We start from the raw sequence: 55,649 nt of genomic DNA on the forward strand, positions 1-55,649 counted from the left end.
TTAGAAATTGCTGCTGGGCAGCTTACCGTTATTATCATATGATCCCGGCGCCGGCGGAATGCCGGAAGCCTGAGGCCATGATAAGAAAAAACGGCGCCGGCCGCTGATAATAGCATAAGCATAAACGAATCATCTTGCAAAACAGCCGCTTACGCTTCATTTAAACGGGATGGAGACGACGATTAAAAAAGACCCCAGCGCTTACGGCGGGCCACAGGCAGCGGAGGTTCCTTATAAACGGCTTTGTTTTCAGTGAGAAGCGCCGCATTTTCCGTAAGCATGTAAATCAGCTCCGCCCCTGCTTCTTTTTTCAGAACGCCGAGCGCCTCCTGATAATAAAAATTCCTCGGTCCGAGGTTATGGGCGTCAGATGCGAGAAAGTGGATCAAATTCGCTTCCATCAGCTGCAGCGAAAAGGATTTCGCTTTCCGCCCGAATGCTCCGGCAATGCAGCCGGCCGTCACTTGGGCGGCCGCCCCTTTCTTCACAAGACTGTAAAGGACGGAAGGGTTTTCGCGAATTTCCCTGTTCCGCTCCGGATGGGCGATGACGGGGACATATCCGTTCAGCTGCAGTTCATAAAACAGCCTTTCAGCGTAGGCCGGGACATGATCCGCCGGAAATTCCGCGAGCACATACTTTGTATTATGGAGCGGGGCAAGCGAGCCGCTTTGAAGACCTGCCAGCAGATCTCCGTCTATTCTGATTTCCTGGCCGGGCAGAACAGTCAGCGGAATGCCTTCCTTATTCAAACGTTTGTTTAACAGGCTGACCGCTTCGTTGACCGTATGCCGATCCGTGTCATAGCGGTATTTCACATGATGCGGCGTCGCGATGATCGTATCAATCCCCTGTCTGACCGCTTCTCTCGCCATCTTCAGGCTTTCTGTATCATCCGCCGCGCCGTCGTCTATGGAAGGAAGGATGTGACAATGGATATCTATCATATTTCAATCCCTCCTTAAAAAGAATGGACCGCGCCCATTGTGACATTATTGTCCGTAATAGGCGTAGTCCGAATGTTTCGTTTGTTTCTTCCCGTTCATAACGGCCCCAAGGAGCTTGCACGGGCAGTAATCGAGCGCTTCTTTCGCCTTGGCCGCTTTTTCTTTGTCCGTTTTCCCGCTTGAGATCACCATAATGGCCCCGTCAGTGTAGCTGCCTAATATTTTCGTATCGGCTACGGCCAAAACGGGAGGCGTATCCAAAATCACCTTATCATAAACTGCGGCTGCTTCTGACAGAAGATCTTTCATGGCACCCGTCGATAAAAGCTCCGCCGGATTGGGCGGGATCGGCCCGCTCGTTAAAATATCCAGGTTTGCTTCATCAGCCGGCAGGACGGCTTTCTGAAACGGCAGCTGTTTTAACAGCAGCGACGTTAATCCGGTTCCGTTATCCAATTTGAAGGTGAAATGAACCGTCGGTTTGCGCAGATCCGCATCAATTAAAAGCACTTTTTTCCCCTGCTGTGCAAATACGACGGCAAGGTTGGCCGCGGTTGTCGATTTTCCTTCTTCCGGACCGGCGGATGTGATCAAAAGGGACTTCACCTCCGTATCAACGGAAGAAAATTCAATGTTTGTGCGGATCGTGCGATATTGTTCTGAGTTGATGGATTTCGGCTCAGACATCGCAATCACGCTTCGTTTTCCGGGTTTGTCTTTTTTACGCGTCAACATGTCCGCCTCCCGCTTGTTTGGTTTCCGCCATCCTCACGTTTTTGGCAACGCTGTCTTTTGTACTGATTGAAGTAACCGTTCCCAGGATCGGGATGCCGAGCAGCGCTTCCAGCTGTTCTTCCGATTTGATCGTATTATCCAGATGTTCCAGCAAAAAGGCGAGACCGATTCCTCCCAAAAGTCCGGCGGCAAACGCAAGCGCGATGTTCAGCTTACGGTTAGGCCCTGCCGGTGACTGGCTGTCCGACGCTTCGGCCTTTGAAAGGATGCTGACATTATCAACGTTCATGATGGCGGTGATCTTGTCCTGAAAAACGGATGCAACCGCATTTGCCATAACGGCCGCCCGCTTAGCATCCGTATCCCGAACGGCAATCGTCACGACTTGTGAATCCTGCTCGCTGGATACCGTGATTTTCGATTCCAGCTCTTTCGAAGTCATGGACAGATGCAGCTGTTTAATCACCTCATCGAGGATGACCGGGCTTTTGATGATGACATTATACGTGTTGATTAATTGGAGGTTGGTTTGAACGTCATTGAATTGGACTTCTTTTTGATTGTTTTTGGATTGGCTGACCAAAATTTGAGTTGAGTTTTCATAGACCGGCGTAAGAGCGAAGAAACTGATGAGACCGCCTGCAGAAGATGCCGCCGCGGTAATAATAAGTATAAACAGCAGACGCTTTCTCAGTATTGCGAATATTTCCTTTATGCTTGCAGATTCTCCCATATAACCTCCATATCACTTTCCGTGTATTCCCATTCCCTCCAATGATCTTTTCCAATTACGATTATACAGCTTTGAACTGTCATTTCTAACCTTTTCAAATGACAAAATTCGACAAAAATAGACAATCACTTCAATCTGATTTATATTTGTAAGCGCTTTAAATGCTGGTGTCACAGGAAGATTAAAAAATCCCGCGGCCAAGAGCCTGCGGGATTTTATGTTGCATATCCATTTTTAATATAAGAAATCAAATTCTCAAGCATTTCTTTTGTGGTCATCTCAGAGGACTGCTCACCGATGTCGTGCGCATGCATTAAAATCTTCAGAAACTCCTCTTGATCTAACTTCGTTTTCTTCATCATTCGTTTCCTTTCGGCTTCCATTAAATTGAAAACAAGATTATTATATGCTGTCGGGTGCTGTTTTGCAATCTCTAATACATCATTCGACACATTCGGGTTTTTATGTCCTTTTTTAGGAAAAACTTTTTCCGGGCCATGTGTTGCGATATAATAGAGGAATTGGAATCTTTTTATTTTGTGACTCGTTAGGAGCGATAATCATGCTTCAGGATATGATTGCTAAAGAAGATGTGCTCGCAGCGGCTGAACAGCTTAAAGAACTTCTTCCTTACAATGAAGACAATGTTCAGCTGATGAAGAAAGCACTCATTTTATATCGGCAGGATTCCGTCTATCGTATACAGGTTCAAACCCCGACAGAGATTTCCGCATATGTGCAGGATGTTGTGCCTGTAAGGGTCACGCTGAACTTATTTTTCATGGTGAAAAGCGGCTGTGCATGCCCGTCTGAGGCGATCTGCCGCCACGTGCTCGCCGTTTTTCTTTACGTATATGCCCAATTCGAGCGGGTCGGTACCTTTACCGAACATTGGCTGGAAAGAGAAAAGCTTGAGGAAAGCAGGGAGCTTGTCCGCCGGCAGTTTCAGGAAAAAGTGCTGCCGAATGAAGAGTCGCTGTCAAGCTGGCTCGCTTTTTTTGATTCGGAATTCTCGCTGTGGGAGGCGCGGACGCCGGCCGGAAGCCAGACGATGCAGGGACTTTATTACGGCTATCTGTCAGCGCTCAAAAAACACGCCCCGAAAAAACCCGAGCTTAAAAGCTTATATCAGATTCATTCGGCGCTTGCCGTCTGGCTTCACATGTTCACTTTGATTGAGTCAGGCAGATTGGATGCCGAAAAAGATTATTACAGCATCAATCCATACGTGGAACAGCTGATGGATACGATTTATTCCTCCATTGACAGACTGAAAACGTACGCCTTGTCTTTTTCACTCGATCCTTTTTTAGACCGGACGCCTCCGGTGCTCCGCAGACTGCTTGTGAAAGAAGAGCTTTTTCAATACGAACGACTCCGGGTATTCGGTGAAATGTGGAGCGCGCTTTTGAACCGGCCGAAATGGGTCGCGCGTGAACAGGAGATTCTCGAACAGGAAAGCGGGCGCCGTTTTTCGCCGGAAGTGCGGTTCGGACGGCTTCATCTGGCCTTTTTGCAAAAAGATGATGAAGCGGTCTTTGAAGATATATCCCGCTTCCCTCCTGAAGCGCTGCCGTACACCTTTCAATGGCTCGGTGAACTCACCGCGAAAAAAGACTGGAAACGGCTGAAAGCATGGTATGGCCGGATCGAACCGCTTGCCGTGAACTATACGAAGCTTGATAAGCCGTTTAAAGAAATGCGCGACATCATCGGAGAGCTGTTTGCGCTGTTGGCGGATTATGCGCGGCACTCACGGGATGATCAGCTGTTTGAACGGTTTGCTTCCGGCTGCCTTCCCTATACCTTTACCGAATACAGCCAGTACCTGTACGAAAAACGGCGGTACGCGGAATGGGTGGAGATTCACAGCCTCGTCGGTTTTTCCGTCTGGGAAATCGAAAAGGACATCCTGAAGGAAATTGCCGCCAGTGATCCGGAAGCGCTCATCCCCTCCTATCACCGGGCGGCGGCCTTTTTTATCGACCAAAAAAACCGCAGCGCCTATAAAGAGGCTGCGCGCCATCTGAAAAAACTGCGGACGCTTTATAAAAAGGCAAAAAAACAGCAGGTTTGGGAGCGGTATATCAGCCGGCTGAGCGCAAGCTACAAGAGGCTGCGCGCCCTTCAAGAAGAATTGCAGAAAGGAAAGTTGATTGATGGCGAGTCTTAAGGAAATTTTCATTCATGTAGAACAAATGGAAGATTGGACATTTACGCTGTCAAGCCATGATGAGAAGGAGCAGCCGCTTACTCTCAGTCAGATGAAGACTCATCTGTTCCAATGGCATGAGTCCACCTTTTACGGAACGTTTCTTGAAGACGTCAGCTTCATCGGCACTCCGGCCGTTCTGCTCAGCCCGTGGATGACCGTCGAGCTGCTTGGAAAAAACTCGTTCAATTCATTCAGCACCGTGCAGCTGACAAAGGAAACGGAACCGTTAATCGAAGCGGCTTCGACGATATACGAATTTATTGCCGACGGCGATTTTCTTCCGGATTATGACGCATGGCAAAATGGCGTCCTGCGCTTCAAAGACCGCGAGCTTTTGCTGGAAGGCTTTACGGCAGACTGGTTCTCAGCCGCGGTACAGGACTACATTCAGTACAATGATGACCTGCTGGAAAAATGGCGGCGGATCGAAACCCGTTCGCCGGCCGTTCATACGTTTAAAGGCTCCTTTTTGGATGAAGATGATTTTCTCGAGGGAATCGGCTGGCATGACGATCTGACGCCGTTTACCGTCGGGCTCCGATTAAACGAGCCTGATTTCGACGGTGACGACTGGAAAATCGAGATGTTTTTACGTGAGAAAAAAACCGGCTCCATCACCTTTTTCGACGGATTGAAGGGTCTGAAAAAAGCGTGGCAGGCATACAGCGGAAAAATCGCGCGCGAACAGGACCGCTTCCGCAGAACGGTTCCCTGGCTTTCGTTTGATTCAGGAACGACGCTGATCTCTGAAGAAGAGGCTTGGATCTTCTTATCGGAAGCGAGTGAGACGCTTGTCGATATGGGTGTGGAGATTCTTCTCCCATCATGGTGGCAGATTGTCCGGGACAGCAATATGATGCTCAAGGCGAGAGTGTCATCCTCCCCGCGGGGCGAGTCCTTCGTCGGCATGAACGCTCTGCTTGATTTCAACTGGAGATTCGCCACAAACGGAATTGAGCTGACAGAGGATGAATTCAATGAGCTTGTCGCAAACAACAGACGTCTCGTCAACATCCGCGGCCAATGGGTGAAAATTGATCCGCAATTTATTAAACAGATGAAAATACTGATGGAAAAAGCGGAATCTGAGGGCCTCCACATGTCCGATGTGCTGGCGCGCGAACTGATGGATCACGGGGAAAACGGAGCCGAGGACACGGACATCATTGACTCATCGGCATTTGCCGGGATCAAGATCGAATTATCAAAGCATCTCAGAAGCCTGATCCGCAAACTGACGGATGCCGGGGATCTGCCGGAGCATGAAGTCAGCGCCGCGTTTCAGGGCCAGCTCCGCCCTTATCAGATGTACGGCATGAACTGGCTTCTGTTTTTACGGGAAAACGGCTTCGGCGCCTGTCTCGCAGATGACATGGGACTTGGAAAGACGATTCAGATGATCGCTTATTTTCTCCATGTGAAGGAAAGCGGCCGGCAAAAAGCGCCTGCCTTAATCATTGCGCCGACATCGGTGCTCGGCAACTGGCAGCGTGAGCTCCAGACCTTCGCGCCGCAGCTGAAGGCCGTGCTTCATTACGGCCCCCGCAGGCCGAAGGGCGAAGCATTTGTCCCGGCCTATCAGGACGCGGATGTCGTTCTTACTTCTTACGGCCTCTCGCACGCTGATCAGGAAGAGCTTTCTTCCGTGACATGGAGCACCATCTGCCTTGATGAAGCGCAAAATATTAAAAACGCGCATACGAAGCAGTCCCGCGCAATCAGAAAGCTGAAAGGCGTCCATCATATTGCGCTGAGCGGAACACCGATGGAAAACCGCCTGACAGAGCTTTGGTCGATCTTTGATTTTATGAACAAAGGCTATCTCGGCAGTCTGACCGGCTTTCATAAAAGCTATGTGCTGCCGATTGAAAAAGACCGTGACGAAAAAAGAATCAACCAGCTTCAGCAGTTAATCCGGCCGTTTTTACTGCGCCGGACAAAACGGGATGAAGAAGTGGCGCTTAATCTTCCTGACAAGCTGGAACAAAAAGAGTTTATCCCGCTCTCAGCCGAACAGGCATCCCTTTATGAACAGCTTGTCAAAGATACATTTGAACATATGGCTTCTCTGACCGGGATGCAGCGGAAAGCGCTGATTCTGAGCATGCTCGGCCGCTTGAAGCAAATATGCGACCATCCTGCGCTCTATTTGAAGGAAGAACAGACAGAGCTGTTAAACGGGAGATCCGTCAAACTGGAAAAGCTGCTTGACTTAATGGCGGCGATCCGCGGACAAGGGGAAAGCTGCCTCATTTTCACCCAATACATTCAGATGGGCAACATGATGAAGCGCCTCCTGGAAAAAACATTCGGAGAACCGGTTCAGTTTTTAAACGGAAGCCTGTCCAAGCAGGAACGCGATTCTCTCGTCGAACGGTTCCAGAAGAAAGAATACCCGACGCTGATTTTGTCACTGAAAGCGGGCGGAACCGGCCTGAATCTGACGGCTGCCAATCATGTCATTCACTATGACAGGTGGTGGAATCCGGCGGTGGAAAACCAGGCGACCGACCGCGCCTACCGAATCGGCCAGGAACGGTTCGTCCACGTTCACAAACTCATTACGACGGGAACGATTGAAGAAAAAATTGATGCCATGCTCGAAACGAAACAAACTTTGAACGATCAGATTATCCAAAGTGAAAATTGGATTACCGAGCTGTCATCCGATGAGCTTGAAGAATTATTCACCCTCAGCGCATCGGCGCAATCACATTAAACGCAAAAAGACCGGCTCTCTCGGGAAGAGCCGGTCTTTTATGTCGTCCTTACTGTTACGCCGCATTTGCCATGAATGCGTCACGCCAGTCATGAACAGTATCGCCATACCTTTCACAGTAAATTCCTGATCATATACGCAACGCCGTTTTGATCATTTGTCAATGTAACGGCATCAGCGATCTCTTTAATATCTTCTCTCGCATTCCCCATCGCTATGCCTTTTCCGGCCGCCTGAAGCATTGAATAGTCATTTAAGCTGTCACCGACCGCGGCGGTTTCAGCCATCGGAATGCCGAGCTTTTGCGCCAGCCGTTTGAGCGCCTGCCCTTTAGAGGCGTTTCGAGACGCCAGTTCGAAGTTGTGATCGGCAGAGCTGACAAGGGTGAGATCTTTCTGACCGCTGAATCGGTCCCAGCCCGCTTTCAGCTTCCGCTCATCAAACGAAAATCCGAGAATATTATAAAAATCCAGATGCTCTTCTTTCTCAAAGAGCTCACGGTATGAATGAATGTAAGCAAAGCCGGACTGGCTGTATTGCACTGAAGCCGCCTGTTCCAAAACAGAAAGATCGGTTTCCGGATTGGCGCTTTTCACCCGGTCCATTTCGATATCGAGCAGCTGCCTGCCGGTTTCAGGCGTATAGATGGCTTTGTTTGTAAACACCTCATAATAATATTGATTCTCTTCAAGCCATGACAAAATGCCGCGGGCTCTTGATTCTTCAATCGCTTCACAGTGGTACAGGCTGCCGTCAGGAGCATGAATGACGGCTCCGTTTGCGCTGATAATCCATGTTTTTATGCCGAGCGGTTCGAATATGGAGTGCACATCAAAATGCGCGCGTCCCGTGGAAACCACGATTTCAATTCCCGCTTGCCGGGCTTCCCTTAAAGCCCGCTTGTTTTCATCGCTTACTTGATGACTGCTGTTCAGCAGTGTGCCGTCCAGATCTATGGCAATCAGTTTCACATGTCCTCATCCTCTTCTTCAGATTCAGTTACAAGCAATTCTACGCCGTGCCGGTCGAGCAGATCGCAAAAATCCTGATCAGGCAGCCGATCGGTAATCAGCAGGTCAACCTCGTGCAGGTCTGCATACTGATAAAAACTCGTACGGCCAAGCTTCGAGTGATCACTCAGCGCAATCACCTGTTCAGCCTGTCGGATCATTTTACGCTTTACCATGCCGTCTTCTTCATGCGGAATCGTCAGGCCGTTTTCCGAGATGCCGACAACGCCGATCAGCACCTTATCAGCGTGATAATCCCCCAGTTTTTCTACAACGGAAGCCCCGTATAAAAACCGGTGTTCCTTCTGGAGCTTTCCGCCGAGCAGGTGAATATCAATTCCCTCTTTTGCGGAAAGGATATCGGCCTGATTGATCGAATTTGTAATAACAGTGCAGCCGGTGACATTTAAATGCTCCGCGCAGGCCTGCACGGTTGTCGAGGTGTCCAGGATGATCCGGTCCCCTTTATGGATCAGGGATGCGGCCAGCTTGCCGATTTTGTTTTTCTCTTCAGAAACGGTTTTCAGCCGGCCCGAATAGCCTGGAACTTCCTGATTCACTGACGGCAGAATCGCGCCGCCCCGTGTTCTGATAATGGCCCCTCGCTCTTTCAGCTTTACAAGGTCCCTTCTTGCGGTATCTCTTGAAATATGAAGCAGCGAACATATCTGTTCTGCGGTGATCCGCCGGTGCTGTTTCAAATATTCCATTATCGCAATCAGTCTTTCTTCTTGATACACGTCCTCATTCCCTTTTTTCGTCACTTATCTGTAAGTAATTATAAGTTTTTATCCCAATATATTCAATGTTTTTAAGTATTTATAAGCAAAATCACTTCTTTTTAACCATTTTTCAGCTTCCGCACAAAAAAACCAGTCTTTCGACTGGCGAGTGGGAAGGAGGTATTGCGGGGCCCGCTGAAAGGCGGGAAATCGAGGAAAAAAGCATGCTATTCAGCCAGCGGCTCTTTCCGTTTCTGATCCATAAACCGAACGGTATCAGCCATGACCTCGGTCACATAAACTTTTACGCCGTCTGTCTTTTCATAGCTTCTCGTCTGGATTCTGCCGCTTACACCGACCATTGACCCTTTTTGGCAGTACAATGCCGTGTTTTCAGCGTTTTTTCTCCAGATGGTGCAGTTGACGAAGTCGGTTCCGGTTTCACCCGACGCGCTTTTAAAATTGCGGTTTACCGCCAACGTAATATGCGCGACGGGAATGCCCGCTGATGTAAAACGGAGCTCCGGGTCTTTCGTCAGCCGGCCGACAAGCATAACGTGGTTAAACAAGCCGTCTCCTCCTCTCTTTTTCGAGGCTGGCTTCATTGTAGTACAAAGGCTCATGAAAGCAAAAAGCGGAAAAAGCCGTTATCTGTTTAGGCTGCTTTTATGTTTTTGTTTTTCTTTCTGATAAAAAAAACTTTTGTTTTTGACCGCTTATGTAATATGTATTTTTGAGCAGCCGCGAGAAAAGTTTCGTTTTGAGCCAGTCTTTCTCAAACATGCGGACAAACTTTCCGCCGTCCCATGCGAACCAGTAAAAACTCAGCTTTTTATCAGTCAGTGAAAGCTGAATTTTATACTGTTCCATGCGGTCTTTTGTTTCATATAAAAAGACGACATTTCCCCTTCTGTTAAGATGCACCTCACAATCTTCCTTTTTGCATACCAAGTAGGAATGATCGTCTTTTCGCCTTGAACCGTCTTCTATATAGATTTCCTTCAGGCGCAATTGATTCATAAGCATCTCTCCATGACCATATTCTTTTACATTATAATGAAAAAATAGAAATGATTAAATGTTGACCGCCTACAAAAATGATGAAGCATGTCTTACAGCATTTTCCCGGGAAAAATGATATGTGTTATAATAAATGAACGAAAAACATGGACAACAGGGGTGAAAATAAGAGATGAAAACCTTTAAACTGGTTGATCTGAATGTGGAACGTTTAGATAAAGACGATCAGCCGATTGAACAGTTTCCCCTTTTAGACGGATTGATTATCAACAAAGAGGACGGAGAAAATCACTGGTTAATTGAAGCACTGGTCCCGGCCGAACACTTTTCTTTTTTTGACATGCTGATGAAAAGCCAGAAAGAAGCGAAGGTGTTTGTAACGATTACGAAAAAAAGCAACCGCCCCGCCCAGCTGACGGGAAGCATCAAAAATATCGTGGAGCTGGAAAAGAGTATACAAGTTTTAATTTACGGTCAAATGGTGTCAAGAAACCACCCCGGATCAGAAAGCATTCTGGAGTCGCTCGTAAAAGAAGGCTACTCGGGCAGCCGGCTGATTGAAGCGTTTAAACAAAAATTATAATCATAAAAAAGGCCGGACGTTAATCATCCAGCCTTTTTTTGTGCCCTAGTCATTGTGAGGAGCCCGCTGTTTCAGCAGATCTCTGATTTCAGTCAGCAGTTCTGTCTGCTGATCTGTGTCTTCTGCTTCTTCAGCCTCTTCTTCTGCTTCTTTTTTACGTCTCAGCTTGCCTATTGTGCGGATCACGATAAAGATAGAAAATGAAATAATGAAGAAGTTCACAATCGTTTGAATGAAGCTTCCGTACTTGATATGGGCATCGCCGAATGTCACCGCCAGCCCTGAAAAATCAAGACCGCCAAGAAGCAGGCCGACAAGCGGCATGATGATGTCTTCAACGAGCGACGTCACAATTTTGCCGAAAGCGCCGCCGATGACGACACCGATTGCCAGATCCATGATATTGCCCCGCATCGCAAAGCTTTTAAATTCTGACCACATTACATTCACCCCTTTCTATACAAAATGGGCTTTTTTATAAGCCCATCTGTTTGTTTTTATTCTCCGAGCGCAAAGGTTAATTCAGCTTCACACACGAGCTCGCCGTCAACTTTGGCAACGCCTTTTCCGCGTCCGATCGTACCGCGTGCACGTGTAATGTCCACTTCAAGCTCCAGCTTGTCACCCGGTTTTACCTGCTTTTTGAAACGGCAGTTATCAATCCCCGCAAAAAACGCGAGTCTGCCCCGGTTTTCTTCTTTAATCAGCATCGCCACAGCTCCGACCTGCGCCAAAGCCTCTACGATTAATACGCCCGGCATAACAGGGTATTCAGGAAAATGGCCGTTAAAAAAATCTTCATTCGCCGTCACATTTTTATATCCCGCCGCCCGTTTTCCTTCTTCGACTTCCGTAATTCTGTCTACCAGAAGAAACGGATAGCGATGGGGAATAATTTCTTTAATTTGCTGAGTATCAAGCATTCTCTTGACATCTCCTTCATCGACAATAGTATGTATAGAAGGTATAAGTGGTAACCAATCTGTACATTTGGAAGTATATTATGAATCAATTTCTTTTTCAACCGCGCTGTAAACTGTAACCAGCTGGCAATGAGCCTCGTCCATTAATGTGTTATGATAAATAAAGATTTTTACCCTATGCAAAGAGGTTGGAAGATGATTGCTAAGTTTACTGAAAAACGCACGCTGGTGATGCTGAATGAGTGGTATGACGCCATGGGAAAACGCCAATTCGATCTAGCCCGTTCCCTTCACGAACAAATCAATCAGCATCTCCCCAAATTACAAAAGAATGCAAAGCTCAATCTCAGATATCAGCTGTTTTTCGCACGGTTTCAGCTGCTGTTTGAGAAAAAAGACGGTCTGACTAAATTGTTCTGCGAGCTGAAGCGGCGCAAAGATGAGATGGATCATGAATTAACTTATTATTTCTATTTTTTCAAAGGGTTATTCCATATGGTGAATGGCGCTCCGAACCGTGCTGTCTGCCGCTTTAAAGAAGCTGAACAGTACCTGCCGGCCATTCAGGACCGTTTCGAAGCCGCTGAATTTTATTATAAAACAGCGGGTGCATATTACATGATGAAGTCGCCTGCGCTCTCCATTCAATATGTCAACAAAGCGCTGGAAATCTATCAAGGTGAAGCCGGCTACATCAAAAAAACGCTCAGCTGCCGGCTGCTTCTCGCCGTGAATTACATAGACGAGGCACGCTATGAAGACGCAGAACAGCTCTTTAATGAATCCATAAAGATAACGGACCGGATCAATGACAATAACCTGCTGTGCCACGCCTATTATAATTTTGGTTTTTTAAAGACCGCCCAGAAAAAAGATAAAGAGGCCCTCCCTTTTTACAAAAAGGTATTGGGCAATCAGCGTTTCGAGAAAGAGTCTCCCGTTTCCTACCTGCATTGTGTATACGAAGCGGTCAGAGCACTTTTTAAAACCGGATATGCCGCCGAAGGACAAACCGTGCTGCAGAAAGGTTTATACATATCTGAAAAAGTGCAGAACAAGATTATGAAATTGAAGCTGACCGCGCTCAACATACTGTACACCGCTCAGGAGGACCCGTACGACCGATTGCAGAAGCTCGTGCTGGAGCTGCAGAAAATTGAAGCGTGGGTGGATTTGGAAGTGCTGCTTCAGGATATTACTGATTACTACAAAAAAAAGGGCGATTTTGAGAAAGCCGCATTTTTTATCATGCGCGGCTGATCAAAACGCCCCTTCTTTTATCTGACTGAGTTGATTAAGCCCAGCATTTGGTCTCCCAATGTAATCGTGCGGCTGTTCAGCTGATAGGAACGCTGAGACACGATTAAGTCGGTCATTTCTTTTGACATATCGACATTTGAACTTTCAAGCGCGCCCTGCTCCATGCCGATTGCCTGCCGGTTTGCGCCGGTAAGCTCTTCAATCGCTGAAGCCCCCGCTCCGTTTACGGAAAACAGATTATCCCCTTCCGCATGAAGGGCCTGAGGATTATTGACATTGACGATGCCGAGATTAAACGTCTGCGAACGGGTTCCTGCCGGGTCTGAAGCAGTCAGCGTTCCGGTTTTGCTGATTTTCAGCTGATTCAGCGAACTGTCAATTTGTATGGGCTGGCCGTTCTCATCGAGAATGGGATTGCCTCCCGCTGTCATCAGCTGAAGCAGCCGGTCATTTCCGCCGGCCGGCTTGAGGGAAAGTGAGCCGTCCCTTGTATACACCCGCCGTCCGTCCGCTTCTGCCTGAAGATATTGATAAGGTGAGGTGAACGCGATATCAAGGTCACGGTCGGTTTTTTTGATGCTTCCCTGCCCTGAGTCCAGCTGCGGAGTCATGACCGTCCCGGCGCCGAGACGCAGGCCGGGCGGCGTTTTCCGCATGTTCGGCGAATTTTCCTTTTTGTCATCTATATGGTCATACTGCTGTCTGATCAGCTCGGAAAAGCGGGAGTCCCTCGCTTTATAGCCTGTCGTATCACTGTTTGAAAGGTTGCTGCTGACTGTATCCATCTGCTGCTGAAGCTGATTTAAGGCTGTTGAAGCCGTCAGCATTGATCTGAGCATCATAATTGAACGTCCCCCATTTTGTTACACTTTGCCGATTTCATTTGCGGCTTTATCCATGCTTTTATCGTAAGCCTGAATGACTTTCTGATTGGCTTCAAATGATCTGTATGCTTCCGTCATTTCTGTATACGTGCTCGTCACGTCCACGTTCGAAAGCTCCGAGACGCCTTGCTTTAATGAATACGAGACCTGGGGATTCGCCGCCGCGCTCGGCAGTTCAGAGCCGTCGGCCGTGCTGTATAGGTCATTGCCGTCCCGTTTCAGATTGCGCACGTCTTCTTCCATCCTGATGTCAATCTGCCCCGCCGGCCGGCCGTTTGTCGTGACCGTTCCGTTTTCTGATACGGTGAATTTTTCATTGTCGACTGTAATCGGCTGTCCGTTTGTTGATAAAACAAGGTTTCCGTTTATCGTAAGCTGATTGTTTTCATTTAATGAGAAAGTGCTGCTTTTTGAATAGCGGACGCCGCCCGCGGTCTGCACGGGATAAAACAGCTCGGCGTTTTCATTCGTTTCGGCATTCTTGGGAACCTGATTCTCCATAAGCGCGATATCGGTCGGCTGATCGGTCGTTTTCAGGCTTCCCTGCGTAAACAACGGTTTCAGCTCCTGCATGTATACGCCTGTGTTGACGGAACCGATTTTCGTTTTTTTGTCGCCTTCTATTCGGCTCAGAAGCATCTCGGGAAAGGCGCGGATTGAACCTTGATCCTCTTTGTACCCTGACGTATTCGCGTTTGCGATGTTATTTGACAGCATTTCCGTTCTTCTCTGCTGTGTAATCATTGCGGACGTTGCGGTATATAATCCTTTTAACAAGTCTTCCACCTCTGAAATAGCATTATTTCCAGTTGCCTAACCGGAACATTTGTTCTATAATGAAAATCAGCATTTTTTCTTATTATCGGATTTACATTCCCGTTCGTGAAGGGTTTGACAGAAAAAAACCCCATTCTTTTTCAGAATGAGGTTTTGTAATCAGCTCAGTTTGCGTTTTGGAAGCTTGTCCATGTTATCCAGCATGACGCCGGTTCCGACCGCAACACAATCCATCGGGTTCTCAGCGACAAGAACCGGCACCCTCAGCTCTTCGGCAAGAAGCTGATCAAGCCCGTTTAACAGCGCTCCCCCGCCGGTAATGATAACGCCGCGATCGATGATGTCAGCGGACAATTCAGGCGGTGTTCTTTCAAGAACCTGCTTGGCGGCCTGCACAATGACGGCAACTGATTCACGAAGGGCTTCTTCCACTTCTTTGCTGTTTACTGTAATCGTTCTCGGCAGACCTGAAACCATGTCACGGCCGCGGATGGTGATTTCTTCATGACGTGCGTCTGGGAAAACCGTTGCGACCTTCACCTTAATATCTTCAGCGGTACGTTCACCGATCAGCAGCTTATACTCGCGTTTGATATAATTTAAGATTTCCATGTCAAACTTGTCCCCAGCCATCTTAATAGAAGAGGAGGTGACAATATCGCCCATAGAAATAACTGCGATATCTGTCGTACCGCCTCCGATGTCAACAACCATGTTACCGCTCGGCTGGAAGATTTCCATACCCGCGCCGATAGCGGCAACTTTCGGTTCTTCTTCAAGGTACACATGCTTTCCGCCACTTTTTTCAGCTGCTTCTTTAATCGCTTTCTGCTCAACGGATGTAATATTCGTCGGGCAGCAGATCAGCATGCGCGGTTTTGAGAAAAGTCCTTTTACATTCAGCTTATTAATGAAATGTTTCAGCATGGCTTCAGTTACTTCGAAGTCTGCGATTACGCCGTCTTTCAGCGGACGGATCGCAACAATATTCCCAGGTGTACGTCCAACCATTCGTCTGGCTTCTTCACCGACAGCCAGCACTTTGCCGCTGTTTTTATCAAGTGCCACAACGGAAGGCTCATTCAGAACAATTCCTTTTCCTTTTACATGGATCAGTACATTTGCGGTACCGAGGTCAATTCCAATATCCCTTGCAAACATCTATTTATATCCTCCTTGATATCTGTTTCACAGTAAAATATCCACATTGTGCCCTAATTATATATATTATCATAATTTATCAAAAAAAAGCTGCTGAACGATATAAGTTCTTGACAAAATTTTGCGGATATTCGCGAAACCGCCCGGAGGAGAAAAAAGGGCTCGGCAGACGTCAGGCGCTACGGCTGCTGAACGGGCTCCCCTTCAAGAATTTCATCCTTCTTGTACTTTAATTTCGTCGCCTCGCCCCCCCTTAAATGTCTGATGGATTTATGATAATCGAGTATTTCTTTTACTTCATTCGCCAAGTCAGGATTGATTTCAGGCAGGCGTTCTGTCAGATCTTTGTGTACGGTACTTTTGGAAACACCAAACTCTTTCGCAATGACACGAACGGTTTTTTTCGTCTCCACGATATACTTACCAATCTTGATTGTTCGCTCTTTGATGTAATCGTGCACACCACTCGACCTCCCCAGTTGGATGTGAGAAGTGTGAAATGAGATCCGTATTCTGTAACAGATTCACTGATGATGCAGCTTCTTCGTTGTCCGATTATATAAGAAGGTTTTAGAAATATGCCCACGATCCCTCACCTCAAACACTCTCTTTGATAGGTTTGTAACAGTGTATTAGCAATGAATTGGGAATATGCTAAAAACTCAATAAGGACAAGGGGCGGGTCATAATTTTCTGCTTTTTGAACGGGGGGTTTACATCCGCCCGATCCTGGTGTAGAATGAAACAGCACAATTAGTTACTTAGGTAAGTTTTTTGAAAAGGAGAACGGAAATGATCCACGTCAACAGACGCCTCATTCATCAAATCAATCAATGCGCCCGCCTGATTACGAAGAAAGCCAATGAACGGCTGGAACCATTCGGCCTGTACTCCTCTCAATGGTCAATCCTATATTGCTTAAAAACGATCGGGCCGATGACCCAAAAAGAAATCTGGTCCTATCTGAACGTAGAGGCGCCGACCGTTACCAGAACGATCAAACGCCTTGAAGAAAACGGCTGGATTCAGCGGGAACAGGGAGAAGACAAGCGGGAAAAGCTCGTCGTCCTGACGAAGGAAGCTGAATTGAAATACGACAGCATCAATCAAGAGATGCTGAAGTTCGAGGAAGACATGCTTGCGGATTTCCAAGATGGAGATAAGGAAGCTTTTTCTGAGTTTCTGAATGTGTTTTTAATGAAATAATAAAGAAAGGGAAGTGCTGTACTTTTGAGTAAATCTGACTCGATCTGGACCAAAGATTTTATTATGGTCGTACTCGTAAATTTATTTGTCTTTGTGTTCTTTTATACATTTTTGGCCGTGCTGCCTATCTATATGATTCAGGAGCTTGGCGGCAGTGAATCGCAAGGAGGGCTTTTGATCAGCCTGTTCCTGTTATCTGCTATTATCACCCGTCCTTTTTCAGGGGCGATTATTGAACGGTTCGGCAAGAAAAGAATGACGATTGTATCTCTGGCGCTGTTCGCCCTGTCTTCTTATCTGTATTTGCCGATACACAATTTCTATCTGCTGCTCGGACTGCGTTTTTTCCAAGGCATCTGGTTCAGCATTTTAACGACGGTCACGGGCGCAATTGCCGCTGACCTTATTCCCGCCAAGCGGCGCGGTGAGGGACTCGGTTATTTCGCGATGTCTATGAACCTTGCCATGGCGATCGGTCCGTTTCTCGGACTGAGCCTTGTGAAAGTCATATCGTTCCCGGTGTTCTTTACGCTTTTTGCCGTATTTGTTTCTTTAGGCTTGCTGATTGCTTTTATGATTCGTGTGCCGGATCAAAACAACAGCGGAACGACTGTCTTCCGTTTTTCTTTCTCCGACATGTTTGAAAAAGGCGCGCTTAAAATCGCGATTGTCGGGTTGTCCATTTCTTTCTGTTATTCAAGTGTGACTTCATATTTATCCGTTTATGCAAAGACGATCCACCTGTTGGATGTCAGCGGCTATTTCTTCGTCTGTTTCGCCGTGACGATGATGGCCGCCCGTCCTTTCACAGGAAAGCTGTTTGACAGAGTGGGGCCGGGAATCGTCATCTATCCGTCGATTATCGTGTTCTCCGCGGGGCTTTGCATGCTGGCGATGACAAACAGCGCCCTCATGCTTCTCTTGTCCGGTGCCGTAATCGGTCTCGGATACGGCTCTATCGTACCGTGTATGCAGACGCTGGCGATTCAGAATTCGCCCGGACACCGTTCAGGCTTTGCGACGGCTACCTTCTTCACTTTCTTTGACAGCGGGATTGCCGGCGGGTCATATGTATTCGGCCTCTTCGTCGCTTCGGCCGGATTCCATTCGATTTATCTGGCAGCGGGGCTGTTCGTCCTGATTGCTTTGCTCCTGTATGGCTGGAGCCAGAAAAAAAGAACGCCGCTTGAAGCGGACGGAAACGTTTCAATCGCAGACTGATATGACAAAAAGCCGGGGACAGCCCCCGGCTTTTTTTATTCGGCCGCTCTTTCCCGCACGATTCGTCCCTCCGCTTTTGCATAAGGAGGATGAATGTACATAAGCGCCGTATAACCGAGACATGACAAAATGACACCCGCAAACCAGGAGATATCATAGATGCCGGCGAACGCCGGGACGTACATCCCGATTAAAGAAATAAACGCGCCGAGAAAGGTCGCGGCAAAGGCCCGGTAATTATAGCCTTTGTAATAAGTGTACTGTCCGGTTTCCGAATAAAGGTCTTCAACTGAGAGCTGCCTTTTTCTGATGATAAAATAATCAGCCATCATCACCCCGGCCACCGGTCCGAGCATCCCGCCGATGAGTCCGAGAAACGCATATACATTCGTGGCGCTCTCCATCAGCTTCCACGGTATTGTGAACAGAGCCAAAACGGCGGTCAAATACCCTCCCCTTCTGAATGTAATATACTTCGGCAGGACATTCGCCAAGTCATAGGCCGGTGACACGATGTTTGCCGCCACGTTAACCGAGACGGCGGCGATGCAAAGTGTGATGACCGAAAGAGCGATGACGAAAGGATTATCAAACCGGGCTAAAATCTCCACCACATCCCAAATCGGTTCTCCGAATGCTACCTGTGATCCGGATGTCACCGTGATGCTTGCAAACGCAAACAGCGCAAACGTTCCCGGCAGCCCGTAAAACTGGCCGCGAATCTGTTCTTTTTGCGACGCGGCGAACCGGGTGAAGTCAGGGATATTCAGGATCAGCGTCGCCCATATTCCGATAATTCCCGTCACTCCGGCGGCGAACGGCCAAAACGTTTCAGAAAAGGTATGGAACTTTCCCGGCTGTGAGTAAATCGGACCGAGCCCGCCGGCAATATCTATCGCCCACCAGACCATGCCGCCGAAGACGAGATATACAAGCGGGCCCGCCCACACTTCAAATTTTTTGATCGATTCCATGCCGTGCCGCAGCACAAGCAGATGAATGCCCCAAAAGAAAATGAACGACAGAAAGCCCGGCAGATGAAGCCCGAATATATTCCAATCTCCGCCGAGACTCCCCCAGCCAGGCCATATGTTCAAAAGCAGAATGTGTAAAGCCGTACTCCCGGCAAATGTTTGAATTCCGAGCCACATGATGGCTGTAAACGCCCTGAGAAGCGCCGGAATGTTAGCGCCGTATATTCCGTAAGAAGCCCTGATAATGACCGGAAAAGGCAGGCCGTATTTCGTTCCGGCATGGCCGTTCAAGGCCAAAGCGGCGAACAAAATCAGTGACGCCGTCACGATAATGGCGAGCACCTGCCACGGAGAAAGGCCGATCGCAATGAGCCCGCCCACAGTCGCGTAGGTCGGGATATTATGAATACACCCCATCCAGATGGATGCAAAATTCACCACTTTCCATGTCCGTTCGCCGTCTTCTAAAGGCAGTAAATCTTTGTTGCTTAGCCGATCACTCATTGTTTTTTTCATTTTCTCCCTCCCGCATGTACGTTTTCCTTACATCACATGTGAAAAAATATAACTGAAAATTCCGTAAATAACATTGGTTGCTGTCGACAATAATCGTTTTGTTTTTTGAGCACATTACACAAAAAAAGAGACGGGGAGAGCCCGTCTCTTTTTTTTGCGCCTGTTAAGAGGCTTTTTTGAGGAGAACCGAAAACCGGAACGCCATCAAAAGGCTTACGGCGCCGACAACGATAAGAATCGTCCCAAGGTTATGAAAATGGCCGGCGGTAATTTCTTTCCCGAAAAGAATGCCCAAAATGACAGAAGACAAAATCGAACCGAGATACCGGCAGGTCTGAAACAGGCCGGACGTTGTTCCGACCATGTCGGCGGGGCTCGTTTTCAGCATGGCCGCCTGAAACGTGACATTTCCGAAGCCGTAGCCGACACCCAGCACGGACAGGATCAGCCCTTTTCCTATCATGGGCGCCTGAAGGAAGAAAAACGTTAACAGCACCGCTCCGATCGCGGTCAGGCAGGTTCCGGCAACAATCGGCTGAAGAAGCCCTTTTTTATCTATCCATTTTCCGGTCAAAGGCGACACCAGAATACTCATGCCCGACATAAACAGCATAATCAATCCGCTTGTCTGAACGGACAAATGCATTTCATCCTGAAAATAGCTCGGAAGCCCGAAAAAGATGCAGTAAAAGAATATATTCAGCAAAATAAATTGAATATACACCGACGATAGTTTCCGATGCGTTTTAAACAGCCTGACATCAATAAACGGCTTCTCCGTTTTCAGCTCGCGCCAGATAAACAGCCCGACAAACAAAAGCCCGAATACGCCTTCTGTATAGTGAGGCTTCGTACTGAAGGACAATAAAAACGACAGAAGAAGGATAATCGCTCCGGCAAACAGAAGTATCCCGATCGTATCAAGCTGGCGGAGCACGCCTTTCAAGCCGCCGATCTCGCGTTTTTCATCTTTCGGAAACATATACATTCCGAGAAAAAAGCTGAGAATGATAAACGGCAGATTGACGAAAAAGATCGCCGGCCACCCTCCCCAAACGATCAGAAAACCGCCGAGAGTCGGACCGAGCGCCGTCATGGCTGATGCAAAGATTGACAGGACGGCCAGCGCCGAAGCCTGCTTCTCCTGTATATTTGAACGGATCAATCCGACGCCGGACGGATATATCGCGCTGCTTCCGATCGATTGAAAAAGCCGCATGATCAGCAATGTCATAAAAGTCGGCGCAAACGGCGCGCCGACCGCCGAGACGGCAACAAGCAGAAGCCCGATCAAAAACAGCTTCTTCCTGCCGAGCATATCACCGAGCTTCCCGGTAACAGGCTGCGCCACCGCGCTGGCAAGATAAAAGGACGATATCAGCCAGGACACCGTTGTAAACGACAGGTGAAATTCATGCTGAATACTGTGAAGCGCAAGAGAAATCATCGACGAGTTCAATGGGTTCAGCATCGTCCCCGAAGCCACGGCCGTCAAAAACAGGACGCGGCTTTTTTTGGAGATTGTCATTTTGTCTGTGCGATAAATTCTTCCGTCGTCCGGCTTCTGCCGATTTTCGGGAAGATAAACTTGAGTGTCGCTTCATGCTGTTCATCACTGAATGTCGCCATCGCGTCAGTTACGAAAACTTGCTGATACCCGAGCTGAAAAGCTTCCCGCGCCGTGCTTTCCACACCGATGTTTGTCGCAATCCCGCATAACACAATCGTGTCGATTCCCCGTCTTCTGAGCTGAAGATCCAGGTCCGTGCCGAAAAACGCGCCCCACTGCCGTTTTGTTACCGTATAATCGTTTTCTTTCACTCCGATTTCAGGCACAAATTCAGCCCAATCCGCCGGCGGAGCCGAATGGCCCGCCGCCTCTTCATCCGTCAGCGGCTTCAGCGCATCCGCTCCGTCATGAAAATCCACGTTCACAAAGCTGATAAATCCGCCTTTTTCCCGGAACACATCAATTAATTTTTTCGCGTTCGGCACAACGGTACCGCTTTTATCCATCGGCACGATTCCTTTTTGTAAATCAATAAGGACCAAAGCCGTTTTTTCAAATTGCAGATTCAATGATGTTGTCATAATGATTCCTCCTGATGCAGTTAGTGTTTCTCACCCCGTATATTTTACTCTTTCCCGGACAGGATTTCTTCCGCCATGCTCCGGCGCTCTTTTTATGGATATAAAGTCGCATGACACCCCTTTGAAAAAGCGACATTATGAACGCAAAAAACCATGTTAGATAACCTTACACGAAAATGTTTTATCGTTCTTTTTTCTCTATAATAATGAATTAATCACGATTACATTTTGAATGAGACGGAGGAATACAACATGCAGATGGGCGATACAGTATTTATGTTCTTTTGCGCTTTACTCGTGTGGCTGATGACCCCCGGGCTGGCTTTGTTTTACGGCGGAATGGTAAAAAGCAAAAACGTGCTCAGCACGGCGATGCACAGTTTTTCTTCCCTCGCCATCGTATCCGTCGTTTGGGTTTTGTACGGATATTCACTTGCTTTTGCCCCCGGGAATACATGGCTTGGCGGGATTGAATGGGCCGGGCTGAAGGGGGTCGGCTTTGAACCCGGAAGTTACAGTGATACGATCCCGCATTCCTTGTTCATGATGTTCCAAATGACGTTTGCCGTACTGACGACGGCCATTATTTCCGGAGCATTTGCTGAACGCATGAGATTCAGTGCTTTTCTTGTATTTTCCTTTTTGTGGGCTTCCCTCGTATATACGCCCGTTGCGCATTGGGTATGGGGCGGCGGCTGGATCGGCCAAATGGGCGCTCTTGACTTCGCAGGCGGAAACGTCGTCCACATTTCTTCCGGGGCCGCCGGGCTCGTGCTGGCGATTGTGCTCGGGAAACGCAAGGACGGCACGGCGGCTTCGCCTCACAACTTAATTTACACGTTCTTGGGCGGGGCGCTCATTTGGTTCGGATGGTTCGGCTTCAATGTCGGCAGCGCCCTCACGCTTGACAGTATCGCGATGTTTGCCTTCATTAACACAAACACCGCGGCTGCGGCCGGAATTATCGGCTGGATTTTAATCGAATGGATGCTGAACAAAAAACCGACCATGCTGGGTGCTGTATCAGGCGCTATTGCCGGGCTTGTCGCCATTACGCCGGCTGCCGGGTTCGTTACGCCGTTCTCTTCCATCGTAATCGGCTTCATCGGCGGGCTTGTCTGCTTCTGGGGCGTGTATTGGCTTAAAAAGACTTTCGGATACGATGATGCGCTTGACGCTTTCGGCCTGCATGGAATCGGCGGGACATGGGGCGGCATCGCGACCGGTTTATTCGCCACCACTTCCGTCAATGACGGCGGGGCAAACGGACTGTTTTACGGCGATCCGGGACTGCTCTGGAAGCAGATTGCGGCCATTGCGGCAACCTATGTATTTGTATTTATTGTCACTTTCGTTATCATTAAAATTGTAGGTCTGTTCATTCCCCTCCGCGCCAGCGAAGAAGAAGAGTCACTTGGGCTTGATTTAACGATGCACGGGGAAAAAGCATATCAGGACTTATAAAGTGAGGAGTGGCTTAGATGAGCGGTCAAATGTTCAAGGTAGAAATCGTTACGCGTCCGGCTAAGTTTGAAACATTAAAACAGGAACTCGGTAAAATCGGAGTCACATCGCTGACCTTCTCCAACGTACACGGCTGCGGCCTTCAAAAAGCTCACACCGAACTGTACCGCGGAGTCAAAATTGAAAGCAATGTGTATGAACGGCTGAAAGTGGAAATCGTTGTCAGCAAAGTCCCCGTTGATCAAGTCGTGGAAACGGCGAAAAAAGTACTGAAAACGGGAGAGCCCGGAGACGGCAAAATATTCGTCTATGAAATCGGAAACACGATTAATATCCGCACCGGAGAAGAAGGACCGGGAGCTTTATAAACAGACAGAACGCCCGGAGACAGAAATATCCCGGGCGTTTTTTCTGGCTTCATTAAAAAGAAGAAGCCTTTTTTTCATGCGGGGCAGGACGCTTATGCCGTACGGGTTGTTTTTTCGCATATGTACTGATATTGACCAGTATGCCGCACAAAAACAGCGTCATAATCAATGAAGAACCGCCATAGCTGATAAACGGAAGCGGCACACCCGTAACCGGGAGGAGTCCGCTCATCGCTCCCAAATTCAAGACAACCTGAAACATCAATTGAAACGTAATTCCGATGGCAAGAAGCTTCCCGAACGGGTCATCAGCCCGCACGGCCGTTTTTACGCCGAGAAGCATTAACGCAAAATATAATCCCAAAACGATCAGAACACCGAATATCCCCAGCTCTTCACTGATCACGGCCATAATGAAATCGGTATGCGCCTCAGGCAGATAGTTCATTTTTTCAACACTGTTTCCAAGCCCTCTTCCGAAAAACCCGCCTCCGGAAATAGCAAAATAGGATTGAATCAGCTGATAGCCGTCCCCGTTCGCGTCACCAAACGGATTGGTAAAGGAAACGAGGCGTTTCACACGATAGGAAGCAGAAAAGGCGAGATAAACAACCCCCGACACCGCCGTCGCGCCGAGCACGAACAGATGGCGCTTTTTCAAGCCGGCACATAATAAAATCGACCCGCACGCCGCCAGGATTAAGGAAGCCGTCCCTAAATCAGGCTCCGCCAATGTCAGCAGAAAAGCGGTCCCCAAAATCACTAAAGGCGGCAGAACCCCTTTCACAAATTGATGAATGTACGGCTGCTTTTTCGTATAAATCGAAGCGAAATACAAAATCATGGCGATCTTCGCCAATTCAGACGGCTGTACGACAAGCGGGCCCGCTCCCAGCCACCTGCGGGAAAAATTCCGCTCCAGCCCGATTCCCGGTATCAATACGAGCAGCAGCAATACCAGCGAACCGACCACAAACAGCGGTACAAGCCGCGCATACCGCTTATACGGCAGACAGGCGGCAAATAGAAATAAGCATAATCCGATCAGTAAAGAGGCACTTTGTTTATGGAAGAAATAGGATGGATCTCCGTACCGCTGAGACCCCATCACATCACTGGCGCTGTACACCATTAACAAGCCGAATCCGCAAAGCAGCATAATGACAAACACAAGCGGCAGATCGGCGTTTTTCAAACGTTTCAGCAACGGACAAAACTCCTTCGGCTATTCTTTTCCCGCATACTTGACGCACAGTAATACAGTCACGTTTCATTCTGTTTACTTTTTTATGATTATTTTTAATACCAATTGTGTCTCATAGAAAAAAGCATTACACTGTTCATATAAAATAAAGATAAAAGGTGATATTTGTGAATTACGAACTATTTAAAGCGATCAATGGTTTGTCGCACCATAGTGCCATTCTCGACTCTATCATGGTATTTATAACGGAATACGCCATTTACGCCTACGCCCTTTTCCTGCTTGCCATGTGGCTGTTCGGAAGCACAAAAGGCAGACAAAACGCCCTGTACGCGGGCTTCACGGGTGTTGCGGCGCTTATCATCAACTACCTCATCACGAAAGTCTATGTCGAGCCGCGCCCCTTTGTCGAGCATACGGTTCATACGCTGATCCCTCATGCCGCGGATGCTTCATTTCCGAGTGACCATACGACAGGCGCTTTGGCGATTTCAATTGCGATTCTGTTCCGCAACAAAAAACTCGGCTGGCCGCTTGTGATTTTCGGCCTTTTGACCGGCTTCTCAAGAATTTGGGTCGGCCACCATTATCCGATCGATGTGCTCGGAAGCATTATCGTTTCCCTCATTGTCGGATTCCTGCTGTTCAGATTTTCAAATGTGCTTCGTCCGATTGTCGATCTGATCGTGCGAATCTATGAAAGTATCGTTCATAAAAGCAAATCGACAAACCATAATATATAAAAAAAGCCGGCGTCTGTCACAGACTGCCGGTTTTTGTATGTTTGGCTGTATGCTTTTTCCTTTGTAAAGCACAGAATGCGGCAATGCCGAGACTGTCAATCATCACATCGCGGAGGCATCCGTTTCTGCCGAAAAAGAGCTGGACGATTTCTGTCAGGAAAGCGGCGGCCAATGCATACAGCACCGCCCTCTTCATGCGCCTGCGCTCCCTGAAAAACAAATAGGCGAGCACAAAAAATGAAAACGCGTGCCCGAGCTTTTGAATCGCCGCTTCCGGTATGGCGAGCTCCGCCATATCGAACACAAAGAAACCGGACACATCCGGATGGGACGTGAAACGGAAGGACACCGTCTGCGACACAATCATGTCGTGAAAGCTTTCAGTCAAAGCAGAAACGAAAACAAAGACGAGCCACCCGGCCGCCAGACATTTATTCATTCAGCATCTCCTTCGTTTTCTATTAGTATAAAGGCACATGCAGCAATATGAAAAGCGCCTATCAGAGCTGATAGGCGCTTAGGGATCAAGATTACTTGCCCGAATCTTTCATTGAGCCGTCATCTTTACCATCTGTCTTGTCTTTTGTGCCGTCCTCTTTGTCACCTGGTTTTTCTTCGGTTTCTTTTTTAGGCGTCACATCTTTTTTCTCGGAAGACTGCTGAATTGACCCTTCCGTTTCTTCTGTCACAGCGTTTTTCTCTTCAGCCGCCGCTTTTTCAATTGATGTTACCGGCTTGTCCATAAAATTGAGCGGGTTCATCGCTACGCCGTCCTTGCGGATTTCAAAGTGCACGTGATTTCCGCTTTCTTCACTGTAAAGGTTTTTTCCGGATTTACCGATGACCTGGTTCTGCTTTACTTTGTCGCCCTGATCGACGCTGACTTCAGATAAAGACTGATAGACAGTAGACAGGCCGTCTGAGTGTTCAATTTCAACCACATACCCCAGTACCGGGTCTTTAGCAGCTTTAACAACCGTACCGCTCAGAGAAGCAGAAACATCAAATGATTTTCCGTCTTTCTCAGCTAAGTCAATTCCTTTACTGAGGCTGTACGTGTTATTATAGTTAACAAGTGCTGCTTCTTTCTCTTTTTTTGCGGCATCAGATTCGTAAAACTTTTTCACAACAGAAACATTTTCAGAATGAGCAGCCGGCATTGCGACGTTTTCCATTGACTTGCCTACTTCGACGGCATCGTCTTTGCCGCTGTCATACGCGGAGTTTCCGCCGTTGTTCGTCAGATTGTCCTTCACATCATTCGAAACGGATTGATACCAAAGGACAGCTGTTAAAATGACGGCCGCACTGACTAAGTAGATTGCAGGGAATATCCAGCGTTTGCGAAAAAACCGCTGAAGTTTTTTGACTTGAGAAGTTTTCTTTTCTTCCTCTCTCATTTGTTCATCACCTCAGCAACATTCTGAACACTTTTCTGAAAATATATACACATCCATAAAAAACTTTTTTGGAAGTAGTATGTGCAGATTGCACTTGATTATGTAATGAAATGTGAAGGGAGATCCCGGAATATGAATTTGACCCTGCGCAAAGCCGTATTGGAGGATTTAGATGCGGTGGTGGCCATATACAACTCGACGATTGCCTCACGAATGGTAACGGCTGATACGGAAGAAGTGACGCCCGCAGACCGGATGGATTGGTTTTTGCGGCACACGGACCGGCGCCCGCTGATGGTCGCGGAAGATGAAACCGGCAAAGTGGCGGCCTGGATCAGCTTTGAAACGTTTTACGGCCGTCCGGCCTATGACAAAACGGCGGAGATCAGCATCTATCTGCATCAGGATTGCCGCGGCAAAGGAGCAGGAAGCTTTCTGCTGAAAGAAGCCCTGGCACTCGCTCCGACAATCGGCATCCGCAGCCTGATGGCTTTTATCTTCGGACATAACGTGCCGAGCATTAAGCTGTTTGAAAAATTCGGTTTTACCGAATGGGGCGTATTCCCGGGTATCGCCGAAATGGACGGAAAACGATATGACTTGAACATTTTAGGGAGAGAACTGTCATGATCACCATCGATAAAGACAAAGACGAAAACCAGCCGCTCAATAAAAAAGCCCGTTCCCTTGCCGACATCGCCAAATGGGGAAAGATCACCGCCGTGTTTCTGATCATCACGGGCTCTCTTTCCGCTCTGTCAGCCATTGTGACGCTGCTCGGAGCCATTCCGGGTGTTCTGCTCATCATTTCCGGCGTCATGCTGATGCGCTCGGCAAAAGCGGCTGCCGCCCTTCAGGAAGGACTAGAAGAAAACGCGGAAGAAAATATGCTTGCACATTACGCGTCATTTATCAAAATGCAGTTTTTTTACGCGGCATCCAGTGTGGTACTGGGCATTCTCGCTTTTATTTTAGTCGTCATCTTCGCTGTCATCGGAATTATGGCTTATTACAGCACTGATACGTATGACACGCCTGATTCATATTACTATGAGAACGACCCTGTGTTTGAATGACAAAAAGAGCTGATCGCGCGTCAGCTCTTTTTTAATAAAACATTTCTTTTTTCCGGTCTTCTTCCGTTAAAAATTCAATAAAGCTCTTCATCGCAGACGGCTCCTCGGCAATCAGCCGGGTATAGGCGCTTTTCCGTTCCTCAGACAGAATATCGCTTTTTCTGATCCTGTTCAGCATATACAGGCGGATCGTTTTTTGCACCTGTTTCCGCTGATAGCCGGCTTCCTTAAAAAACGCAAGACCCAGAGCCGCAAGGAGGGCAAAAATGCCGGCCGATACGAGAGCTCCTCTCCCGGAAGGGGCCTGAATCAAAAGCGATGCCAGATGAAACAGACTAAAAGCGGCGAGCGGGAAAGCAAGAAAACGGTAAATGATGCTTTTTTTCATCAGCGGCGCGATGGCGATTTGTATTTTCTGAATTTCTTTTTTTATGAATCCCGGCAATTGTTCCGCATGCTCCAGCTTCATGCCCTCTCCCCTTTGCTGTCATTTTTGTATTCTTTTTCATATATGCATATTTTACCGCACCCGGAACTTTCTTTGAAAGAAAACTGCATTCATCTTTGATTCCGGCTCTTTATTCTTTCAAAATGTCAATGTTATAATTTGAAATGGGAATCAGATTGCTGCACTTGTCGGAATACTAATGGGCACAGTCTTGATAAATATGATATAGCGGGGTTGCAAAGTGAGCATTTCATTTATTTTATTCGGATTTTTTTTCGTTTTAAATATACTTTTGGCCATCATCATGATTTTCAAAGAAAGACGCGATGCCAGCGCTTCATGGGCTTGGCTCTTGGTTCTTTTTTTTATTCCCATTTTAGGGTTTATTTTATACCTGTTATTCGGCCATAACCTGAGACGCAAGCATCTGTTTCAATGGGAAGACCGTAAAAAAATCGGAATAGAAAAGCTGCTGAAGTTTCAGCTGAAAGATCTGAAGTCGAGGCAATTCCAATTTAACAACAGGGCGACTGTGGATAATAAAGACCTCATCTATATGCTTGTCATGAACAACCACGCAGTCTTTACAGAGGATAATTCGGTGGAGATTTTAACGGACGGGCGCGATAAGTTCAAACGCTTAATGAAGGACATTTCCAACGCAAAAGATCACATTCACCTTCAATACTATATTTATAAAGGTGATGAACTGGGAAAAAAATTGCGCGATGCCTTAGTGAAAAAAGCACGGGAAGGCGTAAAGGTCAGAGTGTTATACGATGAACTCGGTTCAAGATCACTCAGAAAAAAATTCTTCAAACCGCTGCGGGACGCCGGCGGCCATGTGGAAGTCTTTTTTCCTTCCAGGCTTCGTCCGATTAATTTGCGGCTCAATTATCGGAATCACCGCAAGCTCGTCATCATTGACGGCGAAACCGGCTATGTCGGCGGCTTTAACGTCGGAGATGAATATCTCGGCCTGAATCCGAAATTCGGCTACTGGCGCGATACGCACCTCAGACTTCAAGGCACGGCGGTACACGCCATTCAGACACGGTTTATTCTCGATTGGAACCAAGCCTCCCATCACCATACGCTCACTTACGTTCCGAATCATTTTCCGGAATGCGAGCCGAAGGGCAACGTCGGGATGCAGATTGTCACGAGCGGACCTGATTCAGAATGGGAACAAATTAAAAACGGCTATATCAAGATGATCTCAACGGCCAAACGATCGATCCTGATTCAGACGCCTTACTTTATTCCAGACTCAAGTCTTTTGGACGCCCTCAGGATCGCCTGTCTGTCAGGCATCGACGTCAAAATCATGATCCCGAACAAACCGGATCACGCTTTCGTTTACTGGGCGACTTTATCTTACATCGGCGATCTTTTGAAAGCCGGAGCCTCAGTCTACATTTACGATAACGGCTTTATTCATGCAAAAACGATTGTCGTCGATGATGAGACGGCTTCAGTCGGCACGGCGAATATCGACGTCAGAAGCTTCAGACTTAATTTTGAAGTCAACGCCTTTATTTATGACGTCACCATCGCGAAAAAACTCATTTCCTCATTTAAAGAAGATCTGCTCGTCTCCAGAAAATATACGTATGAAGAATATCAGGAGCGTTCGCTGCGGATCCGCATTAAAGAATCGATTTCAAGACTTCTGTCGCCGATTTTGTAATTCCCGGGATGTTTCTCGGGAATTTTCTGATATAAAAACGGACACGGCATGAAAAAGCACATTTTTTATTCAAAAGAATGACCGAATAGTGTATAAATGAAAAGTGAGTATTTTTTTGTAAAGGAGTGCCATAGTTTGAAACCTGAATCAGTGAATCGTTCGCTTATTTCTATTTCGAAATGGGGAAAAGCGACAGGTATTTTGTTTATTATTATAGGCGCGTTTGCGGCGCTGTCGGGCGCGTTTTTCTTTTTAATCGGAGCCATTCCCGGCGTTTTGCAGATCATTGCCGGCATTTTTCTGATGCGCTCGGCAAATGAAGCGGGACAGATGGCGGCGCAGTTCAATGAACTGACAGAGGAACATATGCTGGAGAATTATGCAAAGTTCGTGAAAATGCAGGGGATCTATCTGATCGTGACGGTCGGCTTGTCTGTTCTCGGTATCGTTCTTTTCATTGTCCTCATGACGCTCGGCATCGTGGACGGCGTGTTTAATAATATTGATGCCAATACATATTAAAAAGGAAAATCCCGGCGCATCCGCCCGGGATTTTTTCTTATTCCGCTTCTTCGACAACGGTAAAGTTTTTCTGCTTTGGATTTGCCAATACGGCGAACAGCATTGACGCTGTATGCTCCAGCGCGCTTTCCGTTCGGGTCATGGACTCCGTGCTCTCAAGGTCTTGTAAATTCTCGCCTGCTGAAGCGCTGTATGCAGATATTCTTTCGGCAAAAAAGTTTTTTCAAATAAAACTTTTCCTCAGAGTTTCAACTGAAATCACTCAGTTCTGCGAAATAAGGCTATGGCGGTACAAGACCACTCAGCATACAGTTTTTTGGGTCTTTGTAATTAAATTACAATTGTTCTTAATATTCACTCATGTATTCATGCTATTATATTGAAAGGAACGATCAAAAGCGTTGGCGTTTGTTAAATATTTACGAGTGCTGCCTCATGTCAAAGTCAGAAAAAATAGTATAGGAGGTAACATATGTTTAAGTTTAAAAAGAAATTCTTAGTGGGATTAACGGCAGCTTTCATGAGTATCAGCATGTTTTCGGCAACCGCCTCTGCAGCTGGCACAGATTACTGGCAAAATTGGACTGACGGGGGCGGGACAGTAAACGCAGTCAATGGCTCTGGCGGAAATTACAGTGTTAATTGGTCTAATACCGGGAATTTCGTTGTTGGTAAAGGCTGGACTACAGGCTCGCCATTTAGAACAATAAACTATAATGCCGGTGTTTGGGCGCCGAATGGCAATGGATATTTGACTTTATATGGCTGGACGAGAGCACCTCTCATCGAATATTATGTGGTGGATTCATGGGGTACTTACAGACCTACCGGAACGTATAAAGGTACTGTAAAGAGTGATGGAGGTACATATGACATATATACAACGACACGTTATAATGCACCTTCCATTGATGGCGATAACACTACTTTTACGCAGTACTGGAGTGTCCGCCAGTCGAAGAGACCAACCGGAAGCAACGCTGCAATCACTTTCAGCAATCATGTTAACGCATGGAAGAGCCATGGAATGAATCTGGGCAGTAATTGGGCTTATCAAGTCTTAGCGACAGAAGGATATAAAAGCAGCGGAAGTTCTAATGTAACAGTGTGGTAACAGCTCATCTTTAATGAGGGGCAGCTAACGGGCTGCTGATCGTTCCTTGAGAAATTTTATAATGATTGTGAAGAGGCGAACGGTTTTGGCATTACCGGAGGCAGGATATTCTCCATCAGTTTTTTTAGCGCGTATTAAAATAAGAGTTCCGTCTTTTTTTGGTAACCCGCTTACAACAGACACCTTCACATAAGCCTTAAGCAAAATAAAAATATCCCGGTTACCACCTCCTTTAGTTTCGGAGGATTTCTTCATTAAACAGATCGCAATCCCGCATCCAGGCTTGTCTGAATATAGAGCCAAAACCGTGATTTCCTCATTATCCATTGTAACCATTTCCGTTACACCTCTAGCGGCATGAACCCATCTCTTTTTAACAAAAGAGATGATTCATTACATCATAAAGGGACTTGCTCGCAAGTTCATTCTCCATTGCCCGCTGTACGCTTCCGAACGTCTCATCGAGCGCGCGCTGAATATTTTTGCCGACCGGACAGTCGGGGTTCGGATTGTCGTGAACCGCAAAAAGCTCTTCCTTATTCTGCACCGCCCTGTAAACCTCTAAGAGGGTGATCTCCGACGGATCTTTTTTCAGGCTGGCTCCCGGAACACCCGCCCGGGATGTCAGAATACCCGCTTTTTTCAGCTGGCTGATCGTTCTCCGCACTACGACGGGATTGGTGTTTACGCTGCCCGCAATCATGTCCGATGACGCCCGTTCATCCGTTGAGATCAGCGATAAAATGTGAATGGCCACAGCAAGACGGCTGTTAATCATGTTTTTCACCACCGTTGTAACCACAATGGTTACATTTCATTTGTTTGTCAACTACTAATATACACTAAAACGGGCGGCAGGATGAAATCAAGTTGGCAATAGAGGGTAAACAGGCCGGCGGGAAACCGGCCGGAGAGGGATTAAAATAAGAAATAACGCTGTCCTAACGGAACATAACTGACGGGCTGGCATGCCAGCTCTTCTCCGTCGGCGAACACCTGATAGGTTTTCGGATCGACATGTATATTCGGCATCGCGTCATTCAGCTTCATGTCGAGCTTACTCAGCTTACGGATATTCCGTACGGGAGAAATCATTTTTTCAAGGCCGAGCTTTTCCGGCACACCGTTTGCGATACCGGCCTGGGACATAAATGTAATAGAGGTATTTCGGTTTGCTTTACCGTAGGATGCGTACATCTGCCGCATAAACACGGGCTCAGGCGTCGGAATGGAAGCATTCGGATCTCCCATCTGGGCGCGGGCGATCATGCCGCCTTTGAGCACAAGTTCAGGTTTGACACCGAAGAAAACCGGGTCCCATAGTACAAGGTCTGCAAGCTTTCCTTTTTCAACGGAACCGACTTCATGGCTCAGGCCGTGAGTGACAGCCGGGTTGATCGTGTATTTGGCGATATAGCGTTTGGCGCGCACATTGTCATTGCCGTTTTCTCCTGATAGAGCGCCGCGCTGTTTTTTCATTTTATCGGCGACCTGCCATGTCCGGATAATCACTTCTCCCACCCTGCCCATCGCCTGCGAGTCAGATGACGTCATGCTGATCGCGCCGATATCGTGCAGAATATCCTCCGCCGCGATGGTGGCCGCTCTGATGCGTGAATGACTGAACGCCACGTCTTCAGGCACTTTTGAATCTAAATGATGGCAGACCATCATCATATCAAGATGCTCGTCCATCGTGTTGACGGTATATGGAATCGTCGGCGTCGTAGAGGACGGCAGGATATTGGCGTAAGATGCGAGTTTCATAATATCCGGTGCATGGCCTCCGCCGGCTCCCTCTATGTGATATGTATGGATAACCCGGTCGCCGATCGCATCAAGCGTATTTTCTAAAAAGCCCGCTTCATTTATCGTGTCTGTGTGGATCGCCACCTGAATGTCCGCCTCATCCGCTGCTTCCATGCAAGCTTTAATGGCGCTTGGCGTTGATCCCCAATCTTCATGCAGCTTCAGGCCGATCGCGCCTGCTTCCACCTGCTCGATCAGCGGCGCTTTATCGGATGCATTTCCTTTTCCTAAGAAACCGACATTGATCGGAAACTCCTCGGCCGCTTCCAGCATTCTCGACATGTACCATGCACCGGATGTACAAGTCGTCGCTTTACTTCCCGTCGCAGGACCTGTTCCGCCGCCGAGAAGCGTGGTCACGCCTGAAGAAAGCGCGACTTCCATCTGCTGCGGGCAGATAAAGTGGATATGCGTATCCACCCCGCCGGCCGTTACGATTTTCCCTTCGCCGGAAATGACTTCTGTTCCGGCACCGATAATCATGTGCGGGTCCACCCCATCCATCATATCAGGGTTGCCGCTTTTCCCGACGCCGACAATCCGGCCGTCCTTCACCCCGATATCCGCCTTGACGATTCCGGTATAATCCAGGATAACGGCGTTTGTAATGACCAGATCAAGCGCTCCGTCTTTCCCGGTGATACGCCCGTTCTGCCCCATGCCGTCCCGGATTGTTTTCCCTCCGCCGAAAATCATTTCTTCCCCGTAATTCGTGAAATCTTTTTCGACTTCAATCCATAAATCCGTATCTCCGAGTCTGACTTTGTCTCCCGTTGTCGGTCCGAACAGTTCTGCGTATTGCTCACGTGACATTTTCATCGGATCGCCTCCTCCATCCATCCGGCTTTTTTAAGATTTGACAGCGTCTTCTCTTTTCCCCGCTCATCCATATACGTATCGGCCATGCCGTTGAGGCCTCTGACCGTTTTTCGCCCTCCGATTTCCACGAGCGTGACGGTTTTCTCTTCTCCCGGTTCAAAACGGACAGATGTGCCTGACGGGATATCAAGGCGCATGCCGATTGCTTTGTCCCGATTGAAGGAAAGGGAGCCGTTGGCTTCGGCAAAATGAAAATGCGATCCTACCTGCACTGACCGTGTTCCGTTATTGGTGACTGACACCTCCAGCGTCTTCCGGCCTTCGTTAATGGTGATGGTCCCCTTTGCGACTTGAATCGCTCCCGGCTTCATGACTTCACCTCCGCTTTGATCGGCTGATGAACGGTGACAAGCTTAACCCCGTCCGGGAACGTCGCTTCCACCTGAATGCTGTCCAGCATTTCCGCAACACCTTCCATAACGTCTTTTTCCGTCAATACATTGCGGCCGGATTCCATCAGCTCCGCAACGCTTTTTCCGTCTCTCGCGCCTTCCATCAGATAACAGGTCAAATATGCGGCGGCTTCGGGATAATTCAGCAGGACGCCGCGCGCCTTCCGTTGCTTAGCGAGCTCTCCCGCCGTAAAAATAAGCAATTTTTCTTGTTCAACCGGTGTCAGTTTCATCTGTATTCCCCCTTAGTGATAGTCAAACGCAATCCGCATGGTCATACCGAAACGATGCAGGCGGCCGTTACCCCCTTCACCTCATGAAATGTTAAGTGATAAAAGTTATTCGACGGTGAACGGCCCGATTCCTTTTGCAGAAATGACCGATTTCTCATTTTTTTCTTCAACAAACGTTTAATTAAATGTGAAGAAAGGTTACATTCTTTGTGAATATTATAAAGAAATCGCCGGAGAATTTATAGAATATTTAAAAATTTAGTGAATATTAACCAAATGAACTGGAATTTTTGTCATTTCTCATAACAAAAAGCCCAAAATATTTTGGGCTTTTGCTGTGTTTCACGATCAAATTAATCATCACTGAGTTTATCTTTCGTTTTACCGACACCCTTTTGCAGGCTGCCTTTCGCTTTGTCTTTTTTCCCTTCCGCTTTTAAGTCGGACTTGTTTGCCATGTCGCCTGCTTTGTCCTTTGCTTCCCCTTTCATTTTGTTCATGCCGCCTTTTACTTTGTCTTTTAAACCGTTATCTTCACTCATGATCTCTTCAGCTCCTTTTGTTTTTGTGTACTTGTTTTCTTCCCTTTCAGCCCGAACACAAACATGTAAACTCTCAATTATTGATTTCACAGCGTTCCCCGTAGCGGATCACTTTGTAAACGGCCAATCCGTCTGACAGCTTATTATCCCCGTATTGCACGGGCAGAAGAGCAAAGAAAACATAATAAGTTGAAAAATAGACAAATTGGTAAAAAAATAAGTTTGGCTCGAGGACATCTTTTATGATCAGCAGATTTATTAAAAAGATAGAAGCGAGATTAAACAGACAGCCTCCGGAATAGACGAGCGCGCTCGTCAGACGGTTATCTATCCGCAATTCGCCGAACTTGCAGAAAGAATCTATGAAGTAGATACGCCGAACCTGAATCGGCCCTACTTTTAAAAGACGTTTCCCCATTCCGATATCCAATGACGCCTTGCCTCCGAACAGCATGGCCATAAAGCTGTGTCCCGACACATGGATGACAGACACCATCGGGAGAATGATGAGAAATGAAACGAAAAACTTTATCATATCATTAAATCCGAACAACAAATCCCTCCTTCCCATCGTACTTTTTTCCCTCTTTTGCGATTTTTCCGATTTTTTCTATGATCAAACGTCTTGATGTGCATAAAAAAATAACCATCTGCTGATCAGATGGTTAAGAAAATTATATATCGTATAAACACTGTTCTTTTTGAATGTTTTCTCTCATGCGAATCGCTTTTTCATAAAAATACGCCGCTTCTTTATATTGCTCATGTGCGCTTGTGTAAACGGCGGCCTCCAAGGCGAAATCTTCAATATACACATACAGCGATTTTTCATTCATATAGTCAAACACTTCATGAATTAAATCCATATTGAGAGACTCCAAATAAAGCGCTTGTAAAAACTTATACTTCTCTAAACTGAATCGGTCGCCGCGTTCTTTCGCGATCATGATCCCTCTTTCATAATAGGTAAGGGCCGCTTGGTCATCATGCAGCCTGAAAAGGGTGTGCGTTAAGCTGAACAGCGCCTTCGGAAGCTGTTCAAGCTGATGCTCTTCAAAAACGGGAACCGCTTTTCTAAAGTACCGGGCCGCTTCATCCAGATCCCGCTTTTCAGAATAACAATTCCCCAGATTGTAAAGCGAAGACCCGATCAGGCGGGGCTGTCCTTCAAGCAAAGAAAGGCGGAGGGCTTCGTCTAAATGCTCAAGCGCTTTGTCGTAGTTTTTGCAGTCGATGTAGTTTCCTGAGATGACGAAATGGCATTGAATTCTCCGCACTCTGTAAAAATCGTGTTTCATATACGTATCCAGCGCCTGAATCCCGTGATTCATGGAAAAATGAGTCTGCTTCATGACGTAAAACACTTCAGACATCTTGAAATGGAATTCCGCCCTCTCTATATCATCCTCGACAAATGAAAGGAGTTTTTCCGCTTTCCGGTAAAAAGAAATAGCCGCAACATAGTTATTGTGATCGAATTCATACATTCCTCTGAACAAATGGAAATAATACTCAGACAGTCCTGATATACTGTCCGTGCTTTCGATCGTCTTTTGCAGCTCGCTGTACTGAATCTGTGATTGTTCGGTGCATTCCGGCTTGACGTAATCAAGCATAATATGATGGCGGTAGCTGATCAGCTGATAATATAGCAGCAGCAGCTGGTCTTCCTCCATACGTTGTATATCCTCATCAATTTCCTCTTTCAGCTTTATGGCATCAGCCGCTTGAAACGCTAAAATGTGCTTGTACCATTTGTTGATCTTGACTCCAACTTGAGATGACGGAATCTCGTATGCGGTCATGCCCCTTTCACAACCTTTTCTAATTTCTATTGGTTATATTTTAACATATTGTATGGCTTTGGAATTGCATAACTTGATTGTCCTGCATCAAAATTCCTATCATATATTTCGGCTGTCACCGGTATTTTTTGAACAGACCGCTCTCATAATGTGAATAAAAAAGCCTGCCCTTGTCCGGGCAAGCTTTTCTTCATCCGCCTATATAAGACATTTCCACTTTCTTTTTCCCATCCGTTTTAGAAAGCGCGCGGTCAATTGAATACTGATCCGTGCGATTTCTCCAGACAGAAGCGATGGATTCCGTCAATTCATCATCGGTCAGACCGCCGCGCACGAGTTTCCGAACATCATAGCCGCTTGACGCAAACAGGCACGTAAACAGCTCGCCTCTCGCCGACAGGCGTGCTCTGTTGCAGGAGGCGCAGAACGCATCCGAGACGGAGGAAATCACGCCGATTTCGCCGGAACCGTCAAGATAGCGGAACCTGGAAGCGACCTCCCCTTTATAATTCGCTTCTATCGGCTCCGTCGGCATGTGCTGGTTGATCAGATCAATAATTTCGGCCTTCGTGATCACGTCTTTTTTATTCCATTGATTCGTATTGCCTACATCCATAAATTCAATAAACCGGAGAATATGACCCTTTTCTTTAAAATAGCGGGCCATCGGCAGGATATCTTTTTCATTGACGCCCTTTTGAACAACCATATTGATTTTCACACCGAGTCCGGCCGCTTTTGCCGCCTCAATGCCCTCAAGCACCTTGTTCACCGAAACGCCGCGGCCGTTAATGGCCTTAAACCGCTCATCCTCTAAAGAATCGAGGCTGACTGTCACTCGATGCAGCCCCGCCTGCTTCAGTTTTTTCGCATACACGGGAAGCAGAGAGCCGTTTGTCGTCATCGCGATATCTTTAAGTCCGGGGATGCGCGCAAGTTTTTTGATCAATTCAGGCATATCTTTTCTCATGAGCGGCTCTCCGCCCGTCAGCCTGATTTTTTCAACGCCAAAGCGGCCGACAAACAGCTTCGCAAGCCGCTCAAGCTCCTCGAAGGAGAGCAATTCCGTCTTTTGTAAAAATGGATAATCCGGTCCGAATAATTCGGCTGGCATACAGTACGTGCATCTGAAGTTGCAGCGGTCGGTTACAGAGATACGAAGATCCCTGAGCGGCCTTTCCCTTTTGTCTGTCACCCGGCGCGTTTCTGTATTCATAAGCCCAAGACCCCTTTCTATTGTTCAACCCGTTCAGGATGTGTGTATACGTTAAATGATCCGTTTCTGACAAAACCGATCGCGGTGATGTTCAGCTCTTCCGCCATTTGCAGCGCGAGCTCCGTCGGCGCCGATTTTGAAATGACAATCGACACGCCGATTTTTGCGGCTTTTAATAAAACCTCTGAGGAAATCCGGCCGCTGAAGACGATCAGCTTGTCACGGACGGGCATTCCGTTTTTCAAACAGCAGCCGTACAGCTTATCCAGCGCGTTGTGGCGCCCGATATCCGTCCTCATCAAGAGCAGCTTTTCCGTATCGCACAGCGCTGCATTATGGACGCCGCCCGTTTCCCGGAATGTGCCGCTTCCGCTTTGCATCTCCTTCATCAGGCGAAGGCACGTCTCAGGAGTTATGGTAATCCGGCTGACGGCGGTTTTGGCCGTTTTCACATCCTGCTGAAAGTAAAAATGGCGGCCTTTCCCGCAGCATGAACCGATGACCCTCTTCGTATAGTCCTTTTGCTCAAGCACTCCGGGATTCGTCAGTTCAACATATGCAAACCCGAGACTTTCATCTATAGTAAAGCTTTTGATCTCTTTTTCAAAACGAATGACGCCTTCTGATGCGAGAAATCCGATGACGAGTTCCTCTAAATGGTCAGGCGTGCAGACGAGCGTAACAAATTCCTGCCCGTTCACCATGACGGTCAGCGGATACTCTGAAACCATCCGATCTGCCGTCTTTGTTAATACCCCTTTTTCATAGCGGTATATGTCTCTTACCGCTGTTGTTTTTTCATCCACTTTTTTCCCCTCCGCAGTATCCTTCTCTTTTATTCTTCCACAATCCCTGTATTTTGTCGAATTTGCGGTTTAAAAAAAGAGCCCTCTTCGGACTCTATGTTTCATTGCGATGATGTCTGCTCAGAATGGTGAATAAAATAACTGCGGCGATAATGGCCAATATACTGACGAATATGAAGGCGGCAAGCTTCAGAAAAATCCCTATCAGAACAAAAACGACTGCCGCCAGCACCAATATAATGCCTGCTCCTTTTAACAACAGCGTTCATCTCCTTTTATCCGTATCATTCCCGCGGTTCCGTTTTCTAAACAAAAAAAGACGCCGCGCGGGCGTCCTTTTTTAACCTATTCTTTTGCTAAATCCTTTGCAGCGTCTTCCCAAGCCTGTTTGAACTCGTCCGCGCTGTCAGCTGAGACGTATGTGCCGCCTCCCGCTTCCGCCGCTTTTTCAAGGCTTTCGCTTCCTTTCATGCCGAAGTTGAAGCCGATGATATTGACGACCGTGTTGACATTCGCTTTACGGAGCTTTTGAATTTCGGCCTGAGGATTCCCGCCGCATGTTTCTTCACCGTCTGTGATCAGATATACGACGTTTTTCCCTTTAGCGCCGGCCCGCTCAAATTCTTCCCGTGTATCAGAAAGCGCTTTCGCTATCGGTGTCCAGCCGGTCGGTTTAATCTTGCTGAGTGATTGCTCAAATGGAGTCACGGCGTACGGCTGAAGGCCGTATAACGTTTCTGTCGCGTTACATGATACGGCTTTGCCTGAGTTTTTATTATTGCCCTTGTGCCCGAATACCCGAAGCATCAGATTCGTGTCTTCAGGAAGAACTTCCGCAAAAGAAGTGACAGACTCTTTCGCAACATCTATTTTACGCTCTCCCCCTGTTTTTTGTATCATGCTTCCGCTTGCGTCAAACAGCACGGCGACATTTGTTTCTTCGTGCTTTTTCTCAGCTGCAAAAACAGGCGATCCGAGTGAAAGCGTCAAAAGTCCGACAATCCCCGCAGTGAACATTTTTTTCATTTCCTTCATTCCTCTCCGTTTGTTTTTGGCCGATGGGCCCCCGGCTCTTCTCTATGCTAGATGAGGAGTATGCAAAAAGATATAGGGCGGGATTCCTTTTGTATAAGCGGCTGTACGCCGTTAAAAATGAACAGAATTATGCGCATCATCCTAAAAAGATTGGATAAATGATGACAGATTTAATGCCTTTTTCGCCCTTTTTGTAATATAAGTCCGGAATCTGATTCTTTTTACAGTTTTCTCTTCATCTTTTCTTGAAACTTTTGTTAAATGGAACATAAAAAAAAGGGCCGCTAAACGGCACCTTTTCTTATTTCGCTAATGAACTCGCTTCCATCGTAAAGATGCGGTTCATATCCTTTTGGCTGTGAGCTTCGTAATATTTTCCTCCGCCCGCACCGGCAATTGCGTGAAGCTGTCCGTTGAAGCCTTCTTTAAAGTCAAAGCCGATCACGTTGACTTTAATATGATGTTTGCGAAGTTCTTTCGCTGTCTTAATAGGATCTCCGCCGCATGTCTCCTCACCGTCTGTCAACAGGTAAACGGATTTAAAGCCGAATTTATGAACGCCGTTAAAAGAAGCCTTCGCATCTTCTAATGCTTTTGCAATCGGTGTCCAGCCCGTAGGCCCGATTCCGTTCAGAGAATTGAGGAAGCTCTGTCTGTCAAACTTTTGGAATCCGTATACACCGCGAATGGATTCACAAGATTGAACTTTTCCGGAGTTTTTATTATTGCCTTCCGAACCGAAAACCGTCATTCTGACCTGTGATGTAGACTTAATTCGATCTGCAAAACGGACGATTTCATCTTTTGCCATATTGTATTTAGAAACGCCGTCAATCCGTTTCGCCATACTGCCGCTCGCATCAAGCAAAATGGCGATATTGTTTTTAAATAAAAATGTCTTCTCGTTTGCATTCTCGGCAGCAAAAGCAGGAGATGCAGCAGTCAGCATCAATCCGAGCATGATTATGAGTGAAAGTGTTTTTTTCATTGCTTCTTCCCCTTTTCAATAGATTTACGTTCAACGCCGAACAATATTTATCGTAAATGAGATGAAAAGGGAAATAAATAGGACGGCGTTCCTCATTATTTTTGCGTATATTCACATAGATGCGGCATTTTTATCAGTGATTTTCACCCGTCGCTCAGCCTTCAGACGGCATTTGTCAGCCTTTAGGCTTTCGTTATATGAGTCTGTTGGTTGCTTTACCGTTTATGGAATAGTTTTCAAAAAAAACAGACGCTCATGAAAGCGTCTATTTTTTCGCCATATATTTGTTTAAAAATGAATCTGCTTCGGATATGTCCACTCCCTGATAATAATGCTTGACGATGTCCGCCACGGATTTCCCCTGCTCCGCCATGTAATTGGCCCCGTACTGGCTCATGCCGACGCCGTGGCCGAATCCTTTTGTCGTAATGGTGATGCTGCCGCCGTTCCGTTTCCATTCAAAGTCGGCAGAACGGAGTCCGAGTTTTTCCCGGATGTCTCTTCCCTTCAGCTTTTTGCCGTTTATGACGGCCGTCGCCACTTGATGGCCCGGCGTTCTGGCTGTAATCTGCCCTACCGTGTTTTGTCCCGAGAGCTGCACGCCGAGCTTTTGCTGAAACTCCGGCACACTGAAGGTCTGGGTGGCGAGATATTTCGGCGATTGCTTATCCCACGGACTTTTCACGCTCTTTAAATAAGGAATGGCGCTTGTCCAATAGGCTTCCGCATTTTCCGTATACCCGTTGCTCGTAGAGAAGAAAGATGCCTCAATCGGCTTGTTGTCGTACGTTAAAATCTTTCCTTGCGTGCCTGCGACCGCGTTTGTGATTTTCTTGAGGTTGTGTGCGTACTTAGAACCCCATTCTTTTTTCAGCTGGCTTTTGCTTTGATAGACTTGGAACATTTGCGTATCATCCACCAGTGATCCTTTCGGCGCCTGAACGGCTGAGTCAGCGACCATCAGTCTGACGATGAAAGTCCGGGCGGCGAGCGCCTGGGCTTTTAAGGCTTCCGGTTTAAAGTTTGCGGGCATTTCGGAAGCCACGACACCGATCACGTACTCTTCAAGCGGAATGTTCTCTACAGAATGTTTGGATGTCCGATAAACCGGAATGGATACAGGTGATTCTTTCAATGTTTCTGCTCCTTTTGTTTCTCGTGTGGTGTGTGCTGTTTTGTGTCCGGGCTCTCTGTTTACGGCTGCTCCTTTTTCCGCCTGAAACGGAAGAACGAGAATGGTGGGAACAAGAAGAATAAGTATACACAGCCCGGATAGTAGAAATACAATCGGTTTCATATATCAGCTGCCTCCTGCTTGGGATTCGACTCTACTTCATCTTATGGGCAGGGACAAGCTAATATGACTTCCTTTTGGACAGAATCTTATTCCATTTTTCACGCGAAAAACGTATTCTTTTTTGAAAATCAGAGCATAATAATGATGATAAACCATAAAAAAACAGTATGCCAGATTGACATACTGTTTTTACAGCCATTATGCGTTTAGGTCAGTTACGACTTCTTTGCTTTCTTGTTCAGCGGCCGTTTCATCAACGACACGCTCGATGTCAGCGCCGAGAGCCGCAAGTTTTTTATGGAAATTCACATAACCGCGATCCAAGTGCTTCAGTTCCGTGACGCGTGTATGACCTTCAGCCACTAATCCCGCAAGAATCAGCGCCGCGCCCGCACGCAGGTCCGTAGCGGCAACTTCTGCGCCTTGCAGCTGTACAGGACCGTTAATGATCACAGAACGTCCTTCAATTTTAATGTCGCCATTCATCCGGCGGAATTCTTCAGCATGCATAAAACGGTTTTCAAACACAGTTTCAGTAATCATGCTTGTTCCGCTCGCACGGAGAAGCAGCGCCATCATTTGCGACTGCATATCAGTCGGGAATCCTGGGTGAGGCATCGTTTTAATGTCGATCGGCTTCAGCTGGGCTGGACCGATGACACGAAGGCCTTCTCCTTCATCCGTAATTTTGACTCCCATTTCTTCCATTTTCGCAATTAAAGACGTAAGATGCTCAGGAACCGCACCTTTTACTAATACATTTCCTTCCGTGATAGCCGCAGCCACCATGAAAGTACCCGCCTCAATACGGTCAGGAATGATGTTGTGTCTTACGCCGTGAAGCTTCTCGACACCTTCAATTTTAATGGTGCCTGTGCCGGCTCCGCGGATTTTTCCGCCCATCGCATTGATATAGTTCGCTAAGTCAACGATTTCAGGCTCTTTTGCCACGTTTTCAAGCGTTGTTGTTCCTTCAGCTAAAGCAGCTGCCATAATCAAGTTTTCTGTCGCACCCACACTTGGGAAATCTAAATAGATTTTTGCGCCCTGCAGACGGCCTTCCACTTCTGCTTCAATAAAGCCGTTGCCTACTTTGATTTTTGCACCCATTGCTTCAAAGCCTTTTAAATGCTGATCAATCGGTCTTGAGCCGATTGCGCAGCCGCCCGGAAGCGCTACTCTTGAATGACCCGTACGGGCTAACAGAGGGCCCATAACAAGCACTGACGCGCGCATTTTGCGCACATATTCAAAAGGTGCTTCTGTTTCTAAAGCGTAAGAAGCGTTTACGGTAACTTCATTATTCTCAAAATGCACATCTGCTCCTAAATGACGCAACACTTCATTAATTGTATATACATCGGAGAGCGTAGGTACATCACATATTACGCTTTTTTCTTCACTTGCTAATAAAGATGCAGCGATAACTGGTAAAACGGCATTTTTTGCTCCTTCAACTTTCACTGTGCCGTTTAACTTCTGACCGCCGCGGACGATGATTTTTTCCAAGGTATTCCCCTCCGCGTCCCTATATTCTCTATATTAATATTCAGTCGTCACGATTGGTGTGCCAACCGTAACGGTATGTTTTCCGCCCATTCCCGCACTTCTAAGCGCAACTTGCACATTCATCTTATGTTTCGATGTCATGATGTAATCTGTCCACTTATATGTAAATGCAGAAACAGAAACGAAATGAGGCTCAACTACATGTTCAACTGGACTTGCTTCAAATTCTTTCATGAGCTGTTCTGCTTTTTTTTGCAAAACAATACTCATATTATCATTTAAATGACCCTTTAGACAAGTAAAAATAAATACTTTATTTTGAAATATGTCATGTGCCTGCCGTTCAAACTGTTCATATGTATCATTCCAGTTTTCCGGTTGCTCCGGGCTCATTTGCTCATATAATAAATACGAAGTTGGGTTCTGGTTTTTGAGGGTAGTGACGAGCTGCAGTTTAAAAGTTGTGTGATTTTTTTTGTCAGAATACGTGCCGACGGCCTTTACGATTTTATCTTCCCGCGCGGATTCCCAATGATATTGCGGATACTGCGTCTTCAGTTCTTTTACCTTGTCATCAAATTCACTCAGTGACAGGTTCAGATTTTTTTTCGCATGAAGCGTCCATTCATCCACAGTGACCTGCTGCCGCTCCATTCCTTCGGCAATCTGGGCAAGCGGAGACAGCTCACTTGCATGAATGGAATGAAATACCGCTATTAAGGCGCTTAAAAAAACAAAAAACAAGATGATGCGGCCTGCTCTTTTTTTCTTCATATCGATCTCTCCCCCTTACTCCCATTTTTGCCGGAGCCGGGGAAAGCAATACATGGAAAACTTCGTCAAAACTCGCCAAGCGGGTGAAGAAAAATTGGTTTCTCACCCAGCGATTCCCTTCATTTCAACAGACGAAACATCTTAAAATAAGTATGGAAGCTGTTTCGAATAGGTAAGATAATCTAAAAAGAAGTTGGCGACTGCCGTACCGATCGCAATGGTAAGAAGAATGATCAGCAGCCTCGCCTGCACTATTTTTCCTTTTCGGATCAGCGGATCAAAGTTGACGGCCTGAAGCGCCCACCATGTCACCGCAATGCATACCAGGTGAACCAGGATGCTGATTGCGGCCTGCTGCCCCAATACATTCACAAATTCCATCTCCTTTCATTTTTTCCGCCCCTCATATCCTCTCTTATTATATAAGAAGAAGAGAGAAAGATGATCATTTTTACATCAGAATTTTTATCCAAAATTAGGGGCAATCCCCGCTTAAATGTCCGTTCTCCGGTATGATATACTTTTTTGGAAAGGAGATGGGAATATGAATCATTCCTTTTTTCATCCGGAAAAGCAGTATGGAGAAACACTTCCCGTATTTGACCACGAGTGGGAAGCGATAGCATTCTACTATGATTATAGACAGTCTCAAACAGAGGAACTGAAAGAATTATGTCAGTTTTTCAACATTTCTCTTGATTATTCACCCGGCAGCCTGCTGGCAGTGGAAGCTCTTTACTTCCGCAGCATAAAAGAGCTGCTTTTGGCGGATTGGAACCTGCCGATTGACGAATTTGAGAAAATGCTCAGTGTGTATGTCATCGATTGCGCCATCAGACATCATGACGATGCCGAATGGGTCGTCAAACCTTATCCGTATACGGACGGCGCTTATACGACGGGTGTGCGGAGAGGAAACAAAACGTGGCACACCGACAACTGCTGCGAACATTTATATCTGCAAAAAGAAGAGGATCATCCGCTTATCGGCGTCTATGAATCTCTTATGCGTTAATATAGAAAAAGAATCCTTCTCAGACAGCCGAGAAGGATTCTTTTTTAGTTTCCTGCAACATCCAATCTGTTTACAGCCCGCTGTAACGCAAGCTCAGCCCGACGAATGTCAGTATCATCTGATCGTTTGTTCAAACGGTCTTCCGCCCGCTTTTTCGCAGCAAGGGCGCGCTCTTTATCAATGCTTTCCGCTGTTTCAGCGGCTTGTGCAAGGATAGTGACCTGATCAGGACGGACTTCTAAAAATCCGCCGCTGACAGCCGCCAATTCGGTCTGCCCGTCTTTTTTAAGGCGGACAGCGCCGATTTTAAGCGGAGCCACGGTCGGAATATGGCCAGGCAGGATACCGAGATCACCGCTCTCGGCTCTTACACTCACCATTTCAATATCAGCATCATATACTGGGCCGTCGGGAGTAACGATATTGACTTTAACGGTCTTCATGCTTTTACCCTCCTAGGACCAGATTAAACTTCTACACCCATCTCTTTTGCATTCTCAATGACTTCTTCAATGCGTCCCACAAGACGGAATGCATCTTCCGGAAGATGGTCATATTTACCGGAAAGGATTTCTTTAAAGCCTCGTACCGTTTCTTTAACAGGCACGTAAGAACCCTTTTGTCCCGTAAACTGCTCAGCTACGTGGAAGTTTTGAGAAAGGAAGAACTGGATACGGCGTGCGCGGTGAACGACAAGCTTGTCTTCTTCACCTAATTCGTCCATACCGAGAATCGCGATAATATCCTGAAGTTCTTTGTAACGCTGAAGCGTTGACTGGACTTCACGCGCCACCGCATAATGCTCTTCTCCGACAATTTCCGGAGCAAGCGCGCGGGAAGTGGAAGCCAGCGGATCAACCGCAGGGTAGATACCCATTTCAGTTAATTTACGCTCAAGGTTAGTCGTTGCATCCAAGTGAGCGAACGTTGTCGCCGGCGCCGGGTCAGTGTAGTCATCGGCAGGCACGTAGATCGCCTGGATAGATGTAACTGAACCAACGTTTGTAGACGTAATACGCTCTTGAAGCTGACCCATTTCTGTCGCAAGCGTCGGCTGATAACCAACCGCAGAAGGCATACGGCCGAGAAGCGCGGAAACCTCTGAACCCGCTTGTGTGAAACGGAAAATGTTATCGATAAAGAACAGTACGTCCTGTCCTTGTTTATCACGGAAATGCTCAGCCATTGTAAGACCCGTCAGTGCTACACGCATACGTGCGCCCGGCGGCTCGTTCATTTGTCCGAAGACCATGGCTGTTTTCTTGATAACGCCTGAATCGCTCATTTCGTAGAAAAGGTCGTTCCCTTCACGAGTACGCTCTCCTACACCGGCGAATACGGAAATACCGCCGTGCTCTTGCGCGATGTTGTTGATTAATTCCTGGATTAATACGGTTTTACCTACGCCGGCGCCGCCGAACAATCCGATTTTACCGCCCTTGATGTAAGGAGCGAGCAGGTCAACAACCTTAATTCCCGTTTCAAGAATTTCAACCTCAGTTGAAAGCTCATCGAATGAAGGAGCTGATCTGTGGATCGGGTCCTTTTGAGCATCCGCAGGCAGCGGTTCATTTAAATCAATTTTATCTCCCAGTACGTTAAATACGCGTCCGAGAGTCACATCACCGACAGGAACGGAAATCGGCGCACCTGTATCAACAGCTTCCATTCCGCGCTGAATTCCGTCCGTAGATGCCATGGCAATTGTACGGACTGTATCATCACCTAAATGAAGAGCAACCTCTAGCGTTAGGTCGATGCCTACTTCATTTTCGCCTGTAGCTGGCTGTGAAACTTTAATCGCATTATAAATCGCAGGCAAGTGGCCGTCCTCGAAACGTACGTCGACAACCGGTCCAAGCACCTGACTTACGCGTCCTTTCTTCATCGCTATCCCTCCTGACAAAATCTTTCTATTCTAAAGCGGCTGCACCGCCGACAATTTCGGTAATTTCTTGTGTAATCGCCGCTTGACGCGCGCGGTTATATGAAAGCGAAAGTGAATCAATGAGTTCTTTCGCATTATCAGTCGCATTTTTCATTGCTGTCATTCTCGCAGCGTGTTCACTTGCTTTACTGTCAAGAAGCGCGCCGTAAATTAAGCTTTCCGCATATTGAGGAAGCAGCACTTCGAGCACCTCTTCTTCATCCGGTTCGAACTCGTAAGAAGCCGTGCGCTTCCCGCCGCTCGTTCCGAAATCCGTTAAAGGCAGCACTTTTTTCTCCGTCACTTCCTGTGAAATCGCACTGACGAAATGGTTATACACCAAATGCAGTTCATCAAAAGCGCCGTCGATAAACATTTGGACCGTCTGACGGGTCAAATCTTTAATCTGAGCAAAAGTGACCTCGTCGCCAAGCCCCACTAACTCAGACAAAATCGGCATCTCCCGTTTTTTGAAGAAATCGCGGCCGACTCTGCCGATTGCAATCACCGTGTATTCATCTTTAGACTGATGGCGTTCTTGAATGGTGCGGTAAGCGTTTCGCAAAACCGAACTGTTAAACGCACCCGCAAGCCCGCGGTCAGATGTAATGACGAGATACGCCGTCTTTTTCACTTCTCTTGAGACAAGCATCGGGTGTTTCGCGTTTTTCGCGCCTTTTCCGACGTTAAACACAACCTCCTGGATCTTATCCATATACGGAGCAAATGACTTCGCGTTGGTTTCCGCACGGTTCAGCTTCGCAGCGGATACCATCTGCATGGCTTTTGTAATCTGGCTTGTTTTTTTCGTTGACGTGATCCTTGACTTAATATCGCGTAATGAGGCCAAAGATTTCACCACCTTTATTCTTCATTTGCGTAAAAAGAGAGAAAAAGAGAACCTTTTTCTCTCATCTTCTAAGGGTTAGTTGCTTGGTGCAAATGTGCGTTTGAAGCCTTCGATTGCAGCTTTGAAGTCTTCATCAGCAGGAAGGTTTCCTGTTTTCGCAATGCCGTCAAGCAGATCTTTATGGTTTTGATCAAGGTACATGTAGTACTCTTCTTCAAAACGTCTGATATCCGCAACCGGAATATCATCAAGATATCCTTTTGTCAGCGCATAAAGAATGGCTACCTGTTTTTCAACCGGAAGCGGTTTATTCAAGTCTTGCTTCAGCACTTCAACTGTACGCGCACCGCGGTTCAGTTTCGCCTGAGTCGCCTGGTCAAGATCAGATCCGAATTGGGCGAATGCTTCAAGTTCACGGTATGAAGCAAGGTCAAGACGCAATGTTCCCGCTACCTTTTTCATCGCTTTGATTTGGGCTGACCCGCCGACACGGGATACGGATAATCCGGCATTGATCGCAGGACGCACGCCTGAGAAGAATAGGTCGGATTGAAGGAAAATCTGTCCGTCAGTAATGGAAATGACGTTTGTCGGAATATAAGCGGAGATATCTCCTGCTTGTGTTTCGACGAACGGCAGCGCCGTAATTGATCCTGCGCCTTTAGCGTCACTCAGCTTGGCTGCGCGCTCAAGCAGACGGGAGTGAAGATAGAATACATCCCCAGGGAATGCTTCACGGCCCGGCGGACGGCGAAGAAGCAATGACAGCTCACGGTAAGCGGCTGCTTGTTTGGATAAATCATCATATACGACGAGAACGTGCTTGCCGTTGTACATGAATTCTTCACCCATTGTCACCCCTGCATACGGTGCAAGGTAAAGAAGCGGAGCCGGCTGTGAAGCGGACGCCGTCACGACAATCGTGTAATCAAGCGCGCCATGCTTACGAAGTGTTTCCACCACGCCGCGCACTGTAGATTCTTTTTGGCCGATCGCTACGTACACACAGATCATGTCTTGATCTTTTTGGTTTAAGATTGTATCAATCGCAACAGATGTTTTACCTGTCTGACGGTCCCCGATAATCAGCTCACGCTGTCCGCGGCCGATCGGAATTAACGCGTCGATCGCTTTGATACCCGTTTGCAGCGGCTCATGTACCGATTTACGGTCCATTACGCCTGGAGCCTGGCTTTCGATCGGACGTGTTTTGCTTGTCAGAATCGGACCCAGTCCGTCTACCGGCTGTCCGAGCGGGTTGACGATACGTCCGATTAATTCTTCACCTACAGGAACTTCCATGATGCGGCCCGTTCTTTTGACCTCATCACCTTCACGGATATCTCTGTAAGGTCCTAAGATAACGATACCTACGTTGGATTCTTCAAGGTTTTGAGCCATACCCAAAACGCCGTTTGAAAACTCAACAAGTTCACCGGCCATACAATTGTCAAGGCCGTGCACACGCGCAATACCGTCTCCGACTTGGATGACTGTACCTACGTCATGAACTTCAATTTCAGATTGGTAATTTTGAATTTGCTGCTTTATCAGCGTGCTAATCTCTTCAGCTTTGATGCTCACTTAGGTTTCACCCCTTCTATCGATTTCCTCCGGCAAGTTGACGTTCCATGCGCTCAAGCTTTCCGCTTACGCTTCCGTCATAAATCCGGTTTCCAATGCGGACTTTAATGCCGCCTATTAAATCCGTCTGCACTTCATTTCTGATTCTGAGCGAAGCGATTCCGGCTTTTTTTGCAAACACTTGAGACAATGATAACATTTCCGCTTCTGACAGCGGTTTTACTGAATAAACAACCGCGTCCTCTGTCTGACGGGCCTGATTGGCAAGTTTGATAAACTCGTCTGTGAGATCAGGCACAATCGAAGACCGGCGGCGGTCAATCAGAAGAAAAATCGTATGCAGCACAGACTCAGACAGTGCGCCGAACGATTGCTGAATCAGCTCTTTTTTCTTAGCGGCCGATACCTTCGGATGGCTTAACACTTCCTGTAATCCGGCTTCGTTGCGGAACACTTCTTTTAGTACGGTAAGCTCTTCTTCGATTTCATTGATTTGAGAAGTCTCAATGGCAATGTCGAAAAGCGCTGACGCGTATCGTTTAGAGACAGCAGATCCACTCATCGGCTTTCTCCTACCTCTTTAAGATAGTCCTGAATCAGTTGTTCCTGGGCTTGTTCATCAAGCTCTTTTTCAATCACTTTCGATGCGATTAAGACAGAAAGTGATGCGACTTGCTCGCGAAGTGCGGAAACCGCTTGTTCTTTTTCTTTGACAATTTCGGTTCTCGCCGCTTCTTTCAATCTTTCAGACTCGGCGCGTGCAGCCTGGATAATGTCTTCCTTCTGCTTTTCACCCAATTTTTTCGCATTTTCAATGAGTGATTGTGATTCCTGTTTCGCTTCTTTTAAAAGAACGCGCTGCTCTTCAATCAGCTTCTGCGCTTCTTTATTTCTTTCTTCAGCGGACGTAATTTCGCCGGCGATATGATCTTCACGCTGTTTCATTATATTTAATAGCGGTCCAAGAGCGAATTTCTTGAGAAGCGCTAATAAAACTAACATAGCTAACAATTGGAATAGGATATCTCCGCCGTTAAACGACAGTCCTAATTCAAGAGGTAATTGAGACATCTACTACGGCAACTCCCTTCTGCAGGTTTTCTCTGCTGATAAAAAGCCGTTTCGGGACGGCCTGCTTATCAGACATAAAGCAATGGCGAAGGTTCTCTTAGAGTGATCTTCGCCATTTTTAGTTCATATAAGGCTTTTTTGCTTAGCCAAAGAACGCTAAGAACGCGATAACGACAGCGATAATCGGAAGGGCCTCAACCAATGCGATACCCATGAACATAAGAGTTCTAAGTTCTTTTCCTGCTTCCGGCTGACGGGCGATTCCCTCTACCGTACGTGAAACGATCAGACCGTTACCAATACCTGCACCAAGTGCACCTAAACCGATTGCAATTGCAGCTGCTATTAAATTCATGAAAAAGTTCCTCCTTTAAAATGTTATCCGAATGGATATATGATTTTAATGATCATGACTGATTTTGTGTGACATGTACACCATCGTCAGCATCGTAAAGATAAATGCCTGGATGGTACCGATGAACAAGCTGAATGCCTGCCATGCAAGCATCGGAATAATGGCTCCGACTGTGCCGACCAAACCGAGAAAGAAACTGTTTGAGTAGAAATTCGTCGCCAGATTCGCAAGCAGGCCAAGAAGAATTTCCCCGGCGAAAATGTTACCGTAAAGACGAAGTCCGAGTGTCAGCGTATTCGCAAACTCCTCAATGATCTTCATCGGGAACATAAGCGGAACCGGTCTGAGGTAATCCTTAGAGTATTCCTTCAAACCTTTCATCTTCACGCCGTAATAGTGCGTTAACGACACAACCATAACGGCTAGAGTCAGAGTAATAGCCGGATCGGCCGTCGGTGATTTCCACCAAAGCTCGTGTCCGACCGTTACAGAAAACGGCAGCCCTAGCATATTTGATACAAATATGTACATCAGCAAGGTTACACCAAGCGCCAAGAAGTTAGCCCCTGTTTTTAAATCCATTGTACTGCCTATAATATTGCGGACAAAATCAACAATCCATTCCATGAAGTTCTGGGCTTTTCCCGGACGGATGGACAGCGTTCTTGTAGTAAGAATCGCAATCAGCAGCACAATCACACTTGCCACAGTAATCATCAGAATGTTTGTCAGATTAAAAGTAAGACCAAACAAATCAATAGTTCTGTAATCGTGATTCAATGGGTTTTCACCTCTCTTCCATTGATGAACGTTTGAGCTGAATAATGGAATCTATCATAATGACGGGATAAATTGTCATTAATCCAATAATCACACTTGCCACACTGACTTTATCGGGATATTTAAAGGCGACAGCCATCGCAAGTATCGCATTGCACCAACGCGCTGCGCTCCCGAGTGATCGTATGGACTTTCCTTTCGCCACGGCCTTGTCAAAAGCATTCATTCTTCTGGTCAAGAGCCACAAATTAAACAAACTGAAAACAGTTCCCAAAAAGAGGCCTAAAAAAACAGTTTTATACGCCGTAAGACCATATCCCAGCAAATAGATTGCTAAGATTACAAATACATATCTCCGTTGTCTGCTGAATGTAAGATTGGGATCGTCCATCAACTATCTGTCTCCTGATGAAAATGTAATATAATTCCTGGATACGGCAAAACATGCGGTTAACCCTTGCAGAAGGCCTTTTTTGTCCGCAAAACGGCCTGTTCGAAAAAACCACTCATCCTCCTGATGCCACGGGATGCTGTTTCATTCGCTTAGATAAATCCTCATATAACGGGTTTTTTTGGAGGATTTAAAATGAGGATGGATACTAGAAATGAAAGGAATGAAAACCTTCTCATAATACCCTCGTTTAGCATACAATAGCCCCTAACATGTGTCAATCTGTTTAAAGTTAAAAAACTTTTTATACCGGAAGCATACACAGAATGTTCACAAATTCACCTATAAATGTATGAACTCTGCCCATTCAGCAAATATCTGGATAAAAAAAGAAAACCCCCTGAATGAGGTTTTCCGATTTATTTGGTTCCGTACAGTCTGTCACCCGCGTCACCGAGGCCCGGAACGATATAGCCTTTTTCATTCAGTTTTTCATCAAGGGCGGCGATATAAATATCAACGTCAGAATGATGTTTCTGCAGCTCTTCCACGCCTTCCGGAGCCGCTACAAGACACATAAAACGAATGTTTCTCGCGCCGCGCTTTTTCAGGCTGTTGATCGCTTCCACCGCAGAGCCTCCCGTAGCAAGCATCGGATCCACGACAATAAATTCGCGTTCTTCTACATCAGAAGGAAGCTTGACATAGTATTCCACCGGTTTTAAGGTTTCCGGATCACGGTATAATCCGACATGTCCCACTTTAGCGGCCGGGATTAATTTCAGCATGCCGTCAACCATTCCGAGACCCGCTCTCAGGATCGGCACGATACCGAGTTTCTTCCCTGAAATCACTTTGGAAGTCGCTGTTTGAACAGGTGTTTTCACTTCCACTTCTTTAAGAGGAAGATCACGTGTAATTTCAAACGCCATCAGTGATGCGACTTCGTCCACAAGGTCTCTGAAATCCTTTGTGCCTGTATTTTCATTCCGAATATATGTCAGCTTATGCTGGATTAAAGGATGATCAAATACGTAAACCTTTCCCATACTGTGTTCAGCTCCTTTTTTGTTGTCCGAGTGACTTTTTCACACTTCTATTGATTCTACAGAAAAAGACAAACAGTTTCAAGAAAATCATAAAAAAACCCGCCGGATTAAGGTTCCGGCGGGTTTCTTCCTTATTAATAGTCCAGTTCTTTATATAAAGGAAACTTTTCAGTCAAGACAGATACGCGCTGTCTCGCTTCTTCAAGTTTTGCTTCGTCTTCATGATTTTTCAGCGCGAGGCCGATGATGGCGCCGACTTCTTCAAGCGCGTCACCGTCAAAGCCGCGGCTTGTCACAGCTGCCGTACCGAGACGGATTCCGCTTGTGACGAACGGTTTTTCCGGATCGTAAGGGATCGCGTTTTTATTAGATGTAATGCCGATTTCATCAAGAACGTGTTCAGCGACTTTTCCGGTCAGTCCGAGAGAACGGAGGTCGACAAGCACAAGGTGGTTATCCGTTCCGCCTGATACGAGCTGAATGCCCTCTTTGTTCAGAGACTCAGCCAGGCGCTTCGCGTTCGAGATGACGTTTTGCGCATATGTTTTGAAATCATCTTCAAGCACTTCTCCGAAAGAAACGGCTTTGGCCGCGATGACATGCATAAGCGGTCCGCCTTGGATTCCCGGGAAAATGGATTTATCAATCTTTTTGCCGAACTCTTCACGGCAAAGGATCATTCCTCCGCGGGGTCCGCGAAGTGTTTTGTGAGTCGTTGTCGTTACAAAGTCAGCGTAAGGAACCGGATTCGGATGAAGACCGGCTGCGACAAGACCCGCGATATGCGCCATGTCTACCATGAAGTAAGCGCCGACTTCATCAGCGATTTCGCGGAATTTTTTAAAGTCGATCGTGCGGGGGTATGCGCTCGCTCCGGCTACGATGAGTTTCGGCTTATGCGCCAGCGCTTTTTCACGCACATCTTCATAATCTATATATTGCGTGTCTTTATCGACACCGTATTCTACAAAGTTGTATTGAACGCCGCTGAAATTAACCGGGCTTCCGTGTGTTAAGTGGCCGCCGTGGGAGAGGTTCATCCCGAGCACCGTGTCGCCGTGCTCTAAAATCGTGAAGTAAACAGCCATGTTCGCCTGAGCGCCTGAGTGCGGCTGAACGTTTACATGCTCAGCTCCGAAAATCTCTTTCGCGCGGTCGCGGGCGATGTCCTCAACGACATCAACATGCTCACAGCCGCCGTAGTAGCGTTTGCCGGGGTAGCCTTCAGCATATTTGTTTGTTAAAACAGAGCCTTGTGCTTCCATTACCGCTTCCGTCACGAAGTTTTCAGAAGCAATTAATTCGATCTTAGTCTGTTGACGCTTACGCTCATCTTTGATGGCGTTAAACACTTGTTTATCTTGTACAGGTAAATGTTTCATCAGCGAGATCCTCTCCTATCCGTTTCCTGTTCTTTATTTTTACCACCCTTATTGTACATGGTTTTTCAGGTGAATGTAACAGCTTATTTAAAAAAATCACAAAATTTAATTAGAAAACACGAACATTATACAGGAAAAGCATTTTCATCATTCGCATTCATAAACGGCGCGAATTCCGCCGATCAGCTTCGGCCTTGTCCGGGCCATCGTCACATGCGCTTCTCCGAGCTCACG

The 55,649-nt window shown here is 47.0% G+C and carries 65 protein-coding genes (1 of these 65 only partly in view); 15 read left to right on the plus strand and 50 right to left on the minus strand.

Annotated features, from left to right (window positions below):
- Positions 1 to 182 precede the first annotated feature (182 nt).
- From ACWJJ5_RS02635 to ACWJJ5_RS02650, 4 genes are all read right to left on the minus strand, one after another.
- Positions 183 to 947 (minus strand): tyrosine-protein phosphatase, encoded by a 765-nt coding sequence (locus tag ACWJJ5_RS02635; protein ID WP_070082497.1) that lies wholly within the window; start codon positions 945 to 947, stop codon positions 183 to 185.
- A 45-nt stretch (positions 948 to 992) separates the two neighbouring features.
- Positions 993 to 1,682 carry a CpsD/CapB family tyrosine-protein kinase gene (locus tag ACWJJ5_RS02640; RefSeq protein WP_014305982.1) on the minus strand — a complete coding sequence of 230 codons (690 nt, stop codon included), beginning with the start codon at positions 1,680 to 1,682 and terminating at the stop codon, positions 993 to 995.
- Entirely contained in the window at positions 1,669 to 2,415 is a 747-nt protein-coding gene (locus ACWJJ5_RS02645) for a YveK family protein (RefSeq protein WP_278071375.1), read from the minus strand. Before ACWJJ5_RS02645 ends, ACWJJ5_RS02640 begins: the two co-directional genes overlap by 14 nt.
- Before the next feature lie 215 nt (positions 2,416 to 2,630).
- Positions 2,631 to 2,774, minus strand: coding sequence for a hypothetical protein (locus ACWJJ5_RS02650; protein ID WP_003151259.1), 144 nt, complete (start codon positions 2,772 to 2,774; stop codon positions 2,631 to 2,633).
- 203 nt (positions 2,775 to 2,977) lie between these two features.
- On the opposite strand from ACWJJ5_RS02650, the gene ACWJJ5_RS02655 reads away from it, so the two are divergent.
- Positions 2,978 to 4,588, plus strand: a complete 1,611-nt coding sequence (locus tag ACWJJ5_RS02655) for an SWIM zinc finger family protein (RefSeq protein WP_069473606.1) — start codon at positions 2,978 to 2,980, stop codon at positions 4,586 to 4,588.
- Complete coding sequence (locus ACWJJ5_RS02660) at positions 4,575 to 7,349, plus strand: DEAD/DEAH box helicase (RefSeq protein ID WP_454022171.1); 2,775 nt, start codon at positions 4,575 to 4,577, stop codon at positions 7,347 to 7,349. Before ACWJJ5_RS02655 ends, ACWJJ5_RS02660 begins: the two co-directional genes overlap by 14 nt.
- Positions 7,350 to 7,462: 113 nt before the next feature.
- On the opposite strand, the gene ACWJJ5_RS02665 is transcribed toward ACWJJ5_RS02660, so the two are convergent.
- From ACWJJ5_RS02665 to ACWJJ5_RS02680, 4 genes are all read right to left on the minus strand, one after another.
- The gene (locus ACWJJ5_RS02665; RefSeq protein WP_176283579.1) at positions 7,463 to 8,320 is read right to left on the minus strand and encodes a Cof-type HAD-IIB family hydrolase; all 858 of its coding nucleotides are present in this window, start codon (positions 8,318 to 8,320) and stop codon (positions 7,463 to 7,465) included.
- Positions 8,317 to 9,099, minus strand: coding sequence for a DeoR/GlpR family DNA-binding transcription regulator (locus ACWJJ5_RS02670; protein ID WP_003151250.1), 783 nt, complete (start codon positions 9,097 to 9,099; stop codon positions 8,317 to 8,319). Before ACWJJ5_RS02670 ends, ACWJJ5_RS02665 begins: the two co-directional genes overlap by 4 nt.
- Positions 9,100 to 9,308: 209 nt before the next feature.
- Positions 9,309 to 9,650 carry a single-stranded DNA-binding protein gene (locus tag ACWJJ5_RS02675; RefSeq protein ID WP_003151249.1) on the minus strand — a complete coding sequence of 114 codons (342 nt, stop codon included), beginning with the start codon at positions 9,648 to 9,650 and terminating at the stop codon, positions 9,309 to 9,311.
- A 97-nt stretch (positions 9,651 to 9,747) separates the two neighbouring features.
- Positions 9,748 to 10,101 (minus strand): hypothetical protein, encoded by a 354-nt coding sequence (locus ACWJJ5_RS02680; RefSeq protein WP_003151247.1) that lies wholly within the window; start codon positions 10,099 to 10,101, stop codon positions 9,748 to 9,750.
- Positions 10,102 to 10,273: 172 nt separating this feature from the next.
- On the opposite strand from ACWJJ5_RS02680, the gene ACWJJ5_RS02685 reads away from it, so the two are divergent.
- Complete coding sequence (locus ACWJJ5_RS02685) at positions 10,274 to 10,684, plus strand: YwpF-like family protein (RefSeq protein WP_003151245.1); 411 nt, start codon at positions 10,274 to 10,276, stop codon at positions 10,682 to 10,684.
- Positions 10,685 to 10,729: 45 nt separating this feature from the next.
- Here the strand turns inward: ACWJJ5_RS02685 and mscL are convergent, their stop codons facing one another.
- Both mscL and fabZ read right to left on the minus strand, forming a co-directional pair.
- A complete protein-coding gene (gene mscL / locus ACWJJ5_RS02690) occupies positions 10,730 to 11,125 on the minus strand; it encodes a large conductance mechanosensitive channel protein MscL (protein WP_015418395.1) in 396 nt (131 codons plus the stop codon).
- A 56-nt stretch (positions 11,126 to 11,181) separates the two neighbouring features.
- Positions 11,182 to 11,607, minus strand: coding sequence for a 3-hydroxyacyl-ACP dehydratase FabZ (fabZ, locus tag ACWJJ5_RS02695; RefSeq protein WP_003151242.1), 426 nt, complete (start codon positions 11,605 to 11,607; stop codon positions 11,182 to 11,184).
- A gap of 195 nt (positions 11,608 to 11,802) precedes the next feature.
- On the opposite strand from fabZ, the gene ACWJJ5_RS02700 reads away from it, so the two are divergent.
- A complete protein-coding gene (locus ACWJJ5_RS02700) occupies positions 11,803 to 12,867 on the plus strand; it encodes a response regulator aspartate phosphatase (protein ID WP_230014629.1) in 1,065 nt (354 codons plus the stop codon).
- A gap of 17 nt (positions 12,868 to 12,884) precedes the next feature.
- Here ACWJJ5_RS02700 and ACWJJ5_RS02705 read toward each other — a convergent pair whose 3' ends face one another.
- The 4 genes from ACWJJ5_RS02705 to spoIIID all read right to left on the minus strand — a co-directional run bounded on the left by ACWJJ5_RS02705 (position 12,885) and on the right by spoIIID (position 16,150).
- A complete protein-coding gene (locus ACWJJ5_RS02705; RefSeq protein ID WP_146284632.1) occupies positions 12,885 to 13,706 on the minus strand; it encodes a flagellar hook-basal body protein in 822 nt (273 codons plus the stop codon).
- 24 nt (positions 13,707 to 13,730) lie between these two features.
- Positions 13,731 to 14,528, minus strand: coding sequence for a flagellar hook-basal body protein (locus tag ACWJJ5_RS02710; RefSeq protein WP_007614310.1), 798 nt, complete (start codon positions 14,526 to 14,528; stop codon positions 13,731 to 13,733).
- Between the two features lie 159 nt (positions 14,529 to 14,687).
- A complete protein-coding gene (gene mbl, locus ACWJJ5_RS02715; protein ID WP_003151237.1) occupies positions 14,688 to 15,689 on the minus strand; it encodes a cell shape-determining protein Mbl in 1,002 nt (333 codons plus the stop codon).
- A 179-nt stretch (positions 15,690 to 15,868) separates the two neighbouring features.
- The gene (gene spoIIID, locus ACWJJ5_RS02720) at positions 15,869 to 16,150 is read right to left on the minus strand and encodes a sporulation transcriptional regulator SpoIIID (RefSeq protein WP_003151236.1); all 282 of its coding nucleotides are present in this window, start codon (positions 16,148 to 16,150) and stop codon (positions 15,869 to 15,871) included.
- Positions 16,151 to 16,481: 331 nt separating this feature from the next.
- On the opposite strand from spoIIID, the gene ACWJJ5_RS02725 reads away from it, so the two are divergent.
- Both ACWJJ5_RS02725 and ACWJJ5_RS02730 read left to right on the plus strand, forming a co-directional pair.
- Positions 16,482 to 16,895: a MarR family winged helix-turn-helix transcriptional regulator gene (locus tag ACWJJ5_RS02725; RefSeq protein ID WP_156735455.1), complete on the plus strand. Its 414-nt coding sequence runs from the start codon at positions 16,482 to 16,484 to the stop codon at positions 16,893 to 16,895.
- A gap of 24 nt (positions 16,896 to 16,919) precedes the next feature.
- Positions 16,920 to 18,116, plus strand: coding sequence for an MFS transporter (locus ACWJJ5_RS02730; protein ID WP_024085905.1), 1,197 nt, complete (start codon positions 16,920 to 16,922; stop codon positions 18,114 to 18,116).
- A 35-nt stretch (positions 18,117 to 18,151) separates the two neighbouring features.
- Here ACWJJ5_RS02730 and ACWJJ5_RS02735 read toward each other — a convergent pair whose 3' ends face one another.
- From ACWJJ5_RS02735 to ACWJJ5_RS02745, 3 genes are all read right to left on the minus strand, one after another.
- On the minus strand, positions 18,152 to 19,606 hold the full coding sequence (locus tag ACWJJ5_RS02735) for an NCS1 family nucleobase:cation symporter-1 (protein WP_454022172.1): 1,455 nt from the start codon (positions 19,604 to 19,606) through the stop codon (positions 18,152 to 18,154).
- Between the two features lie 163 nt (positions 19,607 to 19,769).
- A complete protein-coding gene (locus tag ACWJJ5_RS02740) occupies positions 19,770 to 21,134 on the minus strand; it encodes an MFS transporter (RefSeq protein WP_454022173.1) in 1,365 nt (454 codons plus the stop codon).
- A complete protein-coding gene (locus tag ACWJJ5_RS02745; protein WP_003151227.1) occupies positions 21,131 to 21,697 on the minus strand; it encodes an isochorismatase family protein in 567 nt (188 codons plus the stop codon). The genes ACWJJ5_RS02740 and ACWJJ5_RS02745 overlap by 4 nt, the downstream gene beginning before the upstream one ends.
- 252 nt (positions 21,698 to 21,949) lie before the next feature.
- Between ACWJJ5_RS02745 and ACWJJ5_RS02750 the strand changes: the two genes are divergently transcribed.
- Together ACWJJ5_RS02750 and ACWJJ5_RS02755 are read left to right on the plus strand one after the other, a co-directional pair.
- A complete protein-coding gene (locus ACWJJ5_RS02750; RefSeq protein WP_060673906.1) occupies positions 21,950 to 23,161 on the plus strand; it encodes an ammonium transporter in 1,212 nt (403 codons plus the stop codon).
- A gap of 17 nt (positions 23,162 to 23,178) precedes the next feature.
- Positions 23,179 to 23,529 (plus strand): P-II family nitrogen regulator, encoded by a 351-nt coding sequence (locus tag ACWJJ5_RS02755; protein ID WP_003151222.1) that lies wholly within the window; start codon positions 23,179 to 23,181, stop codon positions 23,527 to 23,529.
- A 52-nt stretch (positions 23,530 to 23,581) separates the two neighbouring features.
- Here ACWJJ5_RS02755 and ftsW read toward each other — a convergent pair whose 3' ends face one another.
- Complete coding sequence (ftsW, locus tag ACWJJ5_RS02760) at positions 23,582 to 24,736, minus strand: putative lipid II flippase FtsW (RefSeq protein ID WP_167860496.1); 1,155 nt, start codon at positions 24,734 to 24,736, stop codon at positions 23,582 to 23,584.
- Positions 24,737 to 24,900: 164 nt separating this feature from the next.
- On the opposite strand from ftsW, the gene ACWJJ5_RS02765 reads away from it, so the two are divergent.
- On the plus strand, positions 24,901 to 25,476 hold the full coding sequence (locus tag ACWJJ5_RS02765; protein WP_003151220.1) for an undecaprenyl-diphosphatase: 576 nt from the start codon (positions 24,901 to 24,903) through the stop codon (positions 25,474 to 25,476).
- Positions 25,477 to 25,492: 16 nt separating this feature from the next.
- Here the strand turns inward: ACWJJ5_RS02765 and ACWJJ5_RS02770 are convergent, their stop codons facing one another.
- Both ACWJJ5_RS02770 and ACWJJ5_RS02775 read right to left on the minus strand, forming a co-directional pair.
- The gene (locus ACWJJ5_RS02770; protein WP_070082500.1) at positions 25,493 to 25,915 is read right to left on the minus strand and encodes a VanZ family protein; all 423 of its coding nucleotides are present in this window, start codon (positions 25,913 to 25,915) and stop codon (positions 25,493 to 25,495) included.
- A gap of 91 nt (positions 25,916 to 26,006) precedes the next feature.
- Entirely contained in the window at positions 26,007 to 26,876 is an 870-nt protein-coding gene (locus tag ACWJJ5_RS02775; RefSeq protein ID WP_017418752.1) for a M23 family metallopeptidase, read from the minus strand.
- A gap of 138 nt (positions 26,877 to 27,014) precedes the next feature.
- On the opposite strand from ACWJJ5_RS02775, the gene ACWJJ5_RS02780 reads away from it, so the two are divergent.
- On the plus strand, positions 27,015 to 27,506 hold the full coding sequence (locus ACWJJ5_RS02780) for a GNAT family N-acetyltransferase (RefSeq protein ID WP_101563124.1): 492 nt from the start codon (positions 27,015 to 27,017) through the stop codon (positions 27,504 to 27,506).
- Positions 27,503 to 27,952: a DUF5362 family protein gene (locus ACWJJ5_RS02785; RefSeq protein WP_003151216.1), complete on the plus strand. Its 450-nt coding sequence runs from the start codon at positions 27,503 to 27,505 to the stop codon at positions 27,950 to 27,952. Before ACWJJ5_RS02780 ends, ACWJJ5_RS02785 begins: the two co-directional genes overlap by 4 nt.
- A 31-nt stretch (positions 27,953 to 27,983) precedes the next feature.
- Here the strand turns inward: ACWJJ5_RS02785 and ACWJJ5_RS02790 are convergent, their stop codons facing one another.
- Positions 27,984 to 28,421, minus strand: coding sequence for a DUF5392 family protein (locus ACWJJ5_RS02790; RefSeq protein ID WP_070082502.1), 438 nt, complete (start codon positions 28,419 to 28,421; stop codon positions 27,984 to 27,986).
- A 220-nt stretch (positions 28,422 to 28,641) separates the two neighbouring features.
- Between ACWJJ5_RS02790 and cls the strand changes: the two genes are divergently transcribed.
- From cls to xynA, 3 genes are all read left to right on the plus strand, one after another.
- The gene (cls, locus tag ACWJJ5_RS02795) at positions 28,642 to 30,090 is read left to right on the plus strand and encodes a cardiolipin synthase (RefSeq protein WP_070082503.1); all 1,449 of its coding nucleotides are present in this window, start codon (positions 28,642 to 28,644) and stop codon (positions 30,088 to 30,090) included.
- A 135-nt stretch (positions 30,091 to 30,225) separates the two neighbouring features.
- Positions 30,226 to 30,612 carry a DUF5362 family protein gene (locus ACWJJ5_RS02800; protein WP_070082504.1) on the plus strand — a complete coding sequence of 129 codons (387 nt, stop codon included), beginning with the start codon at positions 30,226 to 30,228 and terminating at the stop codon, positions 30,610 to 30,612.
- Positions 30,613 to 31,084: 472 nt separating this feature from the next.
- Positions 31,085 to 31,726: an endo-1,4-beta-xylanase XynA gene (xynA, locus tag ACWJJ5_RS02805; protein WP_007407578.1), complete on the plus strand. Its 642-nt coding sequence runs from the start codon at positions 31,085 to 31,087 to the stop codon at positions 31,724 to 31,726.
- A 24-nt stretch (positions 31,727 to 31,750) separates the two neighbouring features.
- On the opposite strand, the gene ACWJJ5_RS02810 is transcribed toward xynA, so the two are convergent.
- The 17 genes from ACWJJ5_RS02810 to ACWJJ5_RS02890 form a co-directional block, all read right to left on the minus strand.
- Positions 31,751 to 32,062: a hypothetical protein gene (locus ACWJJ5_RS02810; protein ID WP_223609733.1), complete on the minus strand. Its 312-nt coding sequence runs from the start codon at positions 32,060 to 32,062 to the stop codon at positions 31,751 to 31,753.
- A 37-nt stretch (positions 32,063 to 32,099) separates the two neighbouring features.
- The gene (locus ACWJJ5_RS02815; RefSeq protein WP_003151203.1) at positions 32,100 to 32,504 is read right to left on the minus strand and encodes an Rrf2 family transcriptional regulator; all 405 of its coding nucleotides are present in this window, start codon (positions 32,502 to 32,504) and stop codon (positions 32,100 to 32,102) included.
- A 140-nt stretch (positions 32,505 to 32,644) separates the two neighbouring features.
- Positions 32,645 to 34,354, minus strand: coding sequence for an urease subunit alpha (gene ureC, locus ACWJJ5_RS02820; RefSeq protein WP_014305996.1), 1,710 nt, complete (start codon positions 34,352 to 34,354; stop codon positions 32,645 to 32,647).
- On the minus strand, positions 34,351 to 34,725 hold the full coding sequence (gene ureB, locus ACWJJ5_RS02825) for an urease subunit beta (protein ID WP_070082506.1): 375 nt from the start codon (positions 34,723 to 34,725) through the stop codon (positions 34,351 to 34,353). The genes ureC and ureB overlap by 4 nt, the downstream gene beginning before the upstream one ends.
- Positions 34,722 to 35,039, minus strand: coding sequence for an urease subunit gamma (ureA, locus tag ACWJJ5_RS02830; protein ID WP_003151198.1), 318 nt, complete (start codon positions 35,037 to 35,039; stop codon positions 34,722 to 34,724). Before ureA ends, ureB begins: the two co-directional genes overlap by 4 nt.
- 353 nt (positions 35,040 to 35,392) lie before the next feature.
- Positions 35,393 to 35,581, minus strand: coding sequence for a CsbD family protein (locus tag ACWJJ5_RS02835; RefSeq protein WP_003151197.1), 189 nt, complete (start codon positions 35,579 to 35,581; stop codon positions 35,393 to 35,395).
- A gap of 73 nt (positions 35,582 to 35,654) precedes the next feature.
- A complete protein-coding gene (locus ACWJJ5_RS02840; RefSeq protein WP_065982538.1) occupies positions 35,655 to 36,134 on the minus strand; it encodes a hypothetical protein in 480 nt (159 codons plus the stop codon).
- 121 nt (positions 36,135 to 36,255) lie between these two features.
- Positions 36,256 to 37,386, minus strand: a complete 1,131-nt coding sequence (locus ACWJJ5_RS02845; protein WP_053573977.1) for a response regulator aspartate phosphatase — start codon at positions 37,384 to 37,386, stop codon at positions 36,256 to 36,258.
- Positions 37,387 to 37,576: 190 nt separating this feature from the next.
- The gene (moaA, locus tag ACWJJ5_RS02850; protein ID WP_077722973.1) at positions 37,577 to 38,602 is read right to left on the minus strand and encodes a GTP 3',8-cyclase MoaA; all 1,026 of its coding nucleotides are present in this window, start codon (positions 38,600 to 38,602) and stop codon (positions 37,577 to 37,579) included.
- Positions 38,603 to 38,619: 17 nt separating this feature from the next.
- Positions 38,620 to 39,408 carry a formate dehydrogenase accessory sulfurtransferase FdhD gene (fdhD, locus tag ACWJJ5_RS02855; RefSeq protein ID WP_014306001.1) on the minus strand — a complete coding sequence of 263 codons (789 nt, stop codon included), beginning with the start codon at positions 39,406 to 39,408 and terminating at the stop codon, positions 38,620 to 38,622.
- A gap of 94 nt (positions 39,409 to 39,502) precedes the next feature.
- Positions 39,503 to 39,667: a hypothetical protein gene (locus ACWJJ5_RS02860; protein ID WP_003151191.1), complete on the minus strand. Its 165-nt coding sequence runs from the start codon at positions 39,665 to 39,667 to the stop codon at positions 39,503 to 39,505.
- A gap of 86 nt (positions 39,668 to 39,753) precedes the next feature.
- On the minus strand, positions 39,754 to 40,434 hold the full coding sequence (locus tag ACWJJ5_RS02865) for a VWA domain-containing protein (protein WP_015387578.1): 681 nt from the start codon (positions 40,432 to 40,434) through the stop codon (positions 39,754 to 39,756).
- A 310-nt stretch (positions 40,435 to 40,744) separates the two neighbouring features.
- Positions 40,745 to 41,431, minus strand: coding sequence for a VWA domain-containing protein (locus ACWJJ5_RS02870; RefSeq protein ID WP_003151188.1), 687 nt, complete (start codon positions 41,429 to 41,431; stop codon positions 40,745 to 40,747).
- Positions 41,432 to 41,696: 265 nt separating this feature from the next.
- Positions 41,697 to 42,728, minus strand: coding sequence for a stage II sporulation protein D (gene spoIID, locus ACWJJ5_RS02875; RefSeq protein ID WP_102422815.1), 1,032 nt, complete (start codon positions 42,726 to 42,728; stop codon positions 41,697 to 41,699).
- A 198-nt stretch (positions 42,729 to 42,926) separates the two neighbouring features.
- Positions 42,927 to 44,237 (minus strand): UDP-N-acetylglucosamine 1-carboxyvinyltransferase, encoded by a 1,311-nt coding sequence (gene murA / locus ACWJJ5_RS02880; protein ID WP_007407592.1) that lies wholly within the window; start codon positions 44,235 to 44,237, stop codon positions 42,927 to 42,929.
- 33 nt (positions 44,238 to 44,270) lie between these two features.
- Positions 44,271 to 45,011: a YwmB family TATA-box binding protein gene (locus tag ACWJJ5_RS02885; protein WP_003151183.1), complete on the minus strand. Its 741-nt coding sequence runs from the start codon at positions 45,009 to 45,011 to the stop codon at positions 44,271 to 44,273.
- Positions 45,012 to 45,152: 141 nt separating this feature from the next.
- Positions 45,153 to 45,383, minus strand: coding sequence for a DUF1146 family protein (locus ACWJJ5_RS02890; RefSeq protein WP_003151181.1), 231 nt, complete (start codon positions 45,381 to 45,383; stop codon positions 45,153 to 45,155).
- Between the two features lie 172 nt (positions 45,384 to 45,555).
- Between ACWJJ5_RS02890 and ACWJJ5_RS02895 the strand changes: the two genes are divergently transcribed.
- On the plus strand, positions 45,556 to 46,026 hold the full coding sequence (locus tag ACWJJ5_RS02895; protein WP_003151179.1) for a hypothetical protein: 471 nt from the start codon (positions 45,556 to 45,558) through the stop codon (positions 46,024 to 46,026).
- Positions 46,027 to 46,070: 44 nt separating this feature from the next.
- On the opposite strand, the gene ACWJJ5_RS02900 is transcribed toward ACWJJ5_RS02895, so the two are convergent.
- The 12 genes from ACWJJ5_RS02900 to ACWJJ5_RS02955 all read right to left on the minus strand — a co-directional run.
- A complete protein-coding gene (locus ACWJJ5_RS02900; RefSeq protein ID WP_003151176.1) occupies positions 46,071 to 46,469 on the minus strand; it encodes a F0F1 ATP synthase subunit epsilon in 399 nt (132 codons plus the stop codon).
- A 23-nt stretch (positions 46,470 to 46,492) separates the two neighbouring features.
- Positions 46,493 to 47,914, minus strand: a complete 1,422-nt coding sequence (atpD, locus tag ACWJJ5_RS02905) for a F0F1 ATP synthase subunit beta (RefSeq protein ID WP_003151173.1) — start codon at positions 47,912 to 47,914, stop codon at positions 46,493 to 46,495.
- A gap of 25 nt (positions 47,915 to 47,939) precedes the next feature.
- A complete protein-coding gene (gene atpG, locus ACWJJ5_RS02910; protein ID WP_003151172.1) occupies positions 47,940 to 48,803 on the minus strand; it encodes an ATP synthase F1 subunit gamma in 864 nt (287 codons plus the stop codon).
- A gap of 75 nt (positions 48,804 to 48,878) precedes the next feature.
- Positions 48,879 to 50,387, minus strand: a complete 1,509-nt coding sequence (gene atpA, locus ACWJJ5_RS02915) for a F0F1 ATP synthase subunit alpha (RefSeq protein WP_003151170.1) — start codon at positions 50,385 to 50,387, stop codon at positions 48,879 to 48,881.
- Positions 50,388 to 50,403: 16 nt separating this feature from the next.
- Complete coding sequence (locus ACWJJ5_RS02920) at positions 50,404 to 50,949, minus strand: F0F1 ATP synthase subunit delta (RefSeq protein WP_327937272.1); 546 nt, start codon at positions 50,947 to 50,949, stop codon at positions 50,404 to 50,406.
- Positions 50,946 to 51,458 carry a F0F1 ATP synthase subunit B gene (atpF, locus tag ACWJJ5_RS02925; RefSeq protein WP_003151168.1) on the minus strand — a complete coding sequence of 171 codons (513 nt, stop codon included), beginning with the start codon at positions 51,456 to 51,458 and terminating at the stop codon, positions 50,946 to 50,948. The genes ACWJJ5_RS02920 and atpF overlap by 4 nt, the downstream gene beginning before the upstream one ends.
- A gap of 142 nt (positions 51,459 to 51,600) precedes the next feature.
- Positions 51,601 to 51,813, minus strand: coding sequence for a F0F1 ATP synthase subunit C (gene atpE / locus ACWJJ5_RS02930; protein ID WP_003151167.1), 213 nt, complete (start codon positions 51,811 to 51,813; stop codon positions 51,601 to 51,603).
- Positions 51,814 to 51,858: 45 nt separating this feature from the next.
- A complete protein-coding gene (gene atpB / locus ACWJJ5_RS02935; RefSeq protein WP_003151158.1) occupies positions 51,859 to 52,593 on the minus strand; it encodes a F0F1 ATP synthase subunit A in 735 nt (244 codons plus the stop codon).
- 7 nt (positions 52,594 to 52,600) lie between these two features.
- The gene (atpI, locus tag ACWJJ5_RS02940) at positions 52,601 to 52,984 is read right to left on the minus strand and encodes an ATP synthase subunit I (RefSeq protein WP_003151155.1); all 384 of its coding nucleotides are present in this window, start codon (positions 52,982 to 52,984) and stop codon (positions 52,601 to 52,603) included.
- 419 nt (positions 52,985 to 53,403) lie between these two features.
- Positions 53,404 to 54,033 (minus strand): uracil phosphoribosyltransferase, encoded by a 630-nt coding sequence (upp, locus tag ACWJJ5_RS02945; RefSeq protein ID WP_003151154.1) that lies wholly within the window; start codon positions 54,031 to 54,033, stop codon positions 53,404 to 53,406.
- A 134-nt stretch (positions 54,034 to 54,167) separates the two neighbouring features.
- Positions 54,168 to 55,415 carry a serine hydroxymethyltransferase gene (glyA, locus tag ACWJJ5_RS02950; RefSeq protein ID WP_454022174.1) on the minus strand — a complete coding sequence of 416 codons (1,248 nt, stop codon included), beginning with the start codon at positions 55,413 to 55,415 and terminating at the stop codon, positions 54,168 to 54,170.
- 147 nt (positions 55,416 to 55,562) lie between these two features.
- Positions 55,563 to 55,649 carry the 3' portion of a TIGR01440 family protein gene (locus ACWJJ5_RS02955; RefSeq protein WP_454022175.1) on the minus strand. The gene runs 456 nt beyond the window's last position, so the window shows 87 of its 543 coding nt (coding positions 457–543); its start codon lies off the right edge, out of view — the gene reads right to left on this strand; its stop codon occupies positions 55,563 to 55,565.

The organism is Bacillus sp. JK74, assembly GCF_053663395.1.

What these genes read in the sequence shown, in the direction of transcription:
- ACWJJ5_RS02755 (WP_003151222.1), top strand. Translation starts at nt 23,179, where the DNA reads ATGAGCGGTCAAATGTTCAAGGTAGAAATCGTTACGCGTCCGGCTAAG.
- ACWJJ5_RS02865 (WP_015387578.1), bottom strand. Translation starts at nt 40,434, where the DNA reads ATGAAAAAAATGTTCACTGCGGGGATTGTCGGACTTTTGACGCTTTCA.
- ACWJJ5_RS02775 (WP_017418752.1), bottom strand. Translation starts at nt 26,876, where the DNA reads ATGAGAGAGGAAGAAAAGAAAACTTCTCAAGTCAAAAAACTTCAGCGG.
- xynA (WP_007407578.1), top strand. Translation starts at nt 31,085, where the DNA reads ATGTTTAAGTTTAAAAAGAAATTCTTAGTGGGATTAACGGCAGCTTTC.
- ACWJJ5_RS02770 (WP_070082500.1), bottom strand. Translation starts at nt 25,915, where the DNA reads ATGAATAAATGTCTGGCGGCCGGGTGGCTCGTCTTTGTTTTCGTTTCT.
- ACWJJ5_RS02750 (WP_060673906.1), top strand. Translation starts at nt 21,950, where the DNA reads ATGCAGATGGGCGATACAGTATTTATGTTCTTTTGCGCTTTACTCGTG.
- ureB (WP_070082506.1), bottom strand. Translation starts at nt 34,725, where the DNA reads ATGAAGCCGGGAGCGATTCAAGTCGCAAAGGGGACCATCACCATTAAC.
- glyA (WP_454022174.1), bottom strand. Translation starts at nt 55,415, where the DNA reads ATGAAACATTTACCTGTACAAGATAAACAAGTGTTTAACGCCATCAAA.
- ureC (WP_014305996.1), bottom strand. Translation starts at nt 34,354, where the DNA reads ATGAAAATGTCACGTGAGCAATACGCAGAACTGTTCGGACCGACAACG.
- ACWJJ5_RS02680 (WP_003151247.1), bottom strand. Translation starts at nt 10,101, where the DNA reads ATGAATCAATTGCGCCTGAAGGAAATCTATATAGAAGACGGTTCAAGG.
- moaA (WP_077722973.1), bottom strand. Translation starts at nt 38,602, where the DNA reads ATGAATACAGAAACGCGCCGGGTGACAGACAAAAGGGAAAGGCCGCTC.
- mbl (WP_003151237.1), bottom strand. Translation starts at nt 15,689, where the DNA reads ATGTTTGCAAGGGATATTGGAATTGACCTCGGTACCGCAAATGTACTG.
- ACWJJ5_RS02900 (WP_003151176.1), bottom strand. Translation starts at nt 46,469, where the DNA reads ATGAAGACCGTTAAAGTCAATATCGTTACTCCCGACGGCCCAGTATAT.
- ACWJJ5_RS02660 (WP_454022171.1), top strand. Translation starts at nt 4,575, where the DNA reads ATGGCGAGTCTTAAGGAAATTTTCATTCATGTAGAACAAATGGAAGAT.
- ACWJJ5_RS02640 (WP_014305982.1), bottom strand. Translation starts at nt 1,682, where the DNA reads ATGTTGACGCGTAAAAAAGACAAACCCGGAAAACGAAGCGTGATTGCG.
- ACWJJ5_RS02885 (WP_003151183.1), bottom strand. Translation starts at nt 45,011, where the DNA reads ATGAAGAAAAAAAGAGCAGGCCGCATCATCTTGTTTTTTGTTTTTTTA.
- ACWJJ5_RS02725 (WP_156735455.1), top strand. Translation starts at nt 16,482, where the DNA reads ATGATCCACGTCAACAGACGCCTCATTCATCAAATCAATCAATGCGCC.
- ACWJJ5_RS02745 (WP_003151227.1), bottom strand. Translation starts at nt 21,697, where the DNA reads ATGACAACATCATTGAATCTGCAATTTGAAAAAACGGCTTTGGTCCTT.
- atpE (WP_003151167.1), bottom strand. Translation starts at nt 51,813, where the DNA reads ATGAATTTAATAGCAGCTGCAATTGCAATCGGTTTAGGTGCACTTGGT.
- atpF (WP_003151168.1), bottom strand. Translation starts at nt 51,458, where the DNA reads ATGTCTCAATTACCTCTTGAATTAGGACTGTCGTTTAACGGCGGAGAT.
- ACWJJ5_RS02645 (WP_278071375.1), bottom strand. Translation starts at nt 2,415, where the DNA reads ATGGGAGAATCTGCAAGCATAAAGGAAATATTCGCAATACTGAGAAAG.
- ACWJJ5_RS02685 (WP_003151245.1), top strand. Translation starts at nt 10,274, where the DNA reads ATGAAAACCTTTAAACTGGTTGATCTGAATGTGGAACGTTTAGATAAA.
- ACWJJ5_RS02735 (WP_454022172.1), bottom strand. Translation starts at nt 19,606, where the DNA reads ATGAAAAAAACAATGAGTGATCGGCTAAGCAACAAAGATTTACTGCCT.
- ACWJJ5_RS02870 (WP_003151188.1), bottom strand. Translation starts at nt 41,431, where the DNA reads ATGAAAAAAACACTTTCACTCATAATCATGCTCGGATTGATGCTGACT.
- ACWJJ5_RS02790 (WP_070082502.1), bottom strand. Translation starts at nt 28,421, where the DNA reads ATGAAGCTGGAGCATGCGGAACAATTGCCGGGATTCATAAAAAAAGAA.
- ACWJJ5_RS02835 (WP_003151197.1), bottom strand. Translation starts at nt 35,581, where the DNA reads ATGAGTGAAGATAACGGTTTAAAAGACAAAGTAAAAGGCGGCATGAAC.
- ACWJJ5_RS02810 (WP_223609733.1), bottom strand. Translation starts at nt 32,062, where the DNA reads ATGGTTACAATGGATAATGAGGAAATCACGGTTTTGGCTCTATATTCA.
- ureA (WP_003151198.1), bottom strand. Translation starts at nt 35,039, where the DNA reads ATGAAACTGACACCGGTTGAACAAGAAAAATTGCTTATTTTTACGGCG.
- ACWJJ5_RS02655 (WP_069473606.1), top strand. Translation starts at nt 2,978, where the DNA reads ATGCTTCAGGATATGATTGCTAAAGAAGATGTGCTCGCAGCGGCTGAA.
- ACWJJ5_RS02785 (WP_003151216.1), top strand. Translation starts at nt 27,503, where the DNA reads ATGATCACCATCGATAAAGACAAAGACGAAAACCAGCCGCTCAATAAA.
- upp (WP_003151154.1), bottom strand. Translation starts at nt 54,033, where the DNA reads ATGGGAAAGGTTTACGTATTTGATCATCCTTTAATCCAGCATAAGCTG.
- fabZ (WP_003151242.1), bottom strand. Translation starts at nt 11,607, where the DNA reads ATGCTTGATACTCAGCAAATTAAAGAAATTATTCCCCATCGCTATCCG.
- ACWJJ5_RS02635 (WP_070082497.1), bottom strand. Translation starts at nt 947, where the DNA reads ATGATAGATATCCATTGTCACATCCTTCCTTCCATAGACGACGGCGCG.
- atpI (WP_003151155.1), bottom strand. Translation starts at nt 52,984, where the DNA reads ATGGACGATCCCAATCTTACATTCAGCAGACAACGGAGATATGTATTT.
- ACWJJ5_RS02845 (WP_053573977.1), bottom strand. Translation starts at nt 37,386, where the DNA reads ATGACCGCATACGAGATTCCGTCATCTCAAGTTGGAGTCAAGATCAAC.
- ACWJJ5_RS02815 (WP_003151203.1), bottom strand. Translation starts at nt 32,504, where the DNA reads ATGATTAACAGCCGTCTTGCTGTGGCCATTCACATTTTATCGCTGATC.
- ACWJJ5_RS02650 (WP_003151259.1), bottom strand. Translation starts at nt 2,774, where the DNA reads ATGAAGAAAACGAAGTTAGATCAAGAGGAGTTTCTGAAGATTTTAATG.
- ACWJJ5_RS02895 (WP_003151179.1), top strand. Translation starts at nt 45,556, where the DNA reads ATGAATCATTCCTTTTTTCATCCGGAAAAGCAGTATGGAGAAACACTT.
- ACWJJ5_RS02920 (WP_327937272.1), bottom strand. Translation starts at nt 50,949, where the DNA reads ATGAGTGGATCTGCTGTCTCTAAACGATACGCGTCAGCGCTTTTCGAC.
- ACWJJ5_RS02700 (WP_230014629.1), top strand. Translation starts at nt 11,803, where the DNA reads ATGATTGCTAAGTTTACTGAAAAACGCACGCTGGTGATGCTGAATGAG.
- spoIID (WP_102422815.1), bottom strand. Translation starts at nt 42,728, where the DNA reads ATGAAACCGATTGTATTTCTACTATCCGGGCTGTGTATACTTATTCTT.
- atpD (WP_003151173.1), bottom strand. Translation starts at nt 47,914, where the DNA reads ATGAAGAAAGGACGCGTAAGTCAGGTGCTTGGACCGGTTGTCGACGTA.
- ACWJJ5_RS02740 (WP_454022173.1), bottom strand. Translation starts at nt 21,134, where the DNA reads ATGACAATCTCCAAAAAAAGCCGCGTCCTGTTTTTGACGGCCGTGGCT.
- ACWJJ5_RS02705 (WP_146284632.1), bottom strand. Translation starts at nt 13,706, where the DNA reads ATGCTCAGATCAATGCTGACGGCTTCAACAGCCTTAAATCAGCTTCAG.
- mscL (WP_015418395.1), bottom strand. Translation starts at nt 11,125, where the DNA reads ATGTGGTCAGAATTTAAAAGCTTTGCGATGCGGGGCAATATCATGGAT.